The following is a 50024-nucleotide window of genomic DNA, read 5'->3' as shown; positions in this document are numbered from 1 at the left end:
GGGGGGTGGGGGGAAGACCCCCCGGGCGGGGCGTGGGGGCGCGCGCCCCCACAAAACACCGCGAAACGAGAAAAGGCTCGCGCTCTCAACGAGCACGAGCCTTCTATCGAGTGAAGCGTGGGCGAAGGGGGACTTGAACCCCCACGTCCCGAAGGACACTGGCACCTGAAGCCAGCGCGTCTGCCATTCCGCCACTCGCCCGAGCGACTCCGGAACATTAGCACGGGGCCGGTCGAGAAACGAAATCGGCTGGTCAGTGTGGCTTGTGATGCCCAATGAGCATCACGGGAACCCGCCGGGGTTTCCAAGAGTTACAGGTGTGGAGGATCGTGGATATCATGCAATGAACGTGGTCGTTGCGCGACACGCCATGCGCGTGTGTCGTTGTTATGAAGCTGGGAACGAGATAGGAAGACGCTCACCGAAGGGAGGCCGAGATGGGCATCGTTTCGCGGTTCGAGCGTCGCCTGCAGGGCGCCGTCGGTGACGTGTTCGCCCGGGTCTTCGGGGGCAACGTCGTGCCCCAGGAGGTGGAGGCGGCGCTGCAGCAAGAGGCCGCCGACCACGTCCAGGACTTGGGCGGTGGTCATCTGCTGGCGCCGAACAGCTACGTGATCACCATCAACTCGTCCGACCACCAGCAACTGGACGCCGATCACGACCTCACGACCCGCGCGTTCGCCAAGCATCTCCGGGACTACATCCGCGATCAAGGGTGGCAGACCTATGGCGAAGTACACGTAGCGTTCGAGGCATCACCTACGCTGCACACCGGACAGTTCAGGGCGAGCGGCCGCGTCGATCCGGACGTCGGCCGTCGAGCTGCACCCGCACCAAGCCCGGAACCCACGCCACAACGACCTGCACACCCGCAACCAGGAGCTGGCCCCATGACGCAGAACTCTGGCTACGACCCGAGCCGTGAGCCCGCGGAGTCCGATCCACGCAATCGCGGGTACGCACCTCCGCCCGGCGGGCGGGCAGGTGGTCCCCAGAACGGTGCGTACCGCGACGAGTACGGGCGCGGCTCCGCGCCGTACGGAGCCTCCGAGTACCAGGCACCGGACGCGCAGCAGGCGTACGGCGACTACCAGAACGGTTACGACTACCAGCAGGGCGGCCAGGGGTACGGCGGCGGCCAGCAGCAGGGCTACGCCGACCAGGGGTACGGCCAGCAGGGCGCCGGCTACGGCGACCGCGGCGACCGCGGCGGCTACGGCCAGCAAGGCTTCGGCGATCAGGGCTACGGCGCGCAGGGCTACCAGGAGCCGGGGTACGGCCAGCAGGGCGGCGGCTACGGCGACCAGGGCTACGGTCAGCAGGGCTACGGCCAGCAGCAGGGCTACGGTGACCAGGGCTACGCCGATCAAGGCTATGCCGATCAGGGCTACGGCCAGCAGGGCTACGCCGGTCAGCAGGGTTACGGCCAGCAGGGCTACGCCGAACCCGGCTACGCCGATCAGGGCTACGGTTCCGAGGAGCAGGGCGGCTACGGCCAGGCCTACTCGCAACAGTCCGGCTACAGCGGCCAGCAGCCGGGTTACGCCGCACCGTCGTCGTACAGCGGCGGCGCCGCCGCGGGCTCCGGATACTCGGCCACGCTGCAACTGGACGACGGCAGCGGCCGCACGTACCAGCTGCGCGAGGGCAGCAACATCATCGGCCGCGGTCAGGACGCGCACTTCCGGCTGCCGGACACCGGTGTCTCGCGCCGCCACATCGAGGTCCGCTGGGACGGCCAGACCGCGATGCTGTCCGACCTCGGGTCGACCAACGGCACGCTCGTCAACGGCTCCCCGGTCCAGGATTGGCAGCTGGCCGACGGTGATGTGATCCGCGCCGGGCATTCCGAGATCCTGATCCGTATCGTCTGATCCCGTAAGCTCGCGGTGCAGGTCACGACATGGCCCCCACGGAATCGTCGGTCGTATCGTGATCGAAATCGACTGACGGCCCTATGATGCTGCCAACGCGCGCGGCCCCGAACCCGGGGCCGGCAAGCCGAGCAGGCTGTGGGGTGGGTCGAACCGCACCTACGGCACCGACGTACCTACGGTCGAACAGGAGGTGGAACGCCGTGCAGGGACTGATCCTGCAATTGACCCGTGCGGGGTTCCTGCTGCTGTTGTGGCTGTTCGTCTGGGCGGTACTGCGGACCTTGCGCAGCGACATCTACGCGGCCTCCGGCATCCGGATCCAGCCCAGGGCCGCACGCGGTTCCGCGGTGCTGCCTTCCTTCAGCCGAGGCCAGAAGGGCGCCAAATATCTTGTGGTGACTCAAGGTTCACTCGCCGGCACCCGCATCTCACTCGGCACCCAACCGGTGCTGATCGGGCGTGCGGACGATTCGACGCTGGTGCTCACCGATGATTACGCCTCTACCCGACACGCGCGATTGTCCCCGCGTGGTGACGACTGGTACGTCGAAGACCTCGGCTCGACCAACGGCACCTATCTCGACCGCGCGAAAGTCACCACCGCCGTCCGTGTTCCGCTCGGCACTCCTGTCCGTGTCGGCAAAACAGTGATCGAGCTCCGATCGTGACACTCGTTCTCCGCTACGCAGCGCGCAGCGACCGCGGTCTGGTCCGAGGCAACAACGAAGATTCCGTCTACGCGGGCGCCCGCCTGCTCGCACTCGCCGACGGCATGGGCGGGCACGCGGCGGGTGAGGTCGCGTCGCAGTTGATGATCGCCGCGCTGGCGCATCTCGACGACGACGAGCCAGGCGACGACCTGCTCGGCAAGCTCGACACGGCGACGCGCTCCGGCAACGCCGCCATCGCCGATCAGGTCGAGGAGGAGCCCGAGCTCGACGGCATGGGCACCACGCTCACCGCGATCCTGTTCGCGGGCAAGAAGCTCGGGCTCGTGCACATCGGCGATTCGCGCGCCTACCTGTTGCGCGGCGGCGAGCTGGCCCAGATCACCCGCGACGACACCTTCGTGCAGTCGCTGGTGGACGAGGGCCGGATCACGCCCGAACAGGCGCACACCCACCCGCAGCGTTCGCTGATCATGCGCGCACTCACCGGCAACGAGATCGAGCCGACGCTGATCATGCGCGAGGCGCGCGCGGGCGACCGCTATCTGCTGTGCTCGGATGGTCTTTCGGACGTGGTGAGCGACGAGACCATCGCCAACACCATGCGCGAGGGCAGCACCGACGAGTGCGCCGACCGCCTGATCGAACTCGCGCTGCGCAGCGGCGGTCCCGACAACGTCACCGTGGTGGTGGCCGACGTCATCGATCTGGACTACGGCCAGAGCCATCCGATCGTGGCGGGCGCGGCCTCCGGTCAGGACGAGGACACCCCGCCGCCGAACACCGCGGCCGGACGCGCCGCGGCGATGCGTCCGCCGCGCGCCGCGCCGCCGCGCCGGGCCGCGGCGCCGGAACCGCCGCCGCCGAGCAAGTCGCATCGGCTGCGCTGGATCCTGCTCGCGGTCGCGCTGGTGGTCGCCGTCGCCGTCGGCCTGCTGGTCGGCTACAAGATGATCCGCAACAACTACTACGTCGGCGCGGACAACGGCCAAGTCGTGATCATGCGCGGGCTGCCGGGTTCGGTGCTCGGGTATTCGATCCACGACGTCGACACCGTCGGCTGCGTCGACCGAAGCGGCGCGCTGACCATCATGAAGGCCGGATCGGATCTGCCGTCCGGCTGCCGCCAGCTGCGGGTCAGCGATCTCGAGCAAACCGGGCGCGACAAGGTCAACGCGGGCCTGCCGCCCGGGTCCCTCGGCAAGGCCGAGGACCAGATACGGCTGCTCGCCCAGCAGGAACTGCTGCCGCCGTGCCCGGCTCGCCAGACCACCGCGCCGCCGCAGCAGCCCGGTGTACCGCAGCCCGGTGTCGTGCCGCCGGGCGAGCAGGCTCAGGGACCGGTCGCACCGACCACGACGCCGAACCCGGCACCGACCACCGACCAGGGTGACACCAGGGGAACCGACGTCAGTACACCCACCCGGGTGGAGCAGGCGCCGACGTCGACCCCGGCGCAGAACCCCCAGATCTCGGGGGAGAACTGCCGGGTGACGGACTGATGTCCGCACCGGCACCACCGTCCGCGGGGGCCTTCCCCAGTCCCCCGGGCGGGTTCGCTCCAGCGCCGCCACCGTCCACCAGACGCCACGTCGAACTGCTGCTGCTCGGATTCGCCGCACTGATCACGACCGTCTCCCTGTTCCTGGTCGAGGCCAGCCAGGAACAGTCGGTCACCTGGGACATCGCCAAGTACGGCCTGGCCTTCCTCGCCCTGTTCGGCATCGCGCACCTGGCCGTCCGCCGGTTCGCGCCGTTCGCCGATCCGCTGCTGCTGCCGATCGTCGCGCTACTCAACGGTCTGGGTCTGGTGCTGATCCACCGCCTGGATCTGGGCGCCGCGCAGAACGCGGAATTCAACTCGGAGCCGGTGCCGTCGCCCGATGCCAACCAGCAGATTCTCTGGACCGCGCTCGGCATGGTGGTGTTCGTCACGCTGCTGATCGTGCTGCGCGACTACCGCACGCTGGCTCGCTACAGCTACACCCTCGGCCTGATCGGGCTCGTCGCGCTGATGATCCCGGCGCTGCTGCCCGGTGCCTACTCGGAGACCAACGGTTCCAAGATCTGGATCAGGCTGCCGGGTTTCAGCGTGCAGCCCGGCGAATTCGCCAAGATCCTGCTGATCATCTTCTTCGCCTCGGTGCTCGTCGCCAAACGCGATCTGTTCACCACCGCGGGACGGCACATGCTCGGCATGGAGTTCCCGCGCGCCCGCGACCTCGGCCCGATCCTGGTGGTCTGGGTGGTGTGCATCGCGGTGCTGGTCTTCGAGAAGGACCTCGGCACCTCGCTGCTGATCTTCAGCACGGTGCTGGTGATGCTCTACATCGCGACCGAGCGGGTGGGCTGGCTGATCATCGGCGGCAGCCTGCTCGCCATCGGATTCGTCTTCGCGTACCAGTCGTTCAGCCACGTGCGCGTGCGCACCAACACCTGGCTCGACCCCTTCGCGGATTACCACAACACCGGCTACCAGATCTCGCAGTCGCTGTTCGGCCTCGCCACCGGCGGACTCGCGGGCACCGGCCTGGGCAGCGGACGGCCGAATCAGGTGCCCTTCGCCAACACCGACTTCATCGTCACCACCATCGGTGAGGAGCTCGGCCTGATCGGGCTCACCGCGGTGCTGATCCTGTTCCTCATGCTGGTGATGCGTGGCCTGCGCACCGCGATCGCCGTGCGCGACAGCTTCGGCAAGCTGCTCGCCGCCGGGCTCTCGTTCACTCTCGCCGTCCAGCTGTTCGTCGTCGTCGGCGGCGTCACCAAGCTGATCCCGCTGACCGGCCTCACCACGCCGTTCATGTCGTACGGCGGCTCTTCGCTCTTGGCCAACTACGCGTTGCTCGCGCTGCTGATCAAGGTGTCCGACGCGGCCCGCGCCCCGGCGCCGGTGCGCAAGAAGGACCCGGCGCCGATCGCCGACGCACAGACCGAGCTGCTGCGCCGCTCGGAAGCGAGGCCGCAGGAATGAACACTCCCCTACGGCGGGTCGCGGTCGCGGTGATGGTGATGATCGTCGCGCTGCTCGCGAACGCCACCTACGTACAGGTCATCAAGGCCGACGATTACCGCAGCGATCCGCGCAACTCGCGTGTGCTGCTCGACGAGTACTCGCGCCAGCGCGGCCAGATCTCGGCGGGCGGCACCGTGCTGGCCAGCTCGGTCGCCACCGACGACCGCTACAAATACCTGCGCACCTACCCCACCGACCCGAAGGCTTACGCGCCCGCGACCGGCTACTACTCGATTCAGTACGGCAGCGCCGGGCTGGAGCGCTCCGAGGACCAGGTGCTCAACGGTTCGGACAGCCAGCTGTTCGGCCGCAGGCTCGTCGACCTGGTGTCCGGTCGCGATCCACGCGGCGGCAACGTGCTCACCACCCTGAATCCGGTGATGCAGCAGGTCGCCTACGAACAGCTCAGCGCGAAGGGTTACACGGGCTCGGTGGTGGCCATCGAACCGAGCACCGGCAAGATCCTCACCATGGTGTCCACTCCGAGCTACGACCCGAACCTGCTGGCCGGGCACGACGGGGCGCGCACCACCGAGGCGTGGGACACGCTGAGCAAGGATCCGAGCCAGCCGATGCTCAACCGGGCCGTCTCGCAGACCTACCCGCCCGGCTCCACCTTCAAGGTGGTGGTCACCGCGGCCGCGCTGGCCAACGGCGTCGCGACCCCCGACGATCAGTTCACCGCCGCGCCCAACATCACGCTGCCCGGCACCAGCACCACGCTGGAGAACTACAACGGCGCGACCTGCGGCTCCGGCCCGACGGCCTCGCTGAACGAGGCGTTCTTCCGGTCGTGCAACACCGCGTTCGTCGAGCTCGGCGTCAAGGTGGGCGCCGCCAACCTGAAGGACGAGGCCGCCGCGTTCGGCATCGGCCCGCATCGCGGCATCCCGATTCCGGTGGCGGAGAGCACCGTCGGCACCATCGGCGACAACGCCGCGCTCGGCCAGAGCAGCATCGGCCAGCGCGATGTGGCGCTCACTCCGCTGGACAACGCGGTGATCGCCGCGACCATCGCCAACGGCGGAGTGCGGATGGAGCCGTACCTGGTGGATCAACGGCAGGGGCCCGATCTGAGCGTGTTGTCCAAGACGAAGCCGGTCTCGGTCGGCCAGGCGGTGAGCGCCCAGGTAGCGTCTCAGCTGACCACCATGATGGTCGCCTCCGAGGAGAACACCGTCGGATCACGCCAGTCCCGATACACGATCGCGTCCAAGACCGGAACGGCCGAGCACGGCAGCAACCCGCGCAACACGCCTCCGCACGCCTGGTACATCGCGTTCGCACCCGCGCAGAACCCCAAGATCGCCATCGCGGTGATCGTGGAGAACGGCGGCGATCGGGCGCTGGCGGCCACCGGCGGCTCGGTGGCCGCACCCATTGCCAGGGCCGTGCTGGACGCCGGTCTGCAGGGGGGCTGAACGATATGAACGAGCGAGTTGAAGTTCGGGGGCCCCGATGCTGAACAACGGCGCGATGATCGCCGATCGCTACCGCCTGCACCGCCTGATCGCCACCGGCGGCATGGGTCAGGTGTGGGAGGCGCTCGACACCCGGCTGGATCGTAGGGTCGCGGTGAAGGTGCTGAAGGCGGAGTTCTCCGCCGACCCGACCTTCCGGCACCGGTTCCGCACGGAGGCCAAGACCACCGCACAGCTCAACCACCCCGGAATCGCCGGCATCTACGACTACGGCGAGACCTACGACCCGAGCGCTGGCGAGACCGCCTACCTGGTCATGGAGCTGGTGCAGGGCGAGCCGCTCAACACCGTGCTCAATCGGATGGGCAGGCTCTCGGTGCAGCAGGGCCTCGACATGCTCGAGCAGACCGGCCGCGCGCTCGAGGTCGCCCATGCCGCGGGCGTGGTGCACCGGGACGTGAAGCCGGGCAACATCCTGGTGACGCCGACCGGTCAGGTGAAGATCACCGACTTCGGCATCGCCAAGGCGGTCGACGCCAGCCCGGTGACCAAGACCGGCATGGTGATGGGCACCGCCCAGTACATCGCGCCGGAGCAGGCCGTCGGCGAGGACGCGACCGCGGCGAGCGACGTGTACTCGCTCGGCGTGGTCGGCTACGAGGCGCTGGCGGGGCAGCGGCCGTTCAGCGGCGACGGCGCGATCACCGTGGCGATGAAGCACGTCCGCGAGAATCCGCCGCCGATGCCGGAGGATCTGCCGCCCAACGTCCGCGAACTCATCGAGATCACGATGGGCAAGGACCCGAACCTGCGCTACGCCAGCGGCGGCGAGTTCGCCGACGCGGTGGCCGCGGTCCGCGCGGGTCATCGTCCGCCGCCACCCCGGAACGCGGGCTCCGCGGCCGCGTCGTTCGCGACCGGCGCCACCAGGGTGCTGCCGCCCGGCCCGACCGTCATCCTGCCCGCAGGCCAGGCCGACGGCGCGACCGTGCGCTACAGCGCTCCCGCGGCCGCTGCCCTCGGTGGCGCCGCGGGCAGCGCGCCCGCGACCATGATGAACACGGGCGCGTCGAACGGTCGGCCGCCGGGCAAGAAGCCGTGGAACACGACGCAGAAGGCGCTCGCCGGTCTCGGCGTCGGTGCCGTGCTGCTCGGCGGCGCGGCGATCTGGCTGCTGTTCGGCGGCGACACCAACCCGGACCCGGTGCGCGATCCGGTCAGCTCGTCGGTCGCCCCGCCGCCGATCCCGACCACGACGGCGGCGCAGCAGACCACCACCAGGTACGTGCCGCCGCCACCGGTGACCACGACCGAGGAGCCGACGCCGACTACCACCGAGCCGCCGACGACGACTCCGGAACCCACGACGACCACGGCGCCGCCGAGCACCACAGCGCCGAGCACGACAAAGACCACCAAGACGACGAGTCCGAGCACCACCCGCACCTGGTTCCCGACTTTCGACTTACCATTTCCGGATAATCCCGGTGCCCAGGGCCCCGGCCCCACTCGTAGCGCGCCCGCCACTCCTTCACAAGGACCACGATGACGACCCCGAAGAATCTCTCTTCCCGCTACGAGCTGGGCGAGATCATCGGCTTCGGCGGTATGTCCGAGGTACACAAGGCGCGCGACCTGCGCTTGAGCCGCGATGTGGCGATCAAGGTGCTGCGCGCCGACCTGGCCCGCGACCCCACGTTCTACCTGCGCTTCAAGCGAGAGGCGCAGAACGCCGCCGCGCTGAACCACCCGGCCATCGTCGCGGTCTACGACACCGGCGAGGCCGAGGTGGACGGCGGTCCGCTGCCGTACATCGTGATGGAGTACGTCGACGGCGACACGCTGCGCGACATCGTGCGCGGCAAGGGTCCGCTGCCGCCACGGCGCGCCATGGAGATCGTCGCCGACGTCTGCGCCGCACTGGATTTCAGCCACAAGGCCGGGATCGTGCACCGCGACATGAAGCCGGCCAACATCATGATCAACCGCGCGGGCGCGGTGAAGGTGATGGACTTCGGCATCGCCCGCGCGCTGGCCGACAGCTCCAACCCGATGACCCAGACCGCGGCGGTCATCGGCACCGCGCAATACCTTTCGCCGGAGCAGGCCCGCGGCGAGACCGTCGACGCACGCTCGGACGTGTACTCGGTGGGCTGCGTGCTCTTCGAGATCCTCACCGGCGAGCCGCCTTTCACCGGTGACTCGCCGATCGCGGTGGCCTATCAGCACGTCCGCGAGGACCCGCGGCTGCCCTCGCACGTGTACTCGGGCGTGCCGCGCGAGCTGGATTCCGTGGTGCTCAAGGCGATGAGCAAGAACCCGGCGAACCGGTACCAGACCGCCGCCGAGATGCGCGCCGACCTGATCCGGGTGCTCGGCGGCCAGAAGCCGAGCGCGCCGATGGTGATGACCGACGAGGACCGCACCACCATCCTCGGCAACAACGAGCCGCCGCCGCGCAGCTTCCGCACCGTCGAGCGCAACGACGACACCGCCGAGCAGGAACCCGCCGAACCGGGCGGCCAGCGCCGCACCGCGTATCTCGCGCTCGGCGCGGCGGCCGCGCTCGCCGTGGTGTTCGCGCTGTTCTGGGTGCTGATCGGTCCGGGAAGCAAGCCGGATCAGGTGGCCGTGCCCGATCTGTCGAACAAATCGCTGGCGCAGGCGCAGGACTCGCTGCAGAAGCTCGGCTTCACGGTGGCCATCCAGCAGAAGCCGGACAGCAAGGTCGCCAACGGCAACGTCATCTCGACCCAGCCGCTCGGCGGTTCCCGCATCGACGAGGGCAGCACGGTCACCGTGCAGGTCTCCAGCGGACCCAAACAGGTGCAGGTGCCTCGGCTGGACGGTCTGACCGTGCAGCAGGCCGAGCAGGAGCTCAACGCCGTCGGCCTGCGCATGGACCCGAGCGTGGTGCGCAAGGAGTCGAGCGCACAGGACCTGGACAAGGTGATCGGCACCGAGCCCTCCGCGGGCGCACGGGTCGACGTCGACCAGGCGATCGTGGTCTGGCTCGGCAAGGGACCGGAGAAGGTCAGGGTGCCCAGCCTGGTCGGTCAGGACATCAGCGTCGCCCAGCCGAACCTGGTGGACAGCGCCGGTTTCAAGATCGTCATCGAAGAGGTGCAGTCCTCGAAGCCGAAGGGCGAGGTCATCGCGACCAGCCCGGCGGGCGGCACCAACGCCGACAAGGGTTCGACGGTGACCGTCCAGGTGTCCAGCGGCGATCAGATCAGCATGCCGTCCCTGGTGGGTCTCACGCCGTCGCAGGCGGTGGAGAAGCTGCGCCAGAGCGGCTGGACCGGCAGCACGAGCCAGATCGGCCAGAACACCACCGGCACCTTCGACGCGGGCAGCGTCGGGCGGATCGTCAACCAGCAGCCGTCACCCGGTTCGTCGATCTCCAAGACCAGCACGATCACCATCACCACCGGGGTGCTGGGCCCGCCGTGATTCCGGGTCCGCCGTGATCCGGATTCGCACGGCGCGATCGTTATCGGAAAGTCGCGACCGGTCGGTGTGATCGGCGCGAGAATGGGGCTGCTCCATCCGAACCAGCAATCAGCATGGAACAGGAGGCAGCCCCATGACCACTGCCAGGGACATCATGAAGCCCGGCGCTCAGTGGATATCCAAGAACGAGACGGTCGGCAAGGCGGCGCGCATCATGGCCGAGCTGGGCGTCGGATCGCTCGTCATCGCGGACGAGAAAGAACGGATGTGCGGCATCATCACCGACCGCGACATCGTCGTGAAGTGCGTGGCCCAGGGCCGCGCGCCGACCGACACCCGCGCGGCCGAACTGTGTGAGGCGACCCCGCGCTGGGTCTCGGCCGATGCCGACGTCGAGGTAGTGCTCGAGGAGATGGAGAGCCATCGCATCAAGCGCATGCCGGTGGTCGAGAACAAGAAGCTGGTCGGCATGATCAGCGAGTCCGATCTGGCCAGGCATCTCGACGACAACCAGCTCAGCGAGTTCGTGACGGCGGTCTACGGCCGGCCGTGATCGAGTAGCGACCCGTCGTCCGGAGCCGCAGACTCCCGGGCGGCGGGCGGACGCGAAACGTTTCGGCTCGTCACGTTCACCCTTACGGCCGTCCTGCGGATCCCACCGCCGACGGCGCGGTGGCTCGCTGCTACGACAGGTCCAGGTGCCGGTTCATCGACATGGCCTCGTCGGCGAGGTCGGGTAGTTCTATCACCTCGACGCCGTGCTGCCGCAGTTTCTCCACGCCCACGCAGTTCACCACGAACGTCGTCGGCTCACGCCAGGCGATCACCACGCGCGGGATCCCGGCCCGCAGGATGCGCTCGGTGCACGGCGATCTGGTCGCCGTCGCGCGCTGCGAACAGGGTTCCAGGGTGCTGTAGATCGTCGCCCTCGCCAGTCGCGGATCGTCGGCGGACAACTTGTTCAGCGCGGATTCCTCGGCGTGCGCCTTCTCGTCGGTCTCGCGCGAATATCCCGCGGCGATCTCGACGCCGTCGGCCACGATGACCGCGCCGACCGAGAACGCGGTGTCGCTCGGCGGGCACTGCCGCGCGAGCTCGATGGCTCTGCGCAGGAATCGGTGGTCGGCATCGTCGGGGCGCAGGAGGTAGCGCAGCACCGCGATGTCGCCGACCTGCTCGACACCGGCGAGCGTTCGGCGCAGGGTCGAGCCGCCGGGGAAGCGAGCGTCGGCGAGAAAACGCGGCGCGGCCGAATCACCCACCACGATCGGCGCGACGGCCAGCTGCAGTTCGTCGGCCAGGTCGGCCGCGAGGAAGGCCGTGTGCATTCCGGTACCGCCCTCGACCATCAGGCGTTCGATGCCGCGCTCGCCGAGATCGTCCAGCAGCGCCGCGAAGTCGATCTCCGCGCCGAGCGCGACCACCTCGGCGATGCCTGCGAGGTGGTCGGCCAGCCTGGCGGCGCCGGAATCGGTGGTGTAGACGAGTTTCTTCCCGCCGTGGTGCCAGAAGTTCAGCTCTCGGTCCAGGTCGCCGCGCGCGGTGACGGTGACCTTGAGCGGGAACTCGGGCTTGCCCTGCGCCTTGCGCGCGGCGCGGCGCTCGGCGCTGTTCACCAGGAGCCGCGGATTGTCACGGCGCAGGGTCTCGGCGCCGACCAGAATCGCGTCGGATTCGGCGCGTACCCGGTCGACGCGATCGAAATCCGCCGCGTCCGAGAGCAGCAGCCGATCGGGACCGGCGTCGTCGATGTAGCCGTCCAGGCTGACCGCCACCGACAGCAGCACGTACGGCCTGGTCACTGCAGCACCAGTGCCGCGACCTCCGCCTCGAGCAGCTCGACCAGACCCTCGGCGGGCCGCTCGCCGCAGACCTCGAGCCAGTTCGCCAGCATCCGGTGCCCGCCCTGGGTGAGCACCGATTCGGGATGGAACTGCACGCCGTGGATGGGCAGGGTGCGGTGCCGCATGGCCATCACGATCCCGGATTCGGTGCGGCCGAGCACCTCGATGTCCTCGGGCAGGGTGTCCTCGAGCACGGTGAGCGAGTGGTACCTGGTCGCCGTGAACGGGTCGGGCAGGCCGGCGAGCACGCCCGCGCCGATGTGGAACACCGAACTGGTCTTGCCGTGCAGCAGTTCCGGCGCACGGGTGACGGTCGCGCCGAACGCCTCGCCGATCGCTTGGTGTCCGAGGCAGACGCCGAGCAGCGGGGTGTTGCTGCGGGCGCAGGCGTGCACCAGGTCGATGCTGGCGCCCGCTCGGTCGGGGGTGCCGGGGCCGGGGCTGATCAGGACGCCGTCGTAACCGGCGATCGCGGCGTCCACGTCGGAGAGCTGCGGATCGTCGTTGCGCCAGACGACCGCGTCGACTCCCAGCTGGCCCAGGTACTGCACCAGGTTGAAGACGAAGCTGTCGTAATTGTCGACGACCAGAACACGCATGGTTCGAGATTACGTGGCGACACGGCAGGCCGTCGCATCCATTACCAGTTGGGATAGCCTAGGAGGAACACCGGAGGGCGTCCGAGCCTCGCCCGGGCCGTCCGCGCTGTCGCCGGAACGGTGGCCGCGGCGACCGAGCTCGGTGCGGTCGACTGAACGCACAGAGAACTGAATCAGCCCCCGGTACCGACCTGCACGCCGAATACGAGGACGTCATGCCCAAGTCGAAGGTCCGTAAGAAGGCCGACTACACGATCAACCCCGCCAGCCGGATCCCGGTGAAGGTGAAGGCGGGCCCGTCGCCGGTCTGGTATGTCGCGATCATGCTCGGCTTCATGCTGGCCGGGCTGGTCTGGCTGCTGGTGTACTACCTGGCCGCCGAGCAGATCAGCTGGATGAACGACCTCAACGCCTGGAACTTCCTGATCGGCTTCGGGCTCATGGTCGTCGGCCTGATCATGACCATGCGGTGGCGCTGATCCGCTTCGGGATTACAGACGTGTCATTCATGCACACCTGTGGATGACCCTGTGGACAACTCGAGGACCGATTGGGGAGAGTGCCGCGTGAACCCTGAATCCCCCTCTGTGGAGCCCCGTCTCGCATGGGCCACGCCAACCGCCGCGCTCGTCGCGGTGGCGGTCGGCGGCGTGATCCTGGCCGGTGCGGCGATCTTCGCCGCGGATGCCGCGAGCCGCCTGCTCATCGGCTTGGCCGCGGCGGGCCTGCTCGCCCTGGCCGGCCTGGGTTTTCGACAGCGGCCGCGACTGTCGATCCAGACCGGCGACGAGCCTCGGCTGGTGGTGCGCGGGCTGCTCGGCCCGGCCGAGTACCGGCCCGACCAGATCATCAAGGCGCGGGTGGTGAGTTACCGCCGCCTCGGCCGCAAGTCACCGATGCTCGAGATCGACGTGCGGCACGAGGGCGAGGAGCGGCTGTTGATCTTCGGCCGCTGGGATCTCGGCACGTCGCCGGAGACCGTCTTCGAGGCGCTCATCGCCCACCGGATCGCGTACCTGCGCTAGCCGTGATCCGCGGGTGCGGGTGCGCATGTTTCACGTGAAGCGAGCCGACAAGCGGCTCAGGACACCAGCGCCGCGGCGAGGCCGATGAGCGCCACCGAGACAGCGCCGACGCCCGCGATCGCGACCCAGCCGATGGTGCGAGCCGTCTCCCGGCTCTTCGCGTGCACCCACTGCGGCAGGAACAGCACGCCCATCGTCGCGAGCGTGCCCGCGACGAGCCCGCCTAGATGCACCCACAGCGAGACCCCGGGCAGCGAGAGGCTGAGCAGCACGTTGATCGCGATGATCACCAGAATCTGCGTGGCGTTCACGCGCAACCGGATCAGCAGCACCGCGACCGCGCCGAACATCCCGTACACCGCGCCGGAGGCGCCCGCCCCGACGGTGTTCACCGGTTCGAGCAGCATGCCGCCCGCCGAGCCGCCGATCAGCGCGACCAGGTAGATGGCCAGCATCCTGGCGCGCCCGAGGAACGGCTCCAGCTGAATTCCGACGATGTAGAGCGCGAACATATTGAGCGCCAGGTGCAACGGCCCCCAGTGCAGGAAGCCGGAGCCGATCACCCGGAACCAGTCGCCGTCGGCCACGAGCTTGGGAATCATCGCCCACCGCAGAAACAGTTCGGACCGGTAGTTGTCGGCGAGGCTGCCCGCCTGGGCCGCGGTGATTCCGTAGACCAGCACGTTCAACGCGATCAGCCCGTAGGTCACGACGGGAGTAGTCGTTGCGGCGACCGGGGCTCCCGCGACCGTGCGGATCGGCCGCACCTGACTGTCCGCCTCCCGCACGCAATCGACGCAGTGCTGCCCGACCGCGGCGGGTCGCAGGCATTCCGGGCAGGCAGGCCGCCCGCAGCGGGTGCACGCCAGGCCGGTCGGACGGTTCGGGTGGCGGACGCAGGTCGGTGCGGGCGGCTGAGCGTTCATCGGTTCAATCGATCGTGACGGTGGAGATACGGACGGGCTCTTTGGGGCGGTCGTTGCGGTCGGTCGGGGTCGCCGCGATGGCGTCGACGACCTTGCGCGAATCCGGGTCGACCACTTCGCCGAAGATCGTGTACTTGCGGTTCAGGTGCGGCTGCGGGCTCACGGTGACGAAGAACTGCGAACCGCTGGTGCGGGCTCCGACGTTCGCCATGGCCAGCAGATAGCCGCGATCGAAGCGCAGCTCGGGATGGAACTCGGCGGAGATGTCGTAGCCGGGCCCGCCTCGTCCCGTGTCGCCGGGATCGCCGCCCTGGATCATGAAGCCCTCGATCACCCGGTGGAACGCGGTGCCGTCGTAGAACGGGCCCGAGGTGCCCCCGCTCGCGTTCTCGGTGGTGTACGCCGCCGAGCCGTCGATCAGCCCGAGGAAGTTCCGCACCGTCTTCGGCGCGTGATAACCGAAGAGCGCGAGCTTGATATCGCCGTGGGTCGTGTAGAGCGTCACCCCGGCGGTCTGAATCGGAGAGGTCACGCCCGCCATGCTAGCGATCGCGCGGTCCCGATCCGGCGCACCGCCCGCCGGACCCGCAGCGCGTCGAGACCGGTCGGTAGTTACTGCGCGGTTCACTCAGCTGTGCCAGAGTGGTCGAATGAGCTTGGGGCGTTTGCACGTATCCGCACGTTCTCGTAACCGGCTGATTGCCGGTGTCCTCGCCGCGCTGGCAGGCGGTGTGGCCTGGCTGGTGCGCAGCAAGCGACCGCTGCCGCCGGAGCCCGCGCCCGCGCCGCCGCGCATCGGATACTCCAGGAACGGTTCCGCGCCGACCCCCGTGTCGGGAGCCGGCGCGGGGCACGACCGCTGAGCGGAGCTTCGATCAGCGGCTGACGGTGCGCTTGTACTGGCGCAGTGCCATCGGCACGAACATCGCCAGGATCAGGACCACCCAGATCAGCGTGGTCGCCACCGGATGCTGCATCGACCAGGCGTCCGAGACCGGCACCATCGGGCTGGTGTTGCCGAACAACTCGCGGGTCGCCTGCGTCAGCGCGGAGACCGGGTTCCATTCGGCGAACATCTTCAGCACGGTCGGCAGGTTGTTCATCGGCACGAAGGTGTTGGCCAGGAAGGTCAGCGGGAACATGACCATGAAGCTGGCGTTGTTGAACACCTCGGGCGCGCGGACCAGCAGACCGACGAAAGCCATGATCCAGGACACCGCGTAGGCGAACAGCAGCAGCAGGACGTAGGCGAGCACCGCGTCGAGGAAGGAGCCGCGGATTCGCCAGCCGACGAGCAGACCCGTCAGCGACATCACCACCAGGCTGACCACGTTGATCACGACGTCGCTGACGGTCCGGCCGACCAGCACCGCCGAAGGCGCCATCGGCAGCGAGCGGAACCGGTCGATGATGCCTTTCTGCATGTCCTCGGCGAGCCCGGCGCCGGTGAACGAGGAGCCGAACACCACGGTCTGGGCGAAGATGCCCCCGATCAGGAACTCGCGGTAGCCGCCTTCCATACCCGGCACCTGGATCGCACTGCCGAAGACGTATGCGAAGAGCAGCACGAACATGATCGGCGAGAGCGCCGAGAAGATGAGCACGTCGGGCACGCGCTTGATCTTGATGACGTTGCGCTTGGCAATCGTCACGCTGTCGCTGACCACGATGGAGAGGCGTTCGCCGAGCCCCATCCGGTACGGGACCTCGAGTGTCGTCGTCGCCGCGGTCATCGGGCCTTTCCTTCCGTCTTCTCGAGTCGTTCGGCGGCGTTCTCGAGTCGTTCGGCGGCGTTCGCTCCGCCGGAGCCGTTCGCCGCGGCGCTCCCCGGGCCTTTGTCGCGCGCATCGCCGCCGACGGACTCCTCGGCCTCGTGCCCGGTGAGGGTCAGGAACACGTCGTCCAGCGACGGTCTGCGGAGACCGACGTCGTGGACCTGCACGTCGCTCTCGGCGAGCAGGCCGATCGCGTCGGCCAGCGCCTGGGAGCCGTTGCTGACCGGCACGGTGATCCTGCGCAGGCCCGGTTCGAGGTGGATCTCGCCGTCGGCGAGGCCCTGCAACGCCTGCCGCGCGACGGTGAGCTTGTCGGCGCGGTCGACGGTGAGCTCGATGCGATCGCCGCCGACCATGGTCTTCAGTTCGTCGGCGGTGCCGCGCGCGATGACCTTGCCGTGGTCGATCACCGCGATCGCATCGGCGAGCCGGTCGGCCTCTTCCATGTACTGGGTGGTGAGCAGCAGGGTGGTGCCGCCCTCGACCAGCTCTTCGATGACGTCCCAGAGGTCGAGCCTGGCCCTCGGGTCCAGGCCGGTGGTCGGTTCGTCCAGGAACAGGACCGGCGGGTTGGCCACCAGCGCGCCGGCCAGGTCGAGCCTGCGGCGCATGCCGCCGGAGTAGCCACGCACCGGTCGATCCGCCGCGTCGCTGAGCCGGAAGCGTTCCAGCAGCTCGCGGGCGCGCTCCTTACTGCGCTGCACGCCCATGTGATAGAGCCTGCCCACCATCTCGAGGTTCTCGAAACCGGTGAGGTATTCGTCGACGGCGGCGTACTGGCCCGACGCGCCGATCTTGGACCGCAGGACCTGCGGGTTGCGCAGGACATCGATGCCCGCGACGGTGGCCCTTCCCGCGTCGGGGACCAGCAGGGTGGTGAACACCCGGACCGCGGTGGTCTTGCCTGCGCCGTTGGGACCGAGCAGCGCTGTGACGGTGCCTTCGGGCACCGTCAGATCGAGTCCGTCGAGGGCGACCAGTCTGCCGTAGCGTTTGACCAGACCCTCGGCGACTATTGCGTCGGGCATGACTCTCCTGATGTCGAATTCTCGATGTCGAATTGCCTCCGACGCCCCTCATCTCGGCGCCGCGGCGTTCTCACGGGGTCGGACAACCGACCGATACGGGGGTCAGTATCGTCCCGACTTCCGTCGAGCGCACCTCGTTTGTCCCGAGATGGACAGCAAAAGGTCGCATCCCGGTCCAGGCGGTGCTCGGGGGTGCCGGAACGGGATGCGACCGGTTCGATCGTCCCGCCCGCCTGCCACTCGGGTCGCGGGTAGCCGACTACCCGTTTCCGGCGCACGCGGTACTCACGCGGCACCGCGCCGCACGCGGTGCCGCCGTTCGAACCGACCTCGGTGACCACCGGCACATACTCGCACCGGGGTACGACACGTTCCGTGCGCCGCGAGACATGCCCAGACCGCTGCGACACGCGACAAACCCGGCGGAATCAAGCCCGCTCGCGCGCCCGGAAAGGGATCCACGCCACACAGCGACCACCCGGAACGTTTCCGGTCGGAAACGCTTTTCGTATTGCCTCGCTCGGCGCCGAATGGAATGGTCTGCACCGCAACATCTTTGACAAACGCCAGGTCATAGCCACACCACACGACCGTCACGGCCCGCGGTCCGCCGCCGCGAACGAGCAACCACAACGCGTGTCGCCTAACCGAAAATCTTGGAAAGTGGCCACCCCCATGCGCACACAATCACAAATCTTCGCGTAGGATCAGTCACGTCGGCCCCTCCCCCCCGGGCCGACCTTACGCGGGCCTCGGCTAACTCCCCCCCTTCGCCGAGGCCCGCTCCCTATTTCCGGACCCTTTTTCGCGGCCCGATCTTCCGCTCAGTCGCTGGTTTCCGTGTCGAAGCCGACCGCACGCCAGGCGGTTGCCAGCCGCTGCGCCCGCACCCGTCCCGCGGTGCCGAACAGCGGGCGATCCCGTTCCCAGCGCTCCCGGGCGACCGGATCGGCGGCTTCCCAGAGCGGCGCGAGCTCGTCCACCACCCGGCCGAATTCGGCGAAGACACCGCCGAGCGCGATGTGCACACCGGGCGACGCGGGCCGGTCGAGATCCAGTCCACGCACCGCGGCCGCCAATGCGAGCAGTCGCTCGAGCACCGGGCGCGGCCAGGACGACTCCCGCGCCACCCGCACCAGCCAGCCGAGCGCGCCCGCGAGCACGTGCACGTCCTCGATGGTGCGGAACGGCTTGAGGAAATCGGTGTAGCCGTCGCCGGGCAGCACGATCGCGGGCGCGTCGGTGAAAGTGACGGTCGCGTGCGGGATCTCCGGCGCGAACGGCGCGGGGGGCAGATCCGTCACCACGACGCCCGGCGCCGAGGTCTCGACGAGCGCGGCCCGCAGCATGTTGCGACCGTCGGCCGCGGCGCCCGCGCTGGCGATGACCACCAGCCTGCGCGCCAGACTGCCCAGCGTGGTGAAGGCCTTGGTGCCGCTGACCGTCGCAGCGCCGTCGCGCTCGGTCAGCGCGGTGCGGATGGCAGAGGGGTGCGCGCCGCCCGCCTCGGTCGCCGACACCGCGACCGCGTCCTCGGCGGGCAGTTCGGGCAGCAAGGCGCGCAGCGCCTCCTGGTAGCCGGAGAGGAACGCGAAGCCGAGCCGGTCGGCCGCGAAACCGCCCGCGATGGCGGCGTCGACGGGTTCGGCGAAACGGGCGGCGACCGCGCGATGCCGCGCCCAGGCGGCCGTCACGGAGTCGACCGGATCGCCCGGCGGTTCGGTCAGCAGATAGTCGAGCACAGAGTCCACTCCTGCACGCTAGCCCGACCACGGCCGGAGACCGACTGTTCGGCCGGACTGGTAGCCCGCGCCGGGTCCTCCCTCAGTTCCCGATTCGACCGCGTACGACGCGGCCGCCGTCGCTCCGGTGTGAGCTCGAGCAAACATTCGGACACACCCAGGCTCCGGTCAGCGGATTCTCAGGACTCGCGGGTATCACTGAGGGGTCCTATCCGCCTCGGGAGGAGTCTGACCTGTGAAACAGCCGGACGAGGACCGCAGAAAGGAACTCTTCGACGCCGAGGCCCGCATCTCGTGGGTGCTCGCGGCGCTGGCCGGTCTGATCGGCGCGGCGGCCTTTATGCACACTGCCGGTTACTTCGTCACGTTCATGACGGGCAATACCGAGCGCTCCGTGCTCGGCTACTTCCACGAGGAACCCGACGTCGCCGCCGCGGCCGCGCTGCTGCTCGTCTCGTTCCTGTCCGGCGTGGTCGTCGCCTCGTGGTGTCGCAGGCGCTACTGGTCGGGTCATCCGCACGGACCCACTCTGCTCACCACCGCGTGCCTGACCTTGGCCACCGTCATCGACCTGGCGCTCTACCTCGTGACGGATACGACCAAGATCGATTTCGTCCCGATCCTGTTCGTCGCCTTCGGCGTCGGAGCGCTGAACACCTCGTTCGTCAAGGACGGCGAGGTCTCGGTGCCGCTCAGCTACGTCACCGGCACACTGGTGAAATTGGGCCAGGGCATCGAACGTCACGTCAGCGGGGGCGACTACGCCGACTGGCTCGGCTACTTCCTGCTGTATCTGTCGTTCGGGCTCGGCGCCCTGCTCGGCGGTCTGCTGAGCTTGATGGTCGCGGGCTGGGCGATGCTGATCACCGCGACGGTGGTGTGCACCCTCGTGACCGGCTACACCTACCTGCATCTGGACAAGCACGGCCCGCTGCCGATCGAGGAACGCCGCGAGACAAACGACGCATAAACGTTTCATCAGCGCGTTCCGCGGCTACAGTCGAGGCATGGCCATCGCCTGCTCGAGCGTTGTCGCCGCGCCCCGGTCCGAGGTCTTCGCCTGGTACGCCCGCCCCGGCGCCTTCACCAGGCTCGCGCCGCCGTGGCAGCCCGTCTCCCTGATCGCCGAGACCGATTCCCTCGCCGACGGACGCGCGGTGCTCGGCCTGCCCGGCGGGCTGCGCTGGGTGGCCAGGCACGATCCCGACGGCTACCAGCCGCCGCGGCGTTTCGTCGACGCCGTCACCGCGGACGGCCTCGCCTCCGAGCCGGCGGCCCGGCTGCTGCGCTGGCGGCACGTGCACGAATTCGAAGAGGTCGACGCACGGCACACCCGCGTGATCGATCGGGTGGACACACCGATCCCCGAATTCGTCCTGCGGCCGACGTTCGACTACCGATACCGCCAGCTCGCCGACGACCTGCTCGCGCACCACCGCGCCGCCGAGCACGGCTTCGGCACGACGACCATCGCGGTGACCGGGGCATCGGGCTTGATCGGCACCGCGCTGTGCGCCTTCCTGAGCACCGGTGGTCACCGCGTGCTTCGCCTCGTCCGTCATCCGGCGCGCGCGCCGGACGAACGCCGATGGGACCCCGCCGATCCGGATCCCGCGCTGTTCGACGGTGTGGATGCGGTGGTGCACCTGGCGGGCGCGTCGATCGCGGGACGGTTCACCGAGGACCACAAGCGGGCCGTCCGCGAGAGCAGGATCGGACCGACACGCAAGCTCGCCGAACTCGCCGCGCGATCCGGACTTTCGACCTTCGTCAGCGCCTCCGCCATCGGCTTGTACGGCTACGACCGCGGCGACGAGACGCTCACCGAGGAAGCCGACCGTGGCGACGGCTTCCTCGCCGAGGTGGTCGCGGATTGGGAGGCGGCCACCGGCCCCGCCGAAGACGCGGGCATCCGCACGATCCGGGTCCGCACCGGCATCGTGCAATCCCCGCGGGGCGGCACCTTGCGGTTGCTGCGTCCGCTGTTCGGTGCGGGCCTCGGCGGCCGGATCGGCGACGGGCGCCAATGGCTGTCCTGGATCGGGCTGGACGACCTGGTCGACGTGTACCACCGCGCGCTCTGGGACGAATCCCTCGCGGGCCCGATCAATGCCGTTGCGCCGCAGCCGGTCCGCAACAGCGAATACACCGAGGTGCTCGCGCACGTGCTGCACCGTCCCGCCCTGCTGCCGGTGCCCGACTTCGGTCCGGCCCTGCTGCTCGGCAGGCAGGGCGCGCGTGAACTGGCCGCCGCCGACCAGCGCGTGCTACCGACCCGGCTGGTCGCCGCGGGCCACATGTTCCGAACTCCCGACCTCGACGCGACCCTGCGTCACCTGCTCGGCCGAATCCCACGGTGAAATCCGCTGGGCCGACTCGCCGCCGGTCGCTCTCAGCGCAGCCGATCCACCGCCGCGGCGAGACTTTCCACCCGCTCGGCGGCATCGGGCAGGATCACGTCGTCCCAGCCGGGACCTCCTGCGAACACCCGGGCCCCCGCCGCGAGACACGCGCGCACCGCAGAAGTCAGCGCCGTCGACTCGCGCTGCGACCAGAGCAGCACCGCGGCCGGTTTCGCGGGCCGGGCCAAGGCGTCGACGAGCGCCGCGGTCGGCACATCGGGGCCGAGCATCCGGGCGCCGACCCCGCGTTCGGCCAGCGCGGCCCGCAGCACGTCGAGCGGCAGCGCGTGCGTTTCGCCGCTCGTACAGGCGAGCACGGCGCTCGCGGGGCCGACCGGCGGATTGGTGCGCTGCATCGCGGCCGCGACGCACCAGGACAACAGATGCTCGACATCCACGCAGTCCTCGCCGCCGCCCTGCCGCGCGACGATGTCGGCGAAAGCGGGACGGCACAACCGTTCCCAGGTGTCGACGACGCCGTAAGCGCGGAGGTGCGATTCCACCAGCGCGCTGACCGTGCCGGTCTCCAGGGCGAACGCGGCGGCGAGCAACGCGTCCCGGTCGCCGAGCCCGAGCGCGGGTCCGCGCGCGGCCGCGGCGGCGCCTGCCGGGCTCGCACCACCCTGGATCAGCGCGAGCATGCGCTCCAGCACCGCGATGTCGGTCTCGGAGTAGAGCCGGTGGCGGCCGGGCCGGTCCTGGGCGGGCCCGATCCGGTAGCGCCGGTTCCAGCTGCGCAGCGTCGCGGTCGGGATACCGAGACGCTCGGCCACCGCGCGCACCGTGTAACCGGCCGCGTCGGAGGTGGGAACGGAACCGGCGGGCATCGTCTCATTCTGCCCGGTCGACACCGTCCCGCTGAGCACGGACGCCCGGATTCGCGTCGTTCCTGATGAACTTTTTGCATCGTTTATGCATCGTTGACTGATAGCATGGCGAGTGTCACCGACCCGAGGAGCTGTCATGGACTCTCGCCGAACAGCGTGGTGGTGTGTGCGCCTGGCTTCTGTCGTCGTGGCGGCGGGCGCGGCCGCCGGAACGGCGGCGGCCGAACCGCCCGCCCCGGTATCCAGTTTGGAGCTGGACCGCTACCTCGGACAGTGGCGTCAGCTCGCCGCGATCCCCCAGTACTTCAGCCTGGCCTGCGCCCGCGACACCACCGCCGACTACGCGCTCGATCCGCGTGGCGACATCGCCGTGCACAATCGGTGCATCACGTGGACGGGCGCGGTCAACGAAATCCGCGGCACCGCGACGGTCAACGATCGAGCCACGGGCGCGCAGCTGCACGTCAGCTTCCCCGGCGTGCCGACCCAGGACCAGCCGAACGGGCCGACGAACTACATCGTCACCGCGCTCGGCCCGGACTACTCGTGGGCCGTCGTCACCAACCCGACCCGGAGCTCAGGATTCGTGCTGGCCCGCGATCCCGCACTCGACCCGCGGGGATGGGCAGACGTACGCGCGGCGATCATCGCGGCGGGCCAGGACCCGTGTACGTATCTCACCTCGCCCACCATCGGCGGGCTGTCCGCGATCGAACCACTGTGCGCGACATGAGGTTCGAGCTGGTGCGGGCCCCGCGAGGGCCGCGTTCGCGCCGGTGCGGCAGAGCCGCCCGTGCCGGCGCGGCGCGTCCCTCGTGGGGCCCGCGGCGGCGGTGCGGAGGCGGCCGATGACCACCACGGTGGCGCTGTTCACCCGCGACCTGCGAGTGCACGACAATCCGGTGCTCACGGCGGCGCACCGGGAAGGCGACGCGGTGGTTCCGCTGTTCGTCGTCGATCGCGACCTGGTGCCGGATCACTGCCCGCCCAACCGTGCTCACTTCCTCGCCGCCGCACTGGCCGAACTCGACGACGAACTGCGCGCCATCGGCGGACGGCTGGTGCTGCGCCGCGGCGACGTCGTGGACGAGGTCGACCGGCTCGTCGCCGAAATCGGCGCGGCGAGCGTGCATCTCGCCGAGGACGTGAGCCGGTACAGCCGCGCGCGCGAACAAGCGTTACGAGACCGACTGCGGCGCGGCGACTGTCGGGTGCACGCGCACGCCGCCACGGTCACGGCGACCGACCCCGAGCTGCTGACGCCGTCGACCGGCCGCGATCACTTCGCGGTCTTCACCCCCTACTTCCGGCGCTGGACGGAAACACATCAGCGCAAGCCGCTCGGCACACCGCGCGCCCTCACCCTGCCGCGGATCTCCGGTGACGCGCTGCCCGATCCCGGCGACCTGAGCTCGGGCGAGCCGTCACCGCAGCTGACCGTGGGCGGCGAGACCACGGGCCGAAAACTGCTCCGCGACTGGCTGTCCGGCCCGCTCGCCGGGTACGCGCGGCACAGCGACGATCTGGCCGCCGATGCCACCTCCCGGCTCTCGCCTTACCTGCACTTCGGCTGCCTCTCCCCCACCGAGGTGGTGCGCCGAGTCGACATGTCGACCGAGGGCGGGCACGCCTTCGCCAGGCAGCTGGCCTGGCGCGATTTCCATCACCAACTCCTCGCCGCCCGGCCCGACGCCGCCTGGCACGACTATCGCGCGCGACCGATCCGCTGGCGCGACGATCCGGAGGCGGTGGACGCGTGGCGAGAAGGACGCACCGGCTACCCGATCGTCGACGCGAGCATGCGGCAACTGCGCGCCGAAGGCTGGATGCCGGGCCGAGCGCGACTGATCGCGGCCAGCTTCCTCACCAAATCCCTTCGGGTGCACTGGCGCATCGGCGCGGACCATTTTCTGCACTGGCTCGTCGACGCCGATCTCGCCAACAACCAGCTCAACTGGCAGTGGGTGGCGGGCACCGGCACCGACACCAGGCCGAACCGAGTACTGAACCCGCTGCGCCAAGCCAAACGCTACGACCCCGAAGGGGATTACGTCCGGCGTTGGATCCCGGAACTCGCGCACCTCGATGGCCCGATGATCCACACGCCGTGGCGCGCGGACGCCGACTATCCCGCACCGATCATCGACTGCGTCGGCATGTGACGGCCGATGAACACGCCGTACTGCGACTGTCGGTATCGGCGATTACGTTTGGCCGAGTGGATAATTCACGACAGCCAATGCGGAGCGAGTTCGCCGCTCTCGTGCGCCGACACCTCGACGATCTCGGCATCGAGGGCGCGAAGTATCAGCCCGGGGAGTTCTGCTTCGAACTGCCCGACGGCCTGGTCATCAACCTGCACAACATCTTCCGCGACACCGCCGAGACGACGCCGGAGGACCGTTCGGAGCGCGTCACGCGATTCCTCAGGGCGCTGACCGCCGACGACGAGGTGCCCACGGATTGGGAATCGGTCCGGCCCATGATCTTTCCGGCGCTGCGCCCGTCCACTTACGGAGGGCTCGGTTTTCGGCCGCTCTCCCGGCCTGCCTTTCCCTTCGTCGACGAACTGATCGTGATCGACCTGCCCGACAGGCGCGTGATCGTCACGAACGATCACGTGAAGAGCTGGGGCATCACCCCCTACGAAGTGTTCGACGCCGCGCGCGAGAACCTCGCCGAAAAGGCGCCCGCCCTCGAGCTGGAGGAGGGCGGCTACTCCCGCATCGTCGACACCGGCGACCTCTACGCGACCTCCTGGCTGTTGCTGCCCGGCTGGCTGTCCTCGCTGGGCGCCGAGGGTCGCCGCGCCGTCGCCTTCATCCCCGAGGACGAATGCCTCATCCTCGCGCTGGACGAACCCGAACTCCTCGCGCACCTCTTCGACGCCGCCGAGGAGCAGTACGTCGACGCGGTGCGGCGCCTCTCACCCCAGGCCTACACCACCAACGGGAACGGCGTGGTCGTCCCGTTCGACCTGGCGGGCCCGCACCCGCAGCTGCACGCCGCCCACCGGGCGCGCGGCGGTCTGGCCAGCACCGAGTACCACGCCCAGCAGGGCGAGCTCATCGAGGCGCTGGACGAGGAGGACGGCTTCGCCCCCTACGGCATCGACCCTGCCTATCCCTCCGAGCTCCACTTCGCGGCCGGCGACAGCGGTTCCTACACCATTGCTCCCTGGGCGGCCGAGGTCGAGACGCTGCTCCCCGAAGCCGACTACATCGATCTCTGCCTGACCGACGAGAACAACGAGATCGTCGAAACCCTCGCCATCCCCTTCGCCACCCTCGCGGAAGTCACCGAGCTCACCCCGGTCCCCACCTTGAACCCGCCCCGCTACCTGGCCAGAAACTGGCCCGACGCCCCCACCCTCGCGCGCCTGCGCGCCCTCGCGGTCGACCTCTAGCCGAAAACGGGAATCGGCGCGTGCTCACGGAAGCGCGCGCCGATATGCGTGGAGCCTAGGGGAATCGAACCCCTAACCCCTGCCTTGCAAAGGCAGTGCTCTGCCAATTGAGCTAAGGCCCCGTGCCCCGTAGCTGGGATGGAGTGAGCCCCGTGGCTGGAATGGATTTCAGCGAGTGGTGACCTCGTGCCACAAGTCCGCTTCGTCGCGCTTGCGCAGCTTGGTGATTCCGAAGAGAACCGCGACCACGACACCGACCGTGAGAAGAAGTTTCATGGTCCCCACCCTACTCGGCACACGGCCGGAACCGAATGCCGCGCGGGCGCGTCATAGACAACGAGCGAACACCTGTGCGCACAGAAGTCTTCGCTCCCGAGCCGCCGCGAAGCGCCACCGAAGGATCGGCCCTTTTCGTTCGGCCGCAAGGAAGTTCGTGATGGTAACGTCCGGCCCCGGCGCATCCGGGTATGCCGTGACGTCATGGGAGAGGGAAGGGGAGTCCGATGATCGGCGAGGATCTCGGCGACGCCGCCGAGAATTTGACCCGCTGGGCGGAGAATCTCGAGCGCAAAGCACAGAAATATCAGGATTTGCAGGGCCGGATGGCGGCACTGACGATCACCGAGTCCACCAGCGACAACCGGATCGGCGTGACGGTCGACAGCAATGGCGTGCCGACCGCGATCCACCTGGCAGCAAGCACCAGGGGTATGGATCCCGCCGCCGTTTCCTCGGCCATCATGTCGTGCCTGCGCAGCGCTCAGGCCAAGCTGCGCAGCAATGTCACGGCCCTCGTGCATGAGATGGTCGGCGATGACGGGCCCGGTGCGGGCATCATCGGACAGTACGCGCAGCGTTTCCCCGATCCCGAACCACAATCGCCGACGCCGCTTTCCTCTGCCCCGCAGGCGCCGAGCCACACGGCACCGCAGACGCCCACTTATCCGCCGCAGACGCCCAGCTACACGCCACAGCAGACACCCTCCGGATGGCCGTCGGCCGCGCCGCCGTCGGATGCGCCGCCGCGGCCCACAAGCCGGAAACCCGATCGAGACCAGATCGTCCGCCCGGATGAGCGCGACGAGGACGATGCGTACTACAACCGAAAGTCGTGGTTGATCTGACCATGGGAAATCCTGACGCCGTGTCGGTCGACCCCGAGGAAGTACGCAATCATGCGACCTCGCTCGAGACCCTGATGACGAGCTTGACCATGTCGCTGGAGGCCGCGAGCTATCTCGGGTCCGCTGATGACGGATTCGGTACCTATCCCCGGCCCCTCGTAAAAATGGTCTTCGATGACGATCAACGCGGCATGGTCGACGCGCTGCGCAAGCTCTCGGAGACTGTCGCTGCCCTACCGGACAACCTGAAGACGGTGGCAACAACGTTCGAAGACGTCGACGGAAAGATCGCGACGTCGCTCGCCGAACTGCAAGAGCAGATCCGCAACTCTAATGGGGCACGATGAGTTTCAACGACCAGCCGGTGCCCGAGAACGACCTGATCGACAAGGGCGTCGACCATCGCACTCAGTACTACCAGGAGGATGTCTCTTTCCTGTCGAACGTCGGCTTGGCGGGCGACGAAGAACTAGGCGGCATCGGGGTAACGAAAGGCACGTTGGCCGGGGATGCCTGGGACATCTACGGGAACATCCGGGCGGGCAACATTGGGGAGTCCGTCTTCGGCGCGGCCGGTGTCGGCGCGTCCATAGCAGAAGCGATCACCGATCCATTCGCATTCGTCGGCGGCCAGATCGCACGGTGGATGTTCGAGCACATCGAGCCGATGCGCCAAGCCCTCGAATCGCTGGCGGGTAATCCCACCATGGTCGAGGCGTACTCGACGTCCTGGTTCGAAATTTCCAAAGAACTGACCGGTATAGGTGAGGCGTGGAAGACGGGCCTCACAACGGACATCTCGACGTGGACCGGCAGCGCGGGCGACGCGTACCGCAACCGCGCCAACGAGCTCATCGACAAGATCAGCACGGCCGCCGGACTTGCGGCCGGCCTCTCCATGGATCTTGTGTCGAAGTGGGTCGACATCGCCCGCACTTTGGTGCGAGACATCCTGTCGAGCATGATCGGTGCGGCGATCGGATACACGATCGAACTCGCTGTGACCGCTGGTGCGGCGGCCGGACACGTCATCGCGTCGGCGCTTCGTCGTTTCGCCCGGGACAGCCTGGAGATCTCGGTCTACCTGAAAGATCTCGCGAAATCGTTCATGGACCTCAAAACGTACCGGGAGCCCGCAGCGAAGTTCATGGCGCATCTCATGGGCATGGACGAGGAACCGGAAGCACAACCCGCCTAGCTCATTGGATGGAGTCCCAGTTGTACAACGATTTTCCGAGCGAGCACCAGCGCGCAAGCGAACCGATCGAGCACGGTCCGTCTGCCATTGGACCGCAAGGCCTTCCGCTGAAGCACGGCACCGCGCACCACCCGATAGACGCATACCGATCGGAGGCGGGGCCGACAGGCATTCTGGTGGATACCGGGTACTACCGTTATTGGCTCCTGGGGCCCGCGTACGCCTCGGCGCGGCCCCATATCCTGGTGAACGGCATCGAAGTGCGCGAGACGAAATGGGGACTCACCCAGGTTCCGGTCGGTCCCGGCGTCCACCACCTCGAAGTCTTCACCGGCGGGCCCAATCGGTTCTGGTCGGGAAGGACCTGGTCCAAACGACAGCCCATCGGTTTCGCCGATGCAGCCGTACCGGTTCGGTCCGGTCAACAAACCACTGTCCACTACCGCTCACCTTCGCTGTATCTGTTCAAGGGCGCGATCGGCCCGGAACCGATGGAGTGCCCAGGGATGTGGTGGGTGTGGGTGAGCTGGGCGCTGATCGGTTCATTAGCGCTGATGATTCTCTACGGAGTGATAGCTGACTTGGTCAGCTGACGAGAGCTCGATCCGCCGCTACTACCGCAACGATGTGGACGACGCCATCCGAGGCCGAGAACAACAGCTGATAGCTGTTCCTCGGCCCGGAACGGGCGCGCCGATCGCGGCCCGAAAAAGCGGAGAGCGTGCGATTTTACGGCGGTTACCTCAGCCCGGAGCGCGATCACGCGACGCAACAAAGACGTGTTGTGGAGCCTAGGGGAATCGAACCCCTAACCCCTGCCTTGCAAAGGCAGTGCTCTGCCAATTGAGCTAAGGCCCCTTGCCTACGGGAAATGGCGTCGGACCGCCAGAATGGTCGTAGACCGGAATGGGAGTGGGCCTAGGAGGACTTGAACCTCCGACCTCTTCGTTATCAGCGAAGCGCTCTAACCGCCTGAGCTATAGGCCCGTGTGACATCGGTTCAGGGTCGTGTACTGGAACATACCAACCTGAACCCGCCGAGGAGAAAGGTTACCCGACGCCACCGGATTCAACCAAAACGGCTGGTAGCAGGCCTGGAGCGGGCAATTTCCAGCCGCCCGCGACAGCGGGGGCAACCGACTCGACAGGCCGATGCCTCGCCGCACACGGCAACGGCCGGTATCCACCCCGAAGGGCTGATACCGGCCGTTGCCGAGAACTTCCGCGGCTCGGGTGCCTCCGCCTTCGCTCCACTGTGCGCGGAGCTGTCGACGGAACTCGCCCGGCTGCGCGATTAGTCCGGGTCCGCGAGGGTGACCTGGATGCCGCCGACCAGATCGCAGCACTGGTTGTAGATGAACGTGCCCACCGTGCCGAGCGCGGTGAACAGCACCACGTTGATCAGCCCGATGACGCCGGCGTAGCCGAACACCGTGCCCGCATCGATCAGGCCCACCGAACCGCTGTCCTGGGACACCATGTCGGTGAAGGTGTTGTTCAGGCGCTCCCACACGCCCATACCCTCGAGCACGATGTAGAGCAGGCCGACGGCGAGCATCCACACGAAGAACAGCGCCACGCTGATCACCAGCGAGATCTTCAGCGTCGACCAGGGGTCGATGCGGCGGATCTGCACGGTGGCGCGCAGCGGCTCACCGGAGGTGGCGGCCGCGGCCATCGCGACCGGCGCCGCGGGCGAGATGTGCCCCTGCGGGGCCATGCCGACGGGTTCGGGGTGCGGTAGTGGGTGCCGGATCTCGGACAGGTCGGGCATGTCCTTGATGAGTTCCGGCCGCGCGATGCTGCGGGTGGGTCCGTCGATGCCGACCGATTTCACCATCGCCGCTTCCTTGCGCGCCGCCTTGGCCGCGAGGTCGGCCGTGGTGCGGGCATTGGTGGCGCCGCCGCCCAGGCCGACTGCCGCGCCGCCACCGGCGCCGTTGCCCATCCCGCCGCCACCGCCCGCGGCGGCCGCGCCGTTGCCCACCCCGCCACCGCCCGCGGGCGGCCTGCCCGCGACCGGCGCCTGACCGGGCCGATACAGGTTGGACTGCGGCTCGCGCTGGGGCAGCTGCGACCAGCCGTCCTTGTACTGCGCCTGACCGCCGCCCGGCCCCTTCTTCTCCGGGCCGTCGGGACCGCCGCCTGGTTCGGCGGACGGGCCCATCCGCACGGTCTCCTGGTCGAACCCTTCCTTCGCGCCGCCGGACTCCGGTGCACCCTGCTTCGGCGCGAAATCGCCTTGCTTGCCCGCATTCTGCTGCGGCTGGCCACCCTGCTGGCCACCGGCCGGCTGTCCGGATTCGGGCGCGCCCGGCCTGGGGATCGGCCGCGGCGGAATCGGGGACGGTGCGATCCGCTCGGTCACACCATTCGTGGGGTGCCCGTCATTCGGCTGATTCGGAGTGGTCAATGGGAATCCTTAGATCCGTTCGTTGCCGCCGCTGGAGGGTTACTGCTGAGAGGAACCGGAGTCGTCGCCACCGTCGACCTGATCGGGTTCGTCGGCGTTGCGCGCGATAGCAAGCAACGTATCGCCCTCGGCGAGGTTCATCAATCGCACGCCCTTGGTCTGTCGCCCCGCCTTGCGAACCTGCTTTGCCGCCGTCCGGATGACTCCACCGCCGGACGTGATCGCGTAGAGCTCATCCTCGTCGTCGACGATGAGCGCACCGACCAGAGTGCCACGCCGGGCGTCGAACTGGATAGTCAATACACCTTTACCGCCACGTCCCTGCGCGGTGTACTCCTCGATGGCGGTGCGCTTCGCGTAGCCGCCCGAGGTCGCGACCAGCAGATACGTTTCGGGCCGAACGACGTTGAGCGACAACAGCTCGTCGTCGGCGTTGAACCGCATGCCCTGCACGCCGGAGGTGGCGCGGCCCATCGGACGCAGCGCCTCGTCGGTGGCCGAGAAGCGGATCGACTGGCCCTGCGCCGAGACGAGCAGCAGGTCGTCGTCCGCCGAGCAGAGCACGGCGCCGACCAGCTCGTCCTCGTCGCGCAGGTTCACCGCGACGATGCCGCCGCTGCGGTTGGAATCGAAGTCCGACAGCCTCGATTTCTTCACGAGGCCATTCTTCGTGGCCAGCACCAGATACGGGGCGTCTTCGTAGGATTTGATCTGAATGATCTGGGCGATCTTCTCGTCCGGCTGGAAAGCCAGCAGGTTGGCCACGTGCTGACCGCGCGCGGTGCGGTTGGCCTCGGGCAGCTCGTACGCCTTGGCGCGGTAGACCCGGCCCTTGTTCGTGAAGAACAGCAGCCAGTCGTGCGTCGAGGTGACGAAGAAGTGCTTGACGATGTCGTCCTGCTTGAGACCCGCGCCCTGCACGCCCTTGCCGCCGCGCTTCTGCGAGCGGTAGAGATCGGTCTTGGTGCGCTTGGCGTAGCCGGTCTCGGTGATGGTGACGACCACGTCCTCGCGGGCGATCAGATCTTCGTCGGCCACGTCGCCGTCGGCCGCGATGATCCGGGTGCGCCGCTCGTCGCCGTACTTCTCGACGATCTCGGCCAGCTCGTCGCGCACGATCGCGCGCTGCCGCTCCGGCTTGTCGAGAATGTCCTTGTAGTCGGCGATTTCGCTCTCGATCTTGGCCAGATCGTCGACGATCTTCTGCCGCTCCAGCGCGGAGAGGCGCCGCAGCTGCATGTCGAGGATGGCGGTGGCCTGGATCTCGTCGATCTCGAGCAGCTGCATCAGGCCGGTGCGCGCGGTGTCGGTGTTGGCCGAACGCCGGATCAGCGCGATGACCTCGTCGAGCGCGTCGAGCGCCTTGACCAGGCCGCGCAGGATGTGGGCCCGCTCCTCGGCCTTGCGCAGCAAGTAGCGGGTACGCCGGACGATGACTTCCAACTGGTGATCGACGTAGAGCCGGATCATCTGGTCCAGGCGCAGTGTGCGCGGCACACCGTCGACGATCGACAGCATGTTGGCGCCGAAGCTGGTCTGCAGCTGGGTGTGCTTGTAGAGGTTGTTCAGCACCACCTTGGCGACGGCATCACGCTTGACCGTCACCACGATTCGCATGCCCGCGCGGTCGGAGGACTCGTCGTGGATATCCGAGATACCCGCGATCTTGCCGTCTTTCACCTGCTCGGCGATCGAGTTGATGAAGTTGTCGGTGTTGACCTGGTACGGCAGCTCGGTGATGACGATCGTGGTGCGACCGCGGTTGTCCTCTTCGATCTCCACCACACCGCGCATGCGGATCGAGCCGCGACCGGTCGTGTAGGCGTCGTTGATGCCCTGGTTGCCGACGATCAGGCCGTGCGTCGGGAAGTCCGGACCCTTGACCCGCTCCATGCACGCGGCGAGGGTGCTCTCCTCGTCCGCGTCGTGGTTCTCCAGCGCCCAGTAGATCGCCTCGGCGAGCTCGTTGAGGTTGTGCGGCGGAATGTTGGTCGCCATGCCGACCGCGATGCCGTTGGAGCCGTTCATCAACAGGTTCGGCACCCGGCTGGGGAGAACCACCGGCTCCTGCGAACGACCGTCGTAGTTCGGCGTGAAATCGACCGTTTCGTGGTCGATTTCCCGCAGCAGCTCCATCGCGAGCGGCGTCAGGCGGCACTCGGTGTACCGCATGGCGGCCGCGCCGTCGTTGCCGCGCGAGCCGAAGTTGCCCTGGCCGTCGACCAGCGGGTAGCGCAACGACCACGGCTGGGCCATGCGGACCAGGGTGTCGTAGATCGAGGCGTCACCGTGCGGGTGGTAGTTACCCATGGTCTCGGCGACCGGACGCGCGGACTTCACGTAGCCGCGGTCGGGACGGTAGCCGTTGTCGTACATCGCGTAGAGCACGCGGCGGTGCACCGGCTTGAGGCCGTCGCGCACATCGGGCAGCGCGCGGCCCACGATCACGCTCATCGCGTAATCGATGTAGCTGCTCTGCATTTCGTTCTGGATGTCGACCGGCTCGATCCGGTCGCCTGCACCACCGTTCGGGGGCAGCGTTGTCTCAGTCATGCGGTCTCCTTAGCGGGGCGTGAAAAGGCTGAATGGCAGCGGGTTCTCACGCCGGCTACACGTCGAGGAAGCGAACGTCCTTGGCATTGCGGGTGATGAAGCTGCGACGCGCCTCGACGTCCTCGCCCATCAGGACGGAGAACAGCTCGTCGGCCGCGGCCGCGTCATCGAGCGTCACTTGACGAAGCACCCGCACCGCGGGGTCCATCGTGGTCTCCCACAGCTCCTTGGCGTTCATCTCGCCGAGACCCTTGTAGCGCTGGACGCCGTCGTCCTTGTTGATCTTCTTGCCCGCCGCGAGGCCCGCCTCGAGCAGACCGTCGCGCTCCCGGTCGGAGTAGGCGAACTCCGGATCACTGCGCTGCCACTTGAGCTTGTAGAGCGGCGGCTGGGCCAGGTAGACGTGTCCGTGCTCGACCAGCGGCCGCATGAAGCGGAACAGCAGGGTCAGCAGCAGGGTCGAGATGTGCTGGCCGTCCACGTCGGCGTCGGCCATCAGCACGATCTTGTGATAGCGCAGCTTGGCGATGTCGAACTCGTCGTGGATGCCGGTGCCGAAGGCGGTGATGATCGACTGGACCTCGTTGTTCTTGAGGACCCGGTCGATGCGCGCCTTCTCGACGTTGATGATCTTGCCGCGCAGCGGGAGGATCGCCTGGTACATCGAGTCGCGGCCGGACTTGGCCGAGCCACCGGCGGAGTCGCCCTCGACGATGTAGATCTCGGACTTGCTCGGGTCCTTCGAGCGGCAGTCGGCCAGCTTGCCGGGCAGACCGCCCAGATCGGTGGCGGACTTGCGGCGGACCAGCTCGCGCGCCTTGCGGGCCGCGACGCGCGCCTGCGCCGAGGAGACCGCCTTCTGCACGATGGTCTTCGCGTCGGCCGGGTTGGCCTCGAACCAGTGCGCGAGGTGCTCGTTGCAGGTGCGCTGCACGAACGACTTGACCTCGGTGTTGCCGAGCTTGGTCTTGGTCTGGCCCTCGAACTGCGGGTCGGAGATCTTCACGCTCACGATCGCGGCGAGGCCCTCGCGGATGTCGTCGCCGGTGAGGTTGCCGTCCTTCTCCTTGAGCAGCTTCTTGTCCTTCGCGTACTTGTTCACCACCGTGGTGAGCGCGGCGCGGAAGCCCTCCTCGTGGGTGCCGCCCTCGTGGGTGTTGATGGTGTTGGCGAAGGTGTGCACGGACTCGGAGTAACCCGAGTTCCACTGCATGGCGACCTCGAGCTCGTGGCCGGTGCCCTTGCCGGTGAAGGCGACCACCGAGTTGTGGATCGGCTGCTTGGTCCGGTTGAGGTGCTTGACGAAGTCCTCGAGCCCGCCCGGGTAGTGGTAGGTGCGGACCTTGACCTTCGGCTCCGCGGCGACGGGCGCGTTCTCGTCGAGGTGCTTGGGCGCCTCGGCGGTGTCGCTGACGACTTCGTCGGTGATCTCGTTCTCGGAGACCCGCTGGTCGGTGAGGGTGATGGTGAGCCCCTTGTTCAGGAACGCCATCTCCTGCAGACGCCGCGCGACCGTCTCGAAATTGAAGGTCGTGGTCTCGAAGATCTCCGGATCCGGCCAGAACCGGATGGTGGTTCCGGTGCGCTTGGTCGCCTCGCCCTGCATCAGTTTGCCGGGCTTGGAGTCCTTGTACTCCTGGGTCCAGTGGTAACCGTCGTGGTCGACCTCGGCCTCGAGCCGACTGGACAGCGCGTTCACCACCGAGATGCCGACGCCGTGCAGACCACCCGACACCGCGTAGGCGTCGGAGTCGAACTTGCCGCCCGCGTGCAGCTGGGTCATGACCACCTCGATGGTGGGGATGCCCTGCGCGTGCATGCCGGTCGGGATGCCGCGGCCGTCGTCGACCACCTCGACGCCGCCGTCGGCGAGCAGGCTCACCTCGACCTTGGTCGCGTAGCCCGCCATCGCCTCGTCGACGGAGTTGTCGACCACTTCCCAGATCAGGTGGTGCAGGCCGCGCTCACCGGTAGAGCCGATGTACATGCCGGGGCGTTTGCGCACCGCCTCGAGTCCCTCGAGGACGGTGATGGAGGAGGCACCGTAATCCTGCTTGCCCGATGTCGCCTTGGTCGAATCGTTGGAGTCCTTGGCAGCCACTGGTCGGTAGCTCTCCTTACTTGCTGACCCCGACGCAGCGATCGCCACAGCGCAAGCGGGGCCCGGGTCTTGACAGGTCGAGATTCACGGGCCCACGCGGGGGCTGCGCGGAACGCGCCGAAGGTTCGCCGCTAGTTACGCCACCATCCTACTGGTAGACCCGCGCCACAATGCACCTACGACACCCCTGACGGCTTCATGGCTGCGAGAAATCGACCGACGACGAGTCGGGTCTTCCTCGCGACCGTTTCAGGGACTCTCAGATGTGCTCAGCACGCCGAGCCGAGCGCTCGCCGCGATCATCGGGAGACCGCGACCCGATCGACGAACTCGGCGGTGCGCGCGGCGAGGGCATCGGGATGCGAGATCGGCGACCAGTGCCTGGCCTCGATCTCGGTGCGGGTCAGGTCCGCCACCCACCGGTCGGCCTCGGCGTGCACCACCGGGCGCACCGCCCTGTCGCCGGTGGAGACGATCAGCTGCACCGGGACCGGCACCGGGCGCGGGCGCGGATTGCGCAGGTGCGCATGGATATTCGCACGGTAGAGCTTGAGGTTGTTGATCATGTCGGCGCGCAACGTCGGCGCGGTCTGTACCAGTGCGGGGTCGAGGCCGTCGAAGAAAGCGAGGAAGCGCGGCCAGCGACCGGACAGTGCGCGCAGCGCCGGATCGGGCAAGCCCGGGATCTGGAAGGCGACGGTGTAGGCCGAGGCGATGCCCTGCGCGAGCGATCCACGCAGCCGGGCCGCCGAGAACGGGCCGCGCAGGTACGCGCCGAGAAAGTCGAGGTTGGGACCGGAGACCGAGCTGAACGACGCGATCCGGTCGCCCGCCGCGGGGTCGCTGACGAGTTCCCAGCCGATCACCGAACCCCAGTCGTGCCCGAGCACGTGCACACGCTGCCCGGGCGCCACCGCGTCTACGACGGCGCGCACGTCGGCGGCCAGTTCCTCGATCCGATAAGCCTGGACCTCGGTGGGCACCGTGCTGTCGCCCGCGCCGCGATTGTCGAACGCGATGACCCGGTAGCGGTCGGCCAGCTCGGCGGCAACGCGATTCCACAGGATGTGAGTATCCGGCCAGCCGTGCACGAGCAGGATCGGCGTTCCCTCGGGATCGCCGCATTCGAACACCGCGAGTTCGACGTCGCCGCGGCGAACGGTCGTGTTGGCCGTGGCGGGGAACGGGCCCGCGGTGCTGATCGTCATCGATCCGTCTCCTGTGCGCGTTGTCGATCCGATGCAGGGCATGGGCGCAGCATCGGGCGTTCCACGTGAAGGCCGCAGGTCCCGAGGCGGGGACTGTGGAGATACCTGTGGATATGCGGATAAACGTAACACCGGGTATCGGATAATTGCCAGAGCGGATTCGGCACTCGACGGCCGAGCCCTGGCGGGCGATCAGCCGTACGTGTCGCGCGGACCGCGACCTTTGATGTGCCGCTCGCCCTTGCGCCAGCTGGGCGCGGCGGGGCCGGAGATCTTCAGCTGGGTCACCACACCGTGGCCGACGGCGGCGTTGATCTTCGCCAGGATCTGGCTCTGGAGCATGCGCAGCTGGGTCGCCCACGCGGTGGACTCGGCGGCGATGCTCAACACACCGTCCTTGAGCGCGATCGGGGTGGCATGCGAGGCGATGTCCTCGCCAACGACACCCGCCCAGCGGCCCAAAACCGTGCCCTCGGCGACCTTGCCGTCCCAGCCGCGGCCCTTGGCGATGCGGGTGGCGAGATGAGACAACAGCTGGGGATCGCGGTCGTCGGGGCGCGCGCCGGACCAGCCCGTGCGCCTGCGCGCGCCGGTACGCAGCTTCCGCACCGGCGAGGCCCTGCCCTGCCCGACCGACTTCCCGCTGGCCTTGGCCGCGGCCCGCGCCTCTTCGAGCGCGCGCCTGGCCAGGTCGATGCCGCGCAACTGCGGCTCACCGCCGGGCTGCTGAGCGCCCTGTTCGGGCTGATCAGTCATCGTCCCGCTCCGTTCGACCGCCTGGTTTGTCCCCAGATCTTGCTCTGTTGTCCCCAACCGCAGGCCGGTCGGGTTCGACGCCGAAACGCCCGGTCAGCGCACCGACCGTCGCGGGGTCGAACGCCTGTTCGTGGCGTTTTCCGGAGGTGCGGCGCAGTGCGGCCGCGATCGCCGAACGATTCCGCACCACTGTGGGAGAACACCTTTCGGCGAGGTTCTCCACAGGCGCTGGGGATGAATCGACAGTCCCGTCCCGACCCCGGTGCAGGGCAACTGTACGGGAGCCCGCCGACGAACCGTCGCACGCGTCGCCGCTCGCCCCGCGTCGGTGTTCCCCCTCTGTGCACAACCCGCGGACTTCCCTGTGGACAGCTTCAGGCGAATCCCGGTGCGGGCTCGACGATGCGTGAGGTGCGGTGCGTCGATTCCCCGGTGGTTTCCACCCGGAGCGGAACCGCGGCCAGTTCTTCTGGCACGTCCTCGGGCACTGCGGCGGTGATCAGTACCTGTTCGGCGCCCGCCGCGACCTCGGCGAGCGCGGTGCGCCGCCGCCGGTCGAGTTCCGCGAAGACGTCGTCGAGCAGCAGCACCGGTTCGGCTCCGGTCGAGCGGAGCAGGTCGAACGCGCCGAGGCGAAGGGCGAGAGCGAAGGACCAGGACTCGCCGTGGCTGGCGAAGCCCTTGGCAGGGGCGTCGCCGAGAACCAACTCGAGATCGTCGCGGTGCGGGCCCACCAGGCAGACACCGCGCTCCAATTCCTTGGACCGCGCCGCGGCGAGCTCCCGCAGCACGATCTCCTCCAGCGCCGCCGTGTCGCCTGCCTGCGGCTCCCGTGCGGGATCGAGGAACTCCGGCGGCAGATAGGCGCTGCGGTAACCGATTGCGGCGGGCCGGGATTCGGGCGCGATCGACCGATAGGCATGGGCGAGATGGGGATACAGGTCGTGCACCAGCCGTAACCGCTCGGCCAGCAGCACCGAGGCGTGCTCGGCCAGGTGCCCGTCCCACACGTCGAGGGTGCTCAGGTCGGCCCGCGATCTCGCTTGCCGCCCAGCGGTTTTCAACAGGGCGGAGCGCTGGCGCAGCACGCGGTCGTAGTCCGCGCGAACGCCGGCCAACCTGGGAAGCCGGGCTGTGCACAACTCGTCGAGGAATCTGCGGCGCTCCCCCGGGTCGCCGCGCACCAGCGCCAGATCCTCCGGCGCGAACAGCACGGTCTGCAGAATGCCGAGTATCTCCCTCGGTCTGCGCACCGGCGATCGGTTGATCTGCGCGCGATTGGCCGCGCCCTGGTTGAGCTCCACGTCAACGCGCAGCTCACGACCGGTGTTGACCACCGTGGCGCCGATCCGCGCTCGCTGCGCGCCCATCCGGATCAGTGGCGCGTCGGCGGCCACCCGGTGCGAGCCCAGGGTGGCCAGATAGCCGATCGCCTCGAGCAGGTTGGTCTTGCCGTTGCCGTTCGATCCCAAGAAAACCGTTCGGCCTGGGGATAATTCGAGTTCCGCGTGCTCCCAGGAGCGGAAGTCGCGCAGCGACAGCGCTCGGATGAACATTCGCTACACCGCCCCGGTCACCACGGGCGACGGCACCGGATCACGCACAGATGCTCAGCCCGGGAGCCGGACCGGCATCAGCAGGTAGATGTAGGAGCTGGCCAGCGCGGCGAAGGACCCGGAGTCGAGCACCGCGGGCTCCTCCTCGCTCGCCGGAAGCAGCACCGCGGGACGGCTGGGGGTGGTGAACCCGAAGGTGACCCGGTCGGAATGCAGCGCGGACAGGCCGTCCACCAGGTAGCCCGGGTTGAAGGCGATGGTCAGCGCTTCGCCGCGGAAATCGGCGGGCAGCCATTCCTCGGCGCGACCCGCGTCGTCGCCGCCTGCCGAGAGCAACAGGCCCTCGCTGGAGAACTCCAGACGCACCTGTGCACCGCGCTCGGCGACCAGGGCGACGCGCTTGATGGCCTCGGTCAGCGCCGCCACTTCCAAGGTGGCGATGGACGTGTGCTCCTTGGGGAGCAACTGACGGAACTTGGGGAATTCCGCGTCGAGCAGCCGGGTGGTGGTGCGGCGGCCCGCGTTGACGATACCGAGCAGACCGTCCGAGCCCGCGCCGGTGCCCAGCGAGAGCTGCACGGGGGCGTCGGAGGGGCCGAGCGTCTTGGCGGCCTCGGACAGCGTGCGCGCCGGGATGAGCACCGAGGTCTCGATATCGGTGCGGGCGGGCTGCCATTCGATGTGGCGCACGGCGAGCCGGAAGCGGTCGGTGGCCGCGAGAACGACCTGGGGACCCTCGATCTCGACGCGGATACCGGTGAGCATCGGCAGGGTGTCGTCACGGCCCGCCGCGACGGCGACCTGGCCGACGGCCTCGGAGAAGACGTCCACACTCAGTTCACCGGTCTGCTGCGGCACTTCGGGGAGCTGGGGATAGTCCTCGACGGGCATGGTGGGCAGCGAGAACTTGGCGCTGCCACAGGAGATCAGCACGCGGGTGCCGTCGACCGAGACGTCCACCGGCTTGTTGGACAGCGCCTTGGTGATGTCGGCGAGCAGGCGGCCGGAAACCAGGACCTCGCCGGGACCGGCGACCTCGGCCGCGACGCGCATCTGCGCGGAGACCTCGTAGTCGAATCCCGAGACGGTCAGTCCGTCCTCGCTCGCGACCAGCAGCACGCCACCCAGCACCGGCACCGGAGGCCGGGACGGCAGGCTGCGCGCGACCCAGGCGACGGACTCGGCGAAATCCTCTCGAGCGACCCGAAACTTCATGCTCGCAAGCTCCATCGCCCGATCTGTCCTCTCCCGGTTCCGTGATCCGTGTATTGCGTCCGTCCGAACACTGTTGGCTCGGACAGCGTGCTGGCTCGACAGCGTGTGGTTCTCGTCAGGGGGTGCTGGATCGGCCGCACCAGCAGTCTGGCACAGGCGACCGACTTAAAACCGTACCCGCGTGTGGCGCGGCTACCTAGTCCGACCCTCGATTCGCGCTCGCGTGTCCGGAGCGGATGTCTCTGTGTGCGACGGACCTGTCCCCTCTTCTCCTTGCCTGTGCAGACGAGTGGCTCCCGACCGGACGTTGCTCGACCGACTTTCCACACACCCTGTTTTGAAGAGAGATCTATAAGAAGAAGAACTGAAGTAGTAGTAGGCACTGTGGAATCTGTGGACTGAGCCCGTTTGCGCTGGTCCGGGGGTGTGGTGCCGTGGGGATGGCCGTCGGGTGACTCGAGGATGAATTCGAGGCGTCTGTGGAGGTTCGAAAACTGTCCCCCGTTCATCCTCGAGCCGTCCTCGAGTTGTTCCACCGGATTCACCCTGTTGTTCACACGTGTGCACCATTCGGTGGACAGCTCGAGGAATCCTCGAGGACTCCACACGGACTCCTCGAGGATTCCACAAGCCCTCGACCGAGACGAGGCTGGTCAGAGCCTGTGGGCAGATATCGATGGGGATGATGTTGATATCCGGCTGTGAGTGAAGGCCGACGGACCCATCCCCAGTCCTGTGCACCAACCGGTGGACAAACCGGTGGATTCCTCGAGGACTCCACAAGGATTCCTCGAGGAATCCACAACGCACAAAAAAGCACCGCCCCTGGTCAGAGGCGGTGCAGGGTTGTGGAGAACGCTCAGCGCGAGCGCTGTTTGATTCGGGCTGTGAGTTCCTGGACCTGGTCGTAGACGCGGCGCCGTTCGGTCATCTCCTTGCGAACTTTCTTCTCCGCGTACATGACCGTGGTGTGGTCGCGGCCGAACGCCTGGCCGATCTTGGGGAGCGATAGGTCGGTGAGCTCGCGGCACAGGTACATGGCGATCTGTCTGGCCTGCGCCAGCGGCCTCGCCTTGCCGGGGCCGGTCAGCTCCTCCAGCGTGGTGTTGAAGTACTCCGCGGTCACGGCCATGATCGTCGCCGCGTTGATCTCCAGCGCGGCGGTGTCGGGCATCAGATCCCGCAGCACCACTTCGGCCAGGGGCAGATCCAGTGGCTGACCGTTGAGCGAGGCGAACGCGGTGACCCGGATCAGCGCGCCTTCGAGCTCGCGGATGTTGCGTTCCACCCGGCTGGCGATCAGTTCCAGCACGTCGTGCGGCACGTCGAGCCGATCCATCCGCGCCTTCTTGCGCAGAATGGCGATGCGGGTCTCCAGTTCCGGCGGTTGCACGTCGGTGATCAGGCCCCACTCGAACCGGGTCCGCAGCCGCTCCTCGAGGGTGGCCAGCTGCTTGGGCGGACGGTCGGAGGAGACCACGATCTGCTTGTTGGCGTTGTGCAGCGTGTTGAAGGTGTGGAAGAACTCCTCCTGGATGCCTTCCTTGCCCTCGATGAACTGGATGTCGTCGACCAGCAGGATGTCGGTCTCGCGGTAGCGGCGCTTGAACGCCACCTTGCGGTCGTCGCGCAGGCTGTTGATGAAGTCGTTGGTGAACTCTTCGGTCGACACGTACTTCACCCGCATGCCGGGAAACAGCCGCTGGGCGTAATGACCCGCCGCATGCAGCAGGTGCGTCTTGCCGAGGCCGGAAGCGCCCCAGACGAACAGCGGGTTGTAGGCCCGGGCGGGCGCCTCGGCGATGGCCACCGCCGCGGCGTGCGCGAAGCGGTTCGAGGCGCCGATGACGAAGGTCTCGAAGGTGTACTTCGCGTTCAGGCTGGCCGACGAGTTCGCAGGCGCGGGGCTCTCCTGGCTCTTGGCGAAGTACGTCGGCCAGTTGTTGCGCACGTTGACGACCGGTTCGTCGTCGGGCTGCTCGGTGCGCAGCCCTTCGCCGGGTTCGCGGACCGATTCGTGCGCGGCGGGCGCGGCCTCGCGCAACGGCATCCGGGCGGGCCCGCGCATCGGTGCGGGACCCGGCTCGGGCGTGAACAGGGACTCCTGTCCCGGCGGAGTCGAATCCCGCCGCGAACCCATCCCCTGCCGCGGCCCGGTCGACACCTCGGGGACCTGCGCGCCGGGCTCGGCCGGGCCCGGGTAGTCGCCCGCGATCGGCGAGCGGTAGGCCGAGGTCGGATAGTCGTCGGCCGGGTAGTCCGTGCTCGGCGGGTACTCGGGCGCCGGGGTGTATTCGGCCGCGGGGTTGTATTCGGAAGCTGTGCTGTACTCGGGTGCGTACTCGGCGGCGGGCGCGTAGTCCGGAGCCTGGGGATAGTCGGACGAGTACTCCGGCGCGGGCGCGTAGTCCGACTGCTGGGCGTACCTCGGGGCGGGGTAGTCGGTGCGGCTCGGCGGATCGGCCGGGAAACCGATGGGGCCGCGCTGCGTCTCCCTCGGGCGCTGCGCTTCCCGGTTTCGGTGGGCCGTCTCCCTGCTTCGCTCGGGGCGGCTGGTCATCCTGGCGTGCCGGGGATTGGCGGCGGAACGATCGGCGCTCGATGTGGCGGGCGCCGCGATGCGCACGCCGAGGCCCTCGACCTGGGGACCGAGGCGGCGGGCGAGCGAGCGGAGGATGGGTTCGCGCAGGTCGCGTTCGATGGCCTCCTGGGCCAGCGACGAGGGCACCGAGAGCAGGGCGAAGCCCTGGGCCACGGTGATCGGCTTGACGAGTTTGAGCCAGGCCTGCTGTGCTCGGGTCACCGCCGCGATGGAGCCGTCGTCGGAACCGGTGGTGAGCTCGGCAATCACCTCGGGCCACACGGTGGCCAACACGTTCTGCTCGTCGTCCATGCAGTTTCCTCCCCGGATGTAGGTCGATAGGAGCAGACGGCCGGGGTACGCGAGCAGGTTCGAGAATGGGCTATCCTGTGATCCCGCGTACGTCCGTAGCCGTGTGGACGCTGCTCGGATTCCCCCGTACCAAGGCAGCGGCGCTGGCGCCGTCGGCCTACGAATATGCCACTCCAGGGGTCTTTCCACACAATTATCCACAGATGTGGAAAACCCTGGGGAAATGTCGAACGGGCTCGGAGTTCGCGGAGATCGCGCCCCGACCTGGGGTTCTGTAGCAACCGCCTGGCAACACGTCGCTCATGGCGCCCTTCGGGACGCCTAGGGGTGTGGACGAAGTCACGAAGACGCCCGGGCGCGTCGCGCACCGGAGCCCTCGATTCGGCCTCGGGGGCCGAGTTTGACCCGTCTCCAGCGGATCAGTACCCTCGTACAGTCACCCCTTGGTGCGGTGGCGGTCCTGTGCTGACCGTGTTTGGTCGTTGAACGACCGTGTGCGCCAGGACCGACGCGCGCCGATGATGACATCGCGATTCATCGCGCACATACGTATCACCGACAAGCTTCGGGCGCCGAAGGGCGCCCACCAACTCGAGGAGTGTTGACCGTGGCCAAGGGCAAGCGGACGTTCCAGCCGAACAACCGTCGTCGGGCGCGGGTTCACGGCTTCCGCCTCCGGATGCGCACCCGTGCGGGTCGCGCCATCGTTTCGGCGCGTCGCCGCAAGGGCCGCGCCGAACTCACTGCCTGATCCTCGCTCTCGGACGCTCGGGTGTTGCCTGAGCCGTATCGGTTGCATCATCGTGCCGACTTCTCCCGGACGGTGCGCCGCGGCCAGCGAATCGGGAGGCGAGATCTGGTCGTACACGCGCTCGTGCACGGGTATGACGGAGTTGTGGGCGCTGATGAACGACACGGTTCTCCGGTAGCAACCGGAGCGATCGTTCGTGTCGGCGGGCCGAGGTTCGGATTGATTGTCAGCAAGGCGGTGGGCTCCGCGGTGGTTCGGCACCGGGTGGCCCGCCGCCTGCGTCATATGTGCGCCAAGGTGATCAGCGAACTGCCTGCGGACGCCGACATCGTGATCCGGGCACTGCCCGGCGCCGCGAACGCGGAATCCGACGAACTGCTGCGGCAGTTGCGCAGCGGATTGCGCAAACTCGGTGTCGCACAGGCCCCCGGCCGGACCGACGGACGGGCTCGACCCGTCGCCGCCGTGCCCGCGGACGCGGACGTTTCGTCGTGAAGTTCGCCGCCACCCTGGCCCGGCTGCCCGCTCGTACGCTGATCTTCCTGATCGAGCTCTACCGGACTTATGTCTCCCCCACACGGATGCCGGTGTGCCGCTTCACCCCGACGTGTAGCGAGTACGCGGTCACCGCGTTGCGTACCAGAGGGCTGTTCGTCGGCCTCGTATTGACGGTCGTGCGATTGGCCAAATGCGCGCCCTGGCACCCTGGTGGGTGGGATCCCGTTCCCGAGCGCAAGCAGCGCACACGGAACGAGGCTGCGGCCGACGCCCCGACGTCGGCGCCACACGCTTGTAAAGGATCGCCGCGCGCGGCGATCGGCGACACGAACGACGGGAGTGCATAGAGCCGTGCTCGACTTCATCTACTACCCGGTGTCCTGGATCTTGTGGTTCTGGCACCGTGCTTTCGCGGCGATCCCTGGCCTGGGCAAGGACAGCGGCCTGGCCTGGGCGCTTGGGGTGGTGTTCCTGGTCTTCACGCTGCGCATCGTGCTCTACAAGCCGTTCGTGAAGCAGGTGCGAACCACCAAACAGATGCAGGAATTGCAGCCCCAGATCAAGGAGCTGCAGAAGAAATACAAGAACGACCGCCAGAAGATGGCGGTGGAGATGCAGAAGCTCCAGAAGGAGCACGGCTTCAACCCGCTGATGGGCTGTCTGCCGATCCTGGCGCAGGTGCCGGTCTTCCTCGGTCTGTTCCACGTCCTGCGTTCGTTCAACCGCACCGGGCACGGGTTCGGTCAGCTGGGCATGACGCCCGAGGAGAACGCGAACACCGCGAACTACGTCTTCAACGCGGCCGACGTCCAGTCCTTCCTGAGCGCCCGCATCTTCGGCGCGCCGATCTCGGCGTTCATCACCACCCCGGCCAACGAACTCCTCGCCTTCGCCGACTACGGCGGCGTTCCGAGCCGGGTGAGCATCGCCCTGGTCGCCATCCCGCTGATGGTGATCGCCGGTCTGGCGACCCACTTCAACGCCCGCGCCTCGGTCGCGCGGCAGACCCCGGAGGCCGCCGCCAACCCGCAGGCGGCGATGATGAACAAGCTGGCGCTCTGGGTCTTCCCGCTCGGCGTTCTCGTCGGTGGTCCGTTCCTGCCGATCGCCATCCTGATCTACTGGGTCTCCAACAACATCTGGACCTACGGCCAGCAGCACCTCGTCTTCGGCCGGATGGCCAAAGAAGAAGAGGCCAAGAAGCAGGCCAAGCTCGAGCAGCGCGCGCAGAACGCGCCGAAGCCCGGCGCCAAGCCGGTGAGCACGAAGAAGAAGCCGGCGGCGGCCGCGACCGCCGCCGACGCAGAGCCGTCCGATGCGGAACCGTCGTCGAACGGCACCCCGAAGTCCGCGGCAGGCAAGGCCCCCGGACAGCGCAGGCCCGGTGGGCAGAAGCGCTCCGGCACCCGGGGCCGGCCGAACCAGAAGCGTCGCCGCTGACCGCCGAGCAACCCTTGATCGCGCTACTGCCCGGCGCCGAGCGCCCGGCGCGCGCGATGGACAGATGAAGGAATCCAAATGACTGTTGAAACCGACGGAGGGGACGCCACCGTGGCAACGACGATGGTGAACGCCGGAGCGGATGCCGGCGACGTGGCGAGCGATGCCGAGGAAGCCCTGATCGAAGAGGGCGAGATCGCGGGCGACTATTTGGAACAGCTGCTCGACGTGCTCGACTTCGACGGTGACATCGACCTGGACGTCGAAGGCGACCGGGCCGTCGTGAGCATCGATGGCGGACGCGACCTGTCGAAGTTGGTCGGCCGCAACGGTGAGGTCCTCGACGCGCTCCAGGAGCTGACCCGCCTCGCGGTGCAGCAGGCCACCGGCGTGCGCAGCCGCCTGATGCTGGACGTCGCGGGCTGGCGCGCCAAGCGCCGCTCCGAGCTCAGCGCGCTCGGCACCGCCGCCGCCAAGCGGGTGCTGGAATCCGGTGAGCCGGAATCGCTCACGCCGATGACGCCGTTCGAGCGCAAGATCGTGCACGACGCCGTCGCGGCGATCGATGGAGTCAGCAGCGAGAGCGAGGGCGTGGAGCCCAACCGCTTCGTGGTGGTCGTTCCGGGCTGATCGCCGGGCCTATCCGGTGGACGGCGCGTTTCGTCACGCTGACGATTGATGATTGGATTGGCCTCTGGTCTTCGGACCGGGGGCCTTCTCCATGCCGGGGCGTCGCGGCCTCTCGGTCGCTCGCGCAACCCCGCCCCTATCGTGCAATGTGGTCGACCTCGAGCTCGGAAGGATGTTTCACGTGGAACGACAAATCGGTGGAAGCGCCGCGCTGCCGACCGAGCTGGAGCCGCCCGCGGCGGCCGCCACGGTCTTCGGTGATCGGCTCGACATCGCCCGCCGGTACTGCGCCGCCCTCGCGACCGCCGGTGTCGAGCGTGGTCTCATCGGCCCTCGCGAGGTGCCACGGCTCTGGGATCGGCACATCCTCAATTGCGCGGTCGTCGCCGAACTCATGCCCGAGGGGGCGACCGTCGTCGACATCGGTAGTGGCGCGGGTCTCCCCGGGATCCCCTTGGCCATCGTCCGCCCGGACCTCCGCATCACCTTGGTCGAGCCGTTGCTGCGCCGCACCGTTTTCCTGAGCGAGTTCATCGAAGCGGCCGGACTGGACATCACCGTCGTCCGCGGCCGCGCCGAACAATCCGGCGTGATGAAAGAAGCGGGCGGCGCCGACATCGTCACCTCCCGCGCCGTAGCGCCCCTCGCCAAACTCGCCCAGTGGTCCCTCCCCCTCCTCCGCGACCACGGCCGCATGCTCGCCCTGAAGGGCGTCAGCGCGGCCGAAGAACTGGAGCGCGACGGTGAGTCGCTCACCCGCGCAGGCGCGGGGAAGTTCGAGGTCCTCGAATGCGGAGTCGGCGTGCTGGAAACGCCGACGTTGGTGATCAGCGCGGAACGCCTGCCGCGGGCGGAACGCGCGCCCCGGCGGCGTACGGAGAAGGAGGGGGCCCGCCGCGCGGGCGGTCGAGCCGAGGGCGGGGTGCTGCGCCGGGGTGTGGAGCGGCGTCGGTCGAAGTAGGTGGTTCCTTCTCGTCCGTGTGTGCCAGGTCCGTCGGGGCCGACGGGGCGAGCTGACCGCCCGTCTTGATCGCTGACCGTCGTTGGCTTCGAACTGATTGGGCCGTACGGCCCGTCCGCTTCCGGTCGTCGACTCGTTCGCTTCTCGCAGTCGCTGGATTGATTCGATGAGACGCACGGTCGGTCTGGTCTCCTGGTAAGGAATCTGGGAAGTGCGCGGCGCGATGGTGGGCATTCGTCGAGTGGCGAGTGCCTCACGCCCGTTTACATGGTTACCGCGTGGGGCTGTGCGGCTTTCGCGCGCACAATCGAAGGGCAGCCATCGTGGGTATAGATGTTGCCGAGCGCCAAGCGATTTCGCGCGAACGGTTCCGGCGGCGATCAGATCGGCGGGCACCCTGGTATGCGTGAGGCCGGTCGCGAAGCCGACCGCTGCGACCCGGCGGTCATCGAGTCCGCGTAGGCACGCTGAGCGTTCCTCGTGGGGCTGTCGGCTAGCTGGTGCAGTCGCGGTCGCGGTGATGTGTGGACTACTTCCCGCTATGGGGATGTACGGACGCCCAGCTGTCTGCTGGGTGGAACATTGCCATGCGGCGTCTAAAACTTTCGCCATTGCGTCTCTGGTGGTCGAGTGCGTGACATCTGGTACCCAGCGAAGTGGGCACGCTGGCCGAATCCGCATCGTTTCGACTTGGTGCGACGAGTGATCGAGTCTGGCCCTGTCAGTTGCGCGCGCGGCGTCTGGGCGGTTGGACGGTTGGACGCGTGGCGTCCAGTCGGTTGCCCAGGTGGCGTGTGGCGGTCGCTGTGTGGTGGAGCGAACGGTGGTGCGTCTCGATGTGGATGGGCATGCACACGTACGAGTTCGGTGCGCCGTGGCGGCCGCGCTGGTCACGTGGCGGCGCGGTGGGGTCCGTCCCGCCGAGGTGTGCCGTGCGCCGATACGGGTGGCTGTGCCGTGGGCGCTGTGGCCGCGTGGGAGCCGGGCAGGCGGGTGGGTCGAGAGAGGTACCGACGCGAGCGGTCTGCTGTCGGTCGGTCATGCGAAAGCAAGTTGTCGGTGTGGCAGCGCGGCGGTGTGTGGGTCCCCGTCGGACAGGTCGGGGGTGCGCACCGAATCACGCGCGATGCCGAGCGCGTCCGCGAGTCGCAACGGGAATTCCGCGCTGGGCGTGGAGGCGATGAGCACCGTCGCGGCCAGATTGACGTCACCGGCCTTGGCGACCGCCGCGCGGGCGGGCTCCAGCGACCTCGAGGAGACGGTCCGACGCTCGGCCTGCCACCGACGGCCGGGCGGGCGATGGACGACTGGCGACTGGCGACTGGCAGTCTCCGGTGGGCGGCGGCCTCTCGCCGGACGGGGCGACGGTTGCGCGGCAGGCGGGGTCGACGGCCGCGCGAGCGACGGGCAGCGGGCGACCGACGGCGATGGGCGACGGCAGTTGCCCCTGTGGCGCGGGCGATGGACGATGGCGGCGACCAACGCCCCGATCACCTTGCGCAGCACCCCGCCTCGCTTGCGCCGGGGCGGCGGTCGCGGAGGACGGGGCGGCGCGACGTACGCGGGCCCGCGCGACGGCCACACCGGCCCGAGCGACCGCGCCAGCAGTCTCCGGCGGGCGGCGGCCTCTTTGCCGAGCGGGGCGACAGTGGTGGGGGTGGACGGCTGGGTGAGCGACAGGCGAGCGACGACGGTAGGTGCCCGCAGACCAGGCGAAGGATGGCAGGCGACCGATGGCCGGGTGTGCGATAGACGATGGACGGCAGGCGCCCGCCGGCCAAGCGGCGGACGGCAGTCTCCTGCCGATGGCGGCCTTAGCGACAAGCGGCGACAGTGGCAGCGACGGCAGCCGCGCCGAACTATCGAGTAGTCGTGGGTTGGAGCCCGGCGCTAGTGGTTCTGCTGGCGGTACGTTCCGAGAACTCCTGCGGGAGCCATGTTCGATGTTTCACATGAAACAGGGCACCGTGTCGCAGACCGCAGAGCGAATCGCGCATGTCCAATGAGGTCTGGGCGGCGGCCTGTAGCGGACGGCGGCGTATGAACACAGGCGGCAACGGAAAGCAGCGGCGTACAACGGCAGCGGAGACAAACCATTGAGCAGCCCGGTGCGAGTGGTGTTGTGGGAAGCGCATTCCGTGGACTCGTGCGCGAGCCATGTCCGATGTTTCACATGAAACCAGCCGCCGAGCCGCCCACGGCAGAGCGGATCACGCCGACCTGTCCGGTGAAGTCTGGACGGCGTCTCGCCGTGAGTGCCCGTCAAGACAAGGATTGGATGACGCCGACGACGGACACGGTCGGAGGTCTGCTGTGATCCTCGGCCGAGGGCGGGCCGCGGACGCAAATGCCCATCCTCGAGGAGTTGGCGGCAACGCCCGACTCAGTCCGGGGCGTACGCGGCGTTGGCGGCAGACGAGGAGCGGCTGCGGGTTCCCGTGACAAATCGTCGGCCTGCGGGCTCCGTGAGATCCATGGCCGTGAATAGCGGAGACAGACCTCGGAGCGCGTGACCTACTCCCCTCCCCCATTGCCGCCGCACATGACTGATCGATTCGAGCGGCCGCGATCGCACGACGGCGCAGCATCATCAGCGGACGGGCAGCGGGTGGACCCTCCACCGCCGCTGCTTCACGTGAAACATCAGCTTCGATCACCCAGCGCATGGTGGCGCGCGAGCGAATGCGAGCGAGCCGCCGCCTGAGCCGCCGCCTGAGC

General features: G+C 68.3%; 43 protein-coding genes and 4 tRNA genes. 26 read left to right on the top strand and 21 right to left on the bottom strand.

The annotated features are described in order from the left end of the window. Nucleotides 1-118: 118 nt before the first annotated feature. Nucleotides 119-201: transfer RNA gene (locus AC3ERS_RS35045), tRNA-Leu, on the bottom strand. Between the two features lie 236 nt (nt 202-437). Here AC3ERS_RS35045 and AC3ERS_RS35040 point away from each other — a divergent pair. From AC3ERS_RS35040 to AC3ERS_RS35005, 8 genes are all read left to right on the top strand, one after another. Beyond that, nucleotides 438-1874 (top strand): FHA domain-containing protein, encoded by a 1437-nt coding sequence (locus AC3ERS_RS35040; protein WP_431972453.1) that lies wholly within the window; start codon nt 438-440, stop codon nt 1872-1874. A 203-nt stretch (nt 1875-2077) separates the two neighbouring features. After that, nucleotides 2078-2545 carry an FHA domain-containing protein FhaB/FipA gene (locus tag AC3ERS_RS35035; protein ID WP_067786390.1) on the top strand — a complete coding sequence of 156 codons (468 nt, stop codon included), beginning with the start codon at nt 2078-2080 and terminating at the stop codon, nt 2543-2545. After that, nucleotides 2542-4047 carry a PP2C family protein-serine/threonine phosphatase gene (locus AC3ERS_RS35030; protein WP_431972452.1) on the top strand — a complete coding sequence of 502 codons (1506 nt, stop codon included), beginning with the start codon at nt 2542-2544 and terminating at the stop codon, nt 4045-4047. The genes AC3ERS_RS35035 and AC3ERS_RS35030 overlap by 4 nt, the downstream gene beginning before the upstream one ends. Continuing rightward, nucleotides 4047-5519, top strand: coding sequence for an FtsW/RodA/SpoVE family cell cycle protein (locus AC3ERS_RS35025; protein WP_431972451.1), 1473 nt, complete (start codon nt 4047-4049; stop codon nt 5517-5519). Before AC3ERS_RS35030 ends, AC3ERS_RS35025 begins: the two co-directional genes overlap by 1 nt. Then, the gene (locus tag AC3ERS_RS35020; RefSeq protein WP_431972450.1) at nt 5516-6982 is read left to right on the top strand and encodes a peptidoglycan D,D-transpeptidase FtsI family protein; all 1467 of its coding nucleotides are present in this window, start codon (nt 5516-5518) and stop codon (nt 6980-6982) included. The genes AC3ERS_RS35025 and AC3ERS_RS35020 overlap by 4 nt, the downstream gene beginning before the upstream one ends. Nucleotides 6983-7019: 37 nt before the next feature. Beyond that, nucleotides 7020-8531, top strand: a complete 1512-nt coding sequence (locus AC3ERS_RS35015; protein ID WP_431972449.1) for a protein kinase domain-containing protein — start codon at nt 7020-7022, stop codon at nt 8529-8531. Further along, complete coding sequence (gene pknB, locus AC3ERS_RS35010) at nt 8528-10435, top strand: Stk1 family PASTA domain-containing Ser/Thr kinase (RefSeq protein ID WP_431972448.1); 1908 nt, start codon at nt 8528-8530, stop codon at nt 10433-10435. Before AC3ERS_RS35015 ends, pknB begins: the two co-directional genes overlap by 4 nt. 133 nt (nt 10436-10568) lie before the next feature. After that, nucleotides 10569-10988, top strand: a complete 420-nt coding sequence (locus AC3ERS_RS35005; protein ID WP_431972447.1) for a CBS domain-containing protein — start codon at nt 10569-10571, stop codon at nt 10986-10988. A 130-nt stretch (nt 10989-11118) separates the two neighbouring features. Here the strand turns inward: AC3ERS_RS35005 and AC3ERS_RS35000 are convergent, their stop codons facing one another. Both AC3ERS_RS35000 and AC3ERS_RS34995 read right to left on the bottom strand, forming a co-directional pair. Then, nucleotides 11119-12237 (bottom strand): dihydrofolate reductase family protein, encoded by a 1119-nt coding sequence (locus AC3ERS_RS35000; protein WP_431972446.1) that lies wholly within the window; start codon nt 12235-12237, stop codon nt 11119-11121. Continuing rightward, entirely contained in the window at nt 12234-12878 is a 645-nt protein-coding gene (locus AC3ERS_RS34995) for an aminodeoxychorismate/anthranilate synthase component II (RefSeq protein WP_431972445.1), read from the bottom strand. Before AC3ERS_RS34995 ends, AC3ERS_RS35000 begins: the two co-directional genes overlap by 4 nt. A 215-nt stretch (nt 12879-13093) precedes the next feature. On the opposite strand from AC3ERS_RS34995, the gene crgA reads away from it, so the two are divergent. Next, complete coding sequence (crgA, locus tag AC3ERS_RS34990) at nt 13094-13357, top strand: cell division protein CrgA (RefSeq protein WP_431972444.1); 264 nt, start codon at nt 13094-13096, stop codon at nt 13355-13357. Between the two features lie 87 nt (nt 13358-13444). Then, nucleotides 13445-13903 (top strand): PH domain-containing protein, encoded by a 459-nt coding sequence (locus AC3ERS_RS34985; protein ID WP_431972443.1) that lies wholly within the window; start codon nt 13445-13447, stop codon nt 13901-13903. Between the two features lie 56 nt (nt 13904-13959). Here the strand turns inward: AC3ERS_RS34985 and AC3ERS_RS34980 are convergent, their stop codons facing one another. Both AC3ERS_RS34980 and AC3ERS_RS34975 read right to left on the bottom strand, forming a co-directional pair. Then, nucleotides 13960-14829, bottom strand: coding sequence for a rhomboid family intramembrane serine protease (locus AC3ERS_RS34980; RefSeq protein ID WP_431972442.1), 870 nt, complete (start codon nt 14827-14829; stop codon nt 13960-13962). A gap of 4 nt (nt 14830-14833) precedes the next feature. Then, nucleotides 14834-15361 carry a peptidylprolyl isomerase gene (locus tag AC3ERS_RS34975; RefSeq protein WP_431972441.1) on the bottom strand — a complete coding sequence of 176 codons (528 nt, stop codon included), beginning with the start codon at nt 15359-15361 and terminating at the stop codon, nt 14834-14836. 118 nt (nt 15362-15479) lie between these two features. Between AC3ERS_RS34975 and AC3ERS_RS34970 the strand changes: the two genes are divergently transcribed. Further along, entirely contained in the window at nt 15480-15692 is a 213-nt protein-coding gene (locus tag AC3ERS_RS34970; protein ID WP_431972440.1) for a hypothetical protein, read from the top strand. A gap of 12 nt (nt 15693-15704) precedes the next feature. Here the strand turns inward: AC3ERS_RS34970 and AC3ERS_RS34965 are convergent, their stop codons facing one another. The 3 genes from AC3ERS_RS34965 to AC3ERS_RS34955 form a co-directional block, all read right to left on the bottom strand. Continuing rightward, complete coding sequence (locus AC3ERS_RS34965) at nt 15705-16523, bottom strand: ABC transporter permease (protein ID WP_431972455.1); 819 nt, start codon at nt 16521-16523, stop codon at nt 15705-15707. A 35-nt stretch (nt 16524-16558) separates the two neighbouring features. Next, nucleotides 16559-17632: an ATP-binding cassette domain-containing protein gene (locus AC3ERS_RS34960; protein WP_431972439.1), complete on the bottom strand. Its 1074-nt coding sequence runs from the start codon at nt 17630-17632 to the stop codon at nt 16559-16561. A gap of 824 nt (nt 17633-18456) precedes the next feature. After that, nucleotides 18457-19383, bottom strand: a complete 927-nt coding sequence (locus AC3ERS_RS34955) for an acyl-CoA dehydrogenase family protein (RefSeq protein ID WP_431972438.1) — start codon at nt 19381-19383, stop codon at nt 18457-18459. Between the two features lie 226 nt (nt 19384-19609). Between AC3ERS_RS34955 and AC3ERS_RS34950 the strand changes: the two genes are divergently transcribed. Together AC3ERS_RS34950 and AC3ERS_RS34945 are read left to right on the top strand one after the other, a co-directional pair. Then, complete coding sequence (locus AC3ERS_RS34950; protein ID WP_431972437.1) at nt 19610-20344, top strand: DUF1275 family protein; 735 nt, start codon at nt 19610-19612, stop codon at nt 20342-20344. Between the two features lie 37 nt (nt 20345-20381). After that, nucleotides 20382-21734 carry a TIGR01777 family oxidoreductase gene (locus tag AC3ERS_RS34945; protein WP_431972436.1) on the top strand — a complete coding sequence of 451 codons (1353 nt, stop codon included), beginning with the start codon at nt 20382-20384 and terminating at the stop codon, nt 21732-21734. A gap of 32 nt (nt 21735-21766) precedes the next feature. On the opposite strand, the gene AC3ERS_RS34940 is transcribed toward AC3ERS_RS34945, so the two are convergent. Continuing rightward, nucleotides 21767-22603: a MerR family transcriptional regulator gene (locus AC3ERS_RS34940; RefSeq protein ID WP_431972435.1), complete on the bottom strand. Its 837-nt coding sequence runs from the start codon at nt 22601-22603 to the stop codon at nt 21767-21769. A 136-nt stretch (nt 22604-22739) separates the two neighbouring features. Here AC3ERS_RS34940 and AC3ERS_RS34935 point away from each other — a divergent pair, with 136 nt between their 5' ends. The 3 genes from AC3ERS_RS34935 (at nt 22740) to AC3ERS_RS34925 (ending at nt 26009) form a co-directional block, all read left to right on the top strand. Next, entirely contained in the window at nt 22740-23336 is a 597-nt protein-coding gene (locus tag AC3ERS_RS34935; protein ID WP_431972434.1) for a lipocalin family protein, read from the top strand. 115 nt (nt 23337-23451) lie between these two features. Further along, nucleotides 23452-24765 (top strand): cryptochrome/photolyase family protein, encoded by a 1314-nt coding sequence (locus AC3ERS_RS34930; protein ID WP_431972433.1) that lies wholly within the window; start codon nt 23452-23454, stop codon nt 24763-24765. Between the two features lie 77 nt (nt 24766-24842). Continuing rightward, nucleotides 24843-26009, top strand: coding sequence for a DUF1444 domain-containing protein (locus AC3ERS_RS34925; RefSeq protein ID WP_431972432.1), 1167 nt, complete (start codon nt 24843-24845; stop codon nt 26007-26009). A 49-nt stretch (nt 26010-26058) separates the two neighbouring features. Here the strand turns inward: AC3ERS_RS34925 and AC3ERS_RS34920 are convergent. Both AC3ERS_RS34920 and AC3ERS_RS34915 read right to left on the bottom strand, forming a co-directional pair. Continuing rightward, nucleotides 26059-26131, bottom strand: a tRNA-Ala gene (locus AC3ERS_RS34920). Nucleotides 26132-26177: 46 nt separating this feature from the next. Beyond that, nucleotides 26178-26285, bottom strand: a complete 108-nt coding sequence (locus AC3ERS_RS34915; RefSeq protein WP_357407440.1) for a DLW-39 family protein — start codon at nt 26283-26285, stop codon at nt 26178-26180. Between the two features lie 227 nt (nt 26286-26512). Here AC3ERS_RS34915 and AC3ERS_RS34910 point away from each other — a divergent pair, with 227 nt between their 5' ends. The 4 genes from AC3ERS_RS34910 to AC3ERS_RS34895 are packed head-to-tail and all read left to right on the top strand — an operon-like array spanning nt 26513 to nt 28924. Continuing rightward, the gene (locus AC3ERS_RS34910; RefSeq protein WP_431972431.1) at nt 26513-27133 is read left to right on the top strand and encodes a YbaB/EbfC family nucleoid-associated protein; all 621 of its coding nucleotides are present in this window, start codon (nt 26513-26515) and stop codon (nt 27131-27133) included. Continuing rightward, on the top strand, nt 27121-27480 hold the full coding sequence (locus AC3ERS_RS34905; protein WP_431972430.1) for a WXG100 family type VII secretion target: 360 nt from the start codon (nt 27121-27123) through the stop codon (nt 27478-27480). The genes AC3ERS_RS34910 and AC3ERS_RS34905 overlap by 13 nt, the downstream gene beginning before the upstream one ends. Further along, complete coding sequence (locus tag AC3ERS_RS34900) at nt 27477-28331, top strand: hypothetical protein (protein ID WP_431972429.1); 855 nt, start codon at nt 27477-27479, stop codon at nt 28329-28331. The genes AC3ERS_RS34905 and AC3ERS_RS34900 overlap by 4 nt, the downstream gene beginning before the upstream one ends. 20 nt (nt 28332-28351) lie before the next feature. Continuing rightward, nucleotides 28352-28924 carry a hypothetical protein gene (locus tag AC3ERS_RS34895; protein WP_431972428.1) on the top strand — a complete coding sequence of 191 codons (573 nt, stop codon included), beginning with the start codon at nt 28352-28354 and terminating at the stop codon, nt 28922-28924. A 192-nt stretch (nt 28925-29116) separates the two neighbouring features. Here the strand turns inward: AC3ERS_RS34895 and AC3ERS_RS34890 are convergent. From AC3ERS_RS34890 to dnaA, 10 genes are all read right to left on the bottom strand, one after another. Next, nucleotides 29117-29189: transfer RNA gene (locus AC3ERS_RS34890), tRNA-Ala, on the bottom strand. Nucleotides 29190-29244: 55 nt separating this feature from the next. After that, nucleotides 29245-29318 (bottom strand) — tRNA-Ile (locus AC3ERS_RS34885). A gap of 307 nt (nt 29319-29625) precedes the next feature. Continuing rightward, complete coding sequence (locus AC3ERS_RS34880; RefSeq protein WP_431972427.1) at nt 29626-30744, bottom strand: DUF3566 domain-containing protein; 1119 nt, start codon at nt 30742-30744, stop codon at nt 29626-29628. A 39-nt stretch (nt 30745-30783) separates the two neighbouring features. Next, nucleotides 30784-33297 carry a DNA gyrase subunit A gene (gene gyrA, locus AC3ERS_RS34875; protein ID WP_431972425.1) on the bottom strand — a complete coding sequence of 838 codons (2514 nt, stop codon included), beginning with the start codon at nt 33295-33297 and terminating at the stop codon, nt 30784-30786. 55 nt (nt 33298-33352) lie between these two features. Then, nucleotides 33353-35398, bottom strand: coding sequence for a DNA topoisomerase (ATP-hydrolyzing) subunit B (gene gyrB / locus AC3ERS_RS34870; protein ID WP_431972424.1), 2046 nt, complete (start codon nt 35396-35398; stop codon nt 33353-33355). A gap of 299 nt (nt 35399-35697) precedes the next feature. Then, a complete protein-coding gene (locus tag AC3ERS_RS34865) occupies nt 35698-36606 on the bottom strand; it encodes an alpha/beta fold hydrolase (protein WP_431972423.1) in 909 nt (302 codons plus the stop codon). Between the two features lie 192 nt (nt 36607-36798). Further along, nucleotides 36799-37362: a DUF721 family protein gene (locus AC3ERS_RS34860; protein WP_431972422.1), complete on the bottom strand. Its 564-nt coding sequence runs from the start codon at nt 37360-37362 to the stop codon at nt 36799-36801. A 374-nt stretch (nt 37363-37736) separates the two neighbouring features. Then, on the bottom strand, nt 37737-38918 hold the full coding sequence (gene recF / locus AC3ERS_RS34855; RefSeq protein ID WP_431972421.1) for a DNA replication/repair protein RecF: 1182 nt from the start codon (nt 38916-38918) through the stop codon (nt 37737-37739). 54 nt (nt 38919-38972) lie between these two features. Continuing rightward, nucleotides 38973-40148, bottom strand: coding sequence for a DNA polymerase III subunit beta (gene dnaN / locus AC3ERS_RS34850; RefSeq protein ID WP_431972420.1), 1176 nt, complete (start codon nt 40146-40148; stop codon nt 38973-38975). Between the two features lie 844 nt (nt 40149-40992). After that, nucleotides 40993-43026, bottom strand: a complete 2034-nt coding sequence (dnaA, locus tag AC3ERS_RS34845) for a chromosomal replication initiator protein DnaA (RefSeq protein WP_431972419.1) — start codon at nt 43024-43026, stop codon at nt 40993-40995. A gap of 607 nt (nt 43027-43633) precedes the next feature. Here dnaA and rpmH point away from each other — a divergent pair. From rpmH to rsmG, 6 genes are all read left to right on the top strand, one after another. Further along, nucleotides 43634-43777 (top strand): 50S ribosomal protein L34, encoded by a 144-nt coding sequence (gene rpmH / locus AC3ERS_RS34840; RefSeq protein WP_005516618.1) that lies wholly within the window; start codon nt 43634-43636, stop codon nt 43775-43777. A gap of 21 nt (nt 43778-43798) precedes the next feature. Beyond that, complete coding sequence (gene rnpA / locus AC3ERS_RS34835; RefSeq protein ID WP_431972418.1) at nt 43799-44272, top strand: ribonuclease P protein component; 474 nt, start codon at nt 43799-43801, stop codon at nt 44270-44272. After that, nucleotides 44269-44622: a membrane protein insertion efficiency factor YidD gene (gene yidD / locus AC3ERS_RS34830; protein ID WP_431972417.1), complete on the top strand. Its 354-nt coding sequence runs from the start codon at nt 44269-44271 to the stop codon at nt 44620-44622. The genes rnpA and yidD overlap by 4 nt, the downstream gene beginning before the upstream one ends. Nucleotides 44623-44626: 4 nt before the next feature. Beyond that, nucleotides 44627-45715, top strand: coding sequence for a membrane protein insertase YidC (gene yidC, locus AC3ERS_RS34825; protein ID WP_431972416.1), 1089 nt, complete (start codon nt 44627-44629; stop codon nt 45713-45715). Nucleotides 45716-45838: 123 nt separating this feature from the next. Beyond that, nucleotides 45839-46345, top strand: a complete 507-nt coding sequence (locus AC3ERS_RS34820) for a Jag family protein (protein ID WP_431972454.1) — start codon at nt 45839-45841, stop codon at nt 46343-46345. Between the two features lie 172 nt (nt 46346-46517). Further along, nucleotides 46518-47306, top strand: coding sequence for a 16S rRNA (guanine(527)-N(7))-methyltransferase RsmG (gene rsmG / locus AC3ERS_RS34815; protein WP_431972415.1), 789 nt, complete (start codon nt 46518-46520; stop codon nt 47304-47306). Nucleotides 47307-50024 lie beyond the last annotated feature (2718 nt).

Source organism: Nocardia sp. bgisy134 (genome assembly GCF_057708325.1).
The sequence above is the reverse complement of the archived record's forward strand: the minus strand, read 5'-3'. Positions and strand labels throughout refer to the sequence as shown.

Excerpts from the sequence above, each read along its gene's own strand:
- AC3ERS_RS35005 (WP_431972447.1), top strand. The coding sequence starts at position 10,569 with ATGACCACTGCCAGGGACATCATGAAGCCCGGCGCTCAGTGGATATCC.
- AC3ERS_RS34940 (WP_431972435.1), bottom strand. The coding sequence starts at position 22,603 with ATGCCCGCCGGTTCCGTTCCCACCTCCGACGCGGCCGGTTACACGGTG.
- AC3ERS_RS34865 (WP_431972423.1), bottom strand. The coding sequence starts at position 36,606 with ATGACGATCAGCACCGCGGGCCCGTTCCCCGCCACGGCCAACACGACC.
- rsmG (WP_431972415.1), top strand. The coding sequence starts at position 46,518 with ATGTTTCACGTGGAACGACAAATCGGTGGAAGCGCCGCGCTGCCGACC.
- AC3ERS_RS34965 (WP_431972455.1), bottom strand. The coding sequence starts at position 16,523 with ATGGGGCTCGGCGAACGCCTCTCCATCGTGGTCAGCGACAGCGTGACG.
- AC3ERS_RS35020 (WP_431972450.1), top strand. The coding sequence starts at position 5,516 with ATGAACACTCCCCTACGGCGGGTCGCGGTCGCGGTGATGGTGATGATC.
- dnaN (WP_431972420.1), bottom strand. The coding sequence starts at position 40,148 with ATGGAGCTTGCGAGCATGAAGTTTCGGGTCGCTCGAGAGGATTTCGCC.
- AC3ERS_RS34970 (WP_431972440.1), top strand. The coding sequence starts at position 15,480 with ATGAGCTTGGGGCGTTTGCACGTATCCGCACGTTCTCGTAACCGGCTG.
- crgA (WP_431972444.1), top strand. The coding sequence starts at position 13,094 with ATGCCCAAGTCGAAGGTCCGTAAGAAGGCCGACTACACGATCAACCCC.
- AC3ERS_RS35040 (WP_431972453.1), top strand. The coding sequence starts at position 438 with ATGGGCATCGTTTCGCGGTTCGAGCGTCGCCTGCAGGGCGCCGTCGGT.
- AC3ERS_RS34900 (WP_431972429.1), top strand. The coding sequence starts at position 27,477 with ATGAGTTTCAACGACCAGCCGGTGCCCGAGAACGACCTGATCGACAAG.
- AC3ERS_RS34820 (WP_431972454.1), top strand. The coding sequence starts at position 45,839 with ATGGTGAACGCCGGAGCGGATGCCGGCGACGTGGCGAGCGATGCCGAG.
- gyrA (WP_431972425.1), bottom strand. The coding sequence starts at position 33,297 with ATGACTGAGACAACGCTGCCCCCGAACGGTGGTGCAGGCGACCGGATC.
- dnaA (WP_431972419.1), bottom strand. The coding sequence starts at position 43,026 with ATGGACGACGAGCAGAACGTGTTGGCCACCGTGTGGCCCGAGGTGATT.
- AC3ERS_RS34860 (WP_431972422.1), bottom strand. The coding sequence starts at position 37,362 with ATGACTGATCAGCCCGAACAGGGCGCTCAGCAGCCCGGCGGTGAGCCG.
- AC3ERS_RS34915 (WP_357407440.1), bottom strand. The coding sequence starts at position 26,285 with ATGAAACTTCTTCTCACGGTCGGTGTCGTGGTCGCGGTTCTCTTCGGA.
- pknB (WP_431972448.1), top strand. The coding sequence starts at position 8,528 with ATGACGACCCCGAAGAATCTCTCTTCCCGCTACGAGCTGGGCGAGATC.
- recF (WP_431972421.1), bottom strand. The coding sequence starts at position 38,918 with ATGTTCATCCGAGCGCTGTCGCTGCGCGACTTCCGCTCCTGGGAGCAC.
- AC3ERS_RS34910 (WP_431972431.1), top strand. The coding sequence starts at position 26,513 with ATGATCGGCGAGGATCTCGGCGACGCCGCCGAGAATTTGACCCGCTGG.
- AC3ERS_RS35025 (WP_431972451.1), top strand. The coding sequence starts at position 4,047 with ATGTCCGCACCGGCACCACCGTCCGCGGGGGCCTTCCCCAGTCCCCCG.
- AC3ERS_RS34945 (WP_431972436.1), top strand. The coding sequence starts at position 20,382 with ATGGCCATCGCCTGCTCGAGCGTTGTCGCCGCGCCCCGGTCCGAGGTC.
- AC3ERS_RS34960 (WP_431972439.1), bottom strand. The coding sequence starts at position 17,632 with ATGCCCGACGCAATAGTCGCCGAGGGTCTGGTCAAACGCTACGGCAGA.
- AC3ERS_RS35015 (WP_431972449.1), top strand. The coding sequence starts at position 7,020 with ATGCTGAACAACGGCGCGATGATCGCCGATCGCTACCGCCTGCACCGC.
- AC3ERS_RS34935 (WP_431972434.1), top strand. The coding sequence starts at position 22,740 with ATGGACTCTCGCCGAACAGCGTGGTGGTGTGTGCGCCTGGCTTCTGTC.
- AC3ERS_RS34930 (WP_431972433.1), top strand. The coding sequence starts at position 23,452 with ATGACCACCACGGTGGCGCTGTTCACCCGCGACCTGCGAGTGCACGAC.
- AC3ERS_RS34995 (WP_431972445.1), bottom strand. The coding sequence starts at position 12,878 with ATGCGTGTTCTGGTCGTCGACAATTACGACAGCTTCGTCTTCAACCTG.
- AC3ERS_RS34925 (WP_431972432.1), top strand. The coding sequence starts at position 24,843 with ATGCGGAGCGAGTTCGCCGCTCTCGTGCGCCGACACCTCGACGATCTC.
- AC3ERS_RS34980 (WP_431972442.1), bottom strand. The coding sequence starts at position 14,829 with ATGAACGCTCAGCCGCCCGCACCGACCTGCGTCCGCCACCCGAACCGT.